The organism is Nocardioides mangrovicus, from assembly GCF_003674065.1.
Classification (GTDB): Bacteria; Actinomycetota; Actinomycetes; order Propionibacteriales; family Nocardioidaceae; genus Marmoricola; species Marmoricola mangrovicus.
In genome coordinates this window covers 283,588-339,471 of sequence record NZ_RDBE01000007.1, presented here as the reverse complement: position 1 = coordinate 339,471, position 55,884 = coordinate 283,588, and the positions used below count along the sequence as shown (strand labels likewise).

The window sequence follows — 55,884 nt, the reverse complement described above, 5'->3', positions numbered from 1 at the left end:
CCGGCAGCCCCACCTTCGGCAACCCGCACTCCGCGCGTTGGCGCGAGGAGCTGCAGCGCAGCCGCGTGGCCACGACGCGCACCCTGGCCGAGGCCATCGCCGCAGCCGAGAGCCGGCCGGCGTTCCTGGCCGGCAACGCCACCGGGTGGTACGGCGACCACGGCGAGGAGCTGCTCGAGGAGTCCTCCGACAGCCGCGGCGACGCCCTGCTGACCCGGGTGAGCCGCGCCTGGCAGCGAGCCGCGCAGCCCGCGGTGGACGCCGGCGCCCGGGTGGTGTTCCTGCGCACCTCCCCCGTGCTGGACCGGCGCAGCGAGCCGCTGCACCTGCAGACGCTGCTGTTCAAGGCCGGGCTGGGCGGCCCACTGGGCGACGGCCGGCAGTACTACCCGTGCATCGCCACGGCCGACTGGGTGGGCGGCGTGCTGCACTGCGCCGAGCACGACTCACTGGCGGGCCCGGTGAACCTGACCCTGGCCGAGCCCACCACCAACGCCGGCTTCACCCGGGCGCTGGGCCGGGCCGTGCACCGCCCGACCGTGCTGCGGGTGCCGGCGTTCGCGATCCGGCCGCTCGCGGGCGGCCTCGCCCCCGAGCTGCTGGGCTCGGTCCGCCTCGTGCCGCGAGCGCTGCTCGACTCCGGCTACGCCTTCCGCCACCCCGACATCGACGCCGCGGTCAGGGCGGGGCTGTCGGCCTGACCGCTCGGATGGTGGCCATCCGCCACTCCTCCCCCACGCGCCGCAGCTCCAGGCGCCGGGTGAGCGGCGCCGAGGCGGGCAGCGGCTGGTGTGCGCTCACCGAGACCGCGACGGCCCCGACCAGCCGATCGGTCACGCGCAGCACCAGCCGGTCCGTGCCGGCCCGGGTCACCCGCACCGCCAGCACCTGCTGCGACATCCCGGTGACGACGAGGCCGCGGGCCAGGTAGCGCCGCAGCAGCGCGACATCGGCCCGGCCCGCGGCCGCGCCCGGGACGTAGAGCCGCCGCAGTGCGGCCGGCTCACCCGAGGCCCAGGCCCGGGCGCGGGCGGCGTCCCACCGGTGCAGCGCCACCAGCGCCGGCGACGATGGTGCCGGCGCACCGAGAGCCGCCGCGACCGGTGCAGGGCGAGGCTCGTGGACGGCCGCCGGGGTCACGACGGCCACCAGGGCGGCGACGACCGCCGCCAGCAGGGGCACGAGCACTCTGATCCGCACGAGGACCACCCTGCGGCGCCCGCCGAGGCCGTCACAAGGGTCGGTTTCGGCGCTGTGGAAAACTCGTAAGCATGCGGTTCAGCACGCTCGGCCTGGTCGACTACCGCACCGCCTGGGAGCTGCAGCGCGAGGAGCACCAGGCCGTCGTGGCGGGCGGCGAGGACCGCACGCTGCTGCTCGAGCACCCGCCCGTCTTCACCTGCGGCAAGAGCACCGACGCCCACGAGCGCCCGCTGGACCCCGGCGGCGCCGAGATCATCGACGTCGACCGCGGCGGCAAGATCACCTTCCACGGCCCCGGCCAGCTGGTCGGCTACCCGATCGCGCGGCTGCCGCAGCACGTCAAGGTCGTCGACTACGTCCGCCGGGTGGAGGAGGCGCTGATCGCGGTCTGCCGGGACTTCGGCGTCGTCACCGCGCGCGTGCCGGGCCGCAGCGGCGTCTGGCTGCGCGCCGACGACCGCGGACCCGAGCGCAAGGTCGGCGCCCTGGGGATCCGGATGAGCCGCGGCGTCACGATGCACGGCTTCGCGCTGAACTGCGACGTCGACCTGGACTGGTACGCCCGCTTCGTGCCCTGCGGCATCGACGACGCCGGGGTCACCTCCCTCTCGGCCGAGCTGGGTCGCGACGTGAGCATCGACGAGGTGGTGCCCAGCGTCGAGCGGCACCTGAGCGACCTGCTCGCCTGGGGTCCCTACGAGCCCACCCCGAGCTACGAAGCGCGCCCGGAGCCGGTGCGCCTGCTGCGTCCGTCCTGACCCGTCGGCCATGCTGGAGGTATGGCCGTTGCGATCAGGACCGTCGGCCTGCGCAAGGTGCTTCGTGCCCAGCGGGGGCGTCGGGTGGCGGTCGACGGACTCGACATGGAGGTGCCCGCGGGCGGCGTGCACGCGCTGCTGGGCGCACCGGGCGCGGGACGCTCGGAGGTGCTGCGGCTGCTGGTGGGACTGAGCCGGCCGACGGCAGGCACGATCGAGCTGCTCGGCGTCCCGGTGCCGTCCCGGCTGCCCGAGGTGATGCCGCGGGTGGGCGCGATGGTCGAGGAGCCGGTGTTCACCGGGTCGTTCAGCGGGCGCCGCAACCTGCTGCTGCTGGCCCGCGCTGCGGGCGTGGGCCGCGACCGGGTCGACGCCGTCATCGAGCGCCTCGGCCTGAGCGAGGCGGCCCGCCACCACTTCGCCGGCTACTCCGTGGGTGAGCGGCAGCGGCTCGCGCTGGCCGCCGCCCTGCTCAAGGACCCCGAGCTGCTGCTGCTCGACGAGCCCACCGCCGACCTGGACCCCGCCGGCGCGCGGGAGGTGGTCACGATGCTGCGCGAGCGCGGCGACGCGGGCCGGACCGTCCTGCTCACCACCGACGACCCGGCCCTGGTCCGCCAGGTCTGCGACTCCGTGCACCTGGTCGACGAGGGCCGCACCGTCGCCGCGGGCAGCGTCACCGACGTGCTGGGCGAGGTCCGGATGGAGATGACCGCGGTGCCCTCGGAACTGGAGTCGTTGCTGGGCTCGCGACACGAGGGCACCTCGTGAGGCGGCTGGTGGGCGTCGAGCTGGCCCGCTTCCGCTCCTCGCGCGTCGTGCTCGCCGTGCTGGTGGTGGCCGTGGTGGCCGCCGGGCTCTTCGCGTTCCGCACGGCCTACGACAGCCGGCCGTTCTCCCGGGCCGAGGTGGCCACCGCCCGCGCCCAGGCGTCGATGGCCGCCGAGGCCAAGCGCGGCGACGTCAAGGAGTGCCTGGCCGACCCGGCGACGATGCTCGGCCCCGGCGCCACCGCCTCGGACTGCCGAGCCGACCTGGTGCCGCAGACCACCGACTTCCTCACCCGTGCGCCGCTGCGGCTGCGAGTCGTGATGCAGAACAACGGGCTGCACCTGGCGGTGCTCGTGCTCGTGCTGCTCGTGGTGGCCGGTGCGGCCTTCGCGGGCTCGGACTGGGCCTCGCGATCGCTGCGCAACCAGCTGCTGGCCGAGTCGCGGCGTACGCGGGTGTGGCTGGCCAAGGCGGCCGCGGTCTCGTTGGGCTCGCTGGTGATCGCCGCGCTGGCGCTGGCGGTGTTCTGGGTGCCGCTGCGCATCATCGCCGCCGAGCGCGGCCTGAGCGTCACCGCCGGCTCGCTGGTGGTGTGGCACATCGTGCGGACGCTGGTGCTCGCCGCCGTCGCACCGGTGGGGGCGTACGCGCTGGCCATGCTGTTCCGCAGCACCGTCGGGGCGGTCGGCCTGGTGTTCGGCGTGAGCCTGGCCGCCGAGGTGCTGCTGGGCCCGCTGCCGGTGCGCGGGACCGGCTGGCTCACCCCCAGCCACAACGTGTTCGCGTGGCTGCTGGGCAGCACCCACTACTTCGACGCCTCGCTGCGCTGCGGCGGACCCGACTGCAAGATCCGGGTGCTCGACATGTGGCCGGCGGGAGCCGTGCTGGCGGTCGTGACCGCGGTCGTCATGGCGCTCTCGTGGGCCGACTTCCGGCGGCGCGACGTACCCTGACCAGGACCGGACCGGTCCGTGAACGCTTCGAGACCGGTCGAGGACCATCTGGTGACAGCCACGGTCGACGGGCCTACCGGCGGGTATGTTGCCGCCGACCAGGCGATCTCGGACGTACAGCGGGAGCAGGCAGTGACACTGAGCAAGACGGGGCGGGGACTGCTGCGTGCTGGCATCCCCCTGGCACTGGCCGCGACGAGCCTGACCGCCTGCGGAGTCGCTTCCTCCCACCACCGCCCGGCCGCAGCGCCCAGCAGCGCGGCCAGCAGCTCTGCGCCGGCGAGCGAGCCGGCCGAGCCCAGCGTCCCGACGCTGACGGCCGTGCCGCGCCAGGGCGCCGCCGGGCAGCCGCTGGAGCACCAGCGCACGCTGTTCGAGAACGCCGCCTACGAGAACGTCTCCGAGCAGGCGTTGAGCGCCTACCAGCGCGCGGCCCAGGTGATCGACACCGCCGACCCGAGCTGCCGGCTCTCCTGGACGCTGCTGGCCGCGCTGGGCGACGTCGAGGCCCGCTACGGCGCCTTCGGGCCCGTCCTGAACGGCCGGAACGGGCGGATCACCGTGCCCGACACCGACGGCGGGCAGATCGACGGCAACCCGCGCTTCGACCGAGCGGTGGGCCCGATGCAGCTGCTGCCGTCGACGTGGTCGCAGGTGGCCGTCGACGCCGACGGCGACGGCAAGCGCGACCCGCAGGACCTTGACGACGCCGCCCTGGGCGCTGCGGTCTACCTCTGCGGCAACGACGACGACCTGGGCACCCGGCAGGGCAAGAAGTCGGCGGTGTTCCGCTACAACCACTCCCGGCCCTACGTGCTGTTCGTGCTGGCGCTCTCCCACCGGTACGCGCTCAGCGAGCAGGCCCTCGCCCCGTCGATGGCCGCTCGCGCCCTGACGGCGGTGAGCGCCGAGGACCCGCTCGCGACCGCCAGCGACCCGACCGTCACGGCCGCCGACGTGCCGCAGGGCGTCGTGGTCAAGCCGAAGAAGCCGGGCAAGCCGGCCGTCTCCGCGCCCAGCGCGACCACCTCGGCCTCGGCCGGCTCGTCCGCCTCCGACTCGCCGTCGGCGTCCCCGTCCGGATCCCCGTCGGGCTCACCGTCGCCGGACTGCCCGACGGACACCCCCACCACGAGCGCCAGCCCCACCGCGACGCCGACGCCGGTCGACGGCTGCCCCTCCCCCACGGCCAGCCCGACGTCGAGCGCCGACCCCTCGCCCAGCGCGACGCCCTCGGCGTCGTCCTCATCGTCGTCGTCGGCCTCGGCGGCCACCCCCTCGGACACCCCGACGCCGTGACCCGCCTCGTACAGTGGAGGGCGTGACACAGGCTCCTGCCAACCCTGACGGCCGCAAGCTCCTCCGACTCGAGGTCCGCAACGCCGAGACCCCCATCGAGCGCAAGCCGGAGTGGATCAAGACCCGCGCCCGGATGGGCCCGGAGTACACCGAGCTGCAGGGGCTGGTGAAGCGCGAGGGCCTGCACACGGTGTGCCAGGAGGCGGGCTGTCCCAACATCTACGAGTGCTGGGAGGACCGCGAGGCCACGTTCCTCATCGGCGGCGACCAGTGCACCCGGCGTTGCGACTTCTGCCAGATCGACACCGGCAAGCCGCAGGCGCTCGACGTCGACGAGCCGCGGCGCGTGGCGGAGTCGGTGCGGACGATGGAGCTGCGCTACGCCACCATCACCGGCGTCGCCCGCGACGACCTGGCCGACGGCGGAGCGTGGCTCTACGCCGAGACCGTGCGCCAGATCCACGAGCTGAACCCGGGCACCGGCGTGGAGAACCTCATCCCCGACTTCAACGGCAAGCCGGAGCTGCTCGCCGAGGTCTTCGAGTCGCGGCCCGAGGTGCTGGCCCACAACGTCGAGACGGTGCCGCGCATCTTCAAGCGGATCCGGCCCGCGTTCCGCTACGAGCGCTCGCTCGACGTCCTCACCCAGGCGCGGGCTTTCGGGCTGGTCACCAAGTCGAACCTGATCCTAGGCATGGGCGAGACCCGCGAGGAGGTCTCGCAGGCGCTGCGCGACCTCCACGAGGCCGGCTGCGAGCTCGTCACGGTCACCCAGTACCTGCGCCCCAGCCCCCGCCACCACCCGGTGGAGCGTTGGGTCAAGCCGCAGGAGTTCGTCGAGCTGGCCGCCGAGGCCGAGGAGATCGGCTTCGCCGGGGTGCTCTCCGGACCGCTGGTGCGCTCCTCCTACCGCGCGGGCCGGCTCTACCAGCAGGCTATGGAGCGGCGCAGCGAGAGCGCAGCGGTCTGAGAGACTGTCCGGCGTGGCACGCAAGGCGAAGGACCCGAACAAGAAGCCCGGCCGCATCGCGCAGATGCGGCAGACCTACGAGCTGACCAAGCGCACCGACCCCAACATCGGGTGGCTGCTGCTGGCCTGGTTCGTCGCGACGGGCGTCGTCGGCTTCCTCGCGGTCTACTTCTCCCTCGGCCGGCACCTGGTCACCTCGATCATCACCGGCGTCCTGGTGGGCCTGCTGGTGGCGCTCATCGTGTTCGGCCGTCGTGGCCAGCGCTCGGCGATCGCCCAGATCGAGGGCAAGCCGGGGGCGGCGGCCGCCGTCCTGGGCATGCTCAAGCGCGGTTGGAAGACCGACCCGGGCATCGCGTTCACCAAGCAGCAGGACGTCGTCACCCGCGTCGTCGGCCCGCCCGGCATCGTGCTGGTGGGCGAGGGCAACCCGTCCCGGCTGCGCACCCTGCTGGCCACCGAGCGCCGCAAGCACGAGCGGGTCACCGACGGCACCGCGGTGCAGGAGCTCATCGTCGGCGACGGTGAGGGTCAGGTGCCGCTGCAGCGGCTGGTCAAGCACGTCTCCAAGCAGAAGCGCACGCTCAAGCCGGCCGAGATGACCGACGTCCTCAACCGGCTGAAGGCGCTCGACGCGAACCGGTCGAACATCCCGCTGCCGAAGGGGCCGGTGCCGACCTCGATGAAGGGGATGCGGGGGAACCTGCGAGGTCGCTGACCGGCGCCAAGGACCAGCGGCGCCGCAGCGGCGTCTCGACCCAGTGGTACGACGCCGCCGCCAGCAGCACCACGATCGGCAGCGTGACCCAGCCCCACGAGGAGTGGATCGGGTTGCGGTGCACCAGCGTCGTGAACGCCGTGAAGACGCCGGTGTTGACCAGGTAGAGGCTGTAGGAGATCCGCCCGAGGTAGGGCAGCGGCCGCACGGAGAGAAGCCGCCCGAGCAAGCCGGCGGGCAGCGCGGCCACGCACAGCACCACGCAGGCCGCGGCCACCGCCGTCTGCCCGAAGCCGGTGACGTCGTAGCGGGCCGGCAGCGGCAGCCCATCGCTCTCGATGTGGTCGAGCACCACCAGCATCGTCAGCCCGAGCGCCCCGACCAGCGGCGTGAGTGGCGAGCCGGCCACGCGGTCGCGGCCGGCGTGCAGCACGAAGGCCACCACGGCTCCGCACAGCAGCGCGTCGACGTGGGTCTGCGGGCCGAAGAGCCACGCCTCGTAGCGCGCTCCCCCGACGTACGCCGCGTGGCGGACCACCCACGCCACGGCCACGCACGCGAGCAGCAGCGGCACCACCAGCCGCGCCGGCACACGGCGCAGCAACGGCAGCAGCAGCCACGGCCAGAGCAGGTAGAACTGCTCCTCGATCGCCAGCGACCAGCTCCACGCGAACCAGCCGCTCACGTGCTCGCCGCCGGCCAGGCCCAGCACCGCCTCGGTGCCGTAGCCCAGGGTCGAGACCGCTCCCAGCCCCCAGGTGCTCACCGGCACACCGACCAGCAGCAGCACCGCGGCGGTGACGACGACCGCCAGCACCATCGCCGGCGTCAACCTCGCCAGCCGGCGGCGGTAGAAGGCGCGCAGGTCGAGCCGCCCGGTCAGGTCGTGCTCGCGCATCAGCAGCGTGGTGATGAGGTAGCCGCTGAGGACGAAGAAGACGGTGACCCCGTGGAACTCGTCGATGTGCGGGGTGCCGTAGTGACCCGCGACGACGGTGACGATGGCGAGTGCGCGCACTCCGTCCAGCGCCGCGTTGTGGTCCCTCATGGCGCCTACGACGGTACGGTCGCGCGGCGCCTCAGTCCGGCAATTCGGATAATCGGTACGTGCCGGTCCGGGCAGCCAGGTCGTGGAGACCGCGTCCGTCGGGCTTGAACACCAGCGGCGGGATCACCAGGCAGACCAGCAGCTGCCGCGCCAGCGCCGGCAGCAGCGGCACGCGCCGGCCGTTGGTGTGCAGCACCCGCAGCCGGGTGGCCAGCTGCCCGAACGAGCCGCCGGCCAGCGCGGTACCCACCGCGCTCTCGACCCAGAAGACCCCGAGCACGATCCAGTTCGTGCTGGTGTCGAACCAGTGGTCGGGGCCGACGAAGAGCAGCGTCACCAGCGAGCAGCCGGCCCAGTCCACCAGGAGCGCGAGGATCCGACGTCCCCACGAGGCGGTGGTCTGCACAGCGGCGAGCGTAGCGATGAGGACCTGATCCACTCCCACAGCCAGCCGTTACATGCCCGCAACAAAGCCGATACGGTCGAGTAACGGCTCCTCCATAGGTTCGCGACCACGGGCTGCCCGGGGGCCTTGCTCGTCGCATCGGCGTGTTTTCACCCAGTCTTTCCACTCAACGGAGGTCGGATGTTCCAGAACAGCGAGGAGCTGCTCAAGTACGTCAAGGACGAGGGCATCGAGATGGTCGATGTCCGGTTCTGCGACCTGCCCGGGGTCATGCAGCACTTCACCGTCCCGGTCTCGTCGTTCGACCAGGCGGTCTTCGACGACGGTCTGGGCTTCGACGGGTCCTCCATCCGTGGCTTCCAGGCCATCAACGAGTCCGACATGCAGCTCTACCCGGACCCGACCACGGCCTACGTCGACCCGTTCCGTGAGGCCAAGACCCTCAACGTGAACTTCTTCATCCACGACCCGATCACCGGCGAGGCGTACTCGCGCGACCCGCGCAACATCGCCAAGAAGGCGCTCGCCTACCTGGCCAGCACCGGCATCGGCGACACCGCGTTCTTCGCCCCCGAGGCCGAGTTCTACATCTTCGACAATGTCCGGTACTCCACCGAGGTCAACGCCGGCTACTACCACATCGACTCGATCGAGGGCTGGTGGAACTCCGGCGCCGAGGGCGACAACCTCGGCTACAAGACCCGGCTGAAGGGCGGCTACTTCCCCGTCGAGCCGTACGACCACTACTCCGACCTGCGCGCGGAGATGGTCAAGAACCTCGAGGGCGTTGGCCTGCAGGTCGAGCGCGCCCACCACGAGGTCGGCACCGCCGGCCAGGCGGAGATCAACTACCGCTTCGACACGCTGCTCAAGGCCGCCGACGATGTCATGAAGTTCAAGTACATCATCAAGAACACGGCCTGGCGCAACGGTAAGACCGTGACCTTCATGCCCAAGCCGATCTTCGGCGACAACGGCTCCGGCATGCACGTGCACCAGTCGATCTGGAACGACGGCGAGCCGCTGTTCTACGACGAGACCGGCTACGGCGGCCTGTCCGACATGGCCCGCTGGTACATCGGCGGCATCCTCAAGCACGCCCCGTCGCTGCTGGCCTTCACCAACCCGACGGTGAACTCCTACCACCGCCTGGTCCCCGGCTTCGAGGCCCCGATCTCGCTGGTCTACTCCTCGCGCAACCGCTCGGCGTCGGTCCGGATCCCCATCACCGGCTCGAACCCCAAGGCCAAGCGCATCGAGACCCGCTTCCCCGACCCCTCGGCCAACCCGTACCTGGCCTTCTCGGCCCTGCTGCTGGCCGGCCTGGACGGCATCCAGAACAAGATCGAGCCCGCCGACCCGATCGATAAGGACATCTACGAGCTCCCGCCGGACGAGATGGCCGAGATCGACCAGGTCCCCACCTCGCTCGGCGCCGTCCTCGACTCCCTCGAGGCCGACCACGGCTTCCTCACGGCCGGCAACGTCTTCACGCCGGACCTGATCGAGACCTGGGTCGACTTCAAGCGGACCGCCGAGATCGCCCCGGTCCAGCTGCGGCCGCACCCGCACGAGTTCGAGCTGTACTACGACATCTGATCCCTGGGCCTTCGCGCCCAGCTCGTTCTCACGTGAACGGCCCCTGGCCTGCCGAATGTCGATCGACGTTTGGCGAGGTCAGGGGCCCTTTCGCGTCTGCATCGCGACGTCGTTCCACCAGGAGACGACCCCTGTCTGCGGCGGGCGGCCGTGGACAGGAGGCTGAGGAAAGGGTTGGTCGACGCTACCGAGGGCTCGCTACTCGAAGCGGTCGGCGCGAGAGCGGTCGATGTGCCCTTCACCGCCCGCAGCAGGATCCGACGGCTCCGCGGGCCGGTCAGGGTCGAAGGAGACCTCGATGCTCTGGAAGCCCTTGGCTCGTTGCGCCTCGGCCTGCTCGGTGTAGGCGCGCTCGTCACCCCGGGTGAGCTCGACGTTGTCGGTGAACGGGGTGAGCAGTGCGCGCGGGTAGAGATGGCGGACGCGTACGACGTTGATCTCCGCGCTGATCACGATCGCGACCGCGGTCAGGTACAGGAACGCCAGGAGTCCCAGCACCACGGCGAACACGCTGTTGGTGGCGCTGGCGTTCTTGACCACGTGGCCGACGTAGCGCACGCCGAAGGTCTGCAGCAGCTGCCACGCCACGGCTGCACTCAGAGCACCAGGCACGAGCTGGCGCACGGTCAGCGACCGGGCGGTCGAGAACCGGAACGCGAAGACGAACACGACGCCGTTGAGGAGGACGGAGACCACCAGGACACCGATCCGGGCGACCACTCCCAGTGCACTCGAACCACTGACGCTCAGCGCTGAGAGACCGGTGGTGACCAGCACGGCCACGCCGACGGTCAGCAGCAGGAGCAGGCTGCGCCCGCGGCTCTTGAACGGGTCCGGCCGCGAGTTGCGCGGCACCGACCAGGCTGTGTTCATCGTGTACTGAGCCGCCTGGGCGACGCCGAGTCCGCCGTACAGCGCTCCGAGGACGCCGACCACCAGGCCGAGCACGCCGCCGCCGATGGCTCGAGGGCGCCCGAGCTCGGGACCCACCACCGGGAACTGGCTCAGCGCCGAGGTCTCGATCCGGTGCTGCAGGCCGACGTCGCCGGACAGCACGAACCCGAGAACGGTCGCGAAGACGAGCAGCAGCGGGAACAGCGAGACGAACGCGTAGTAGGTGATCAGCGCGGCCAGGTACCCGCCCGAGTCGTCGATGTACTTGTACACGACCGCGATGGGGAACCCTACCCACGGCCTGCGTCGCTGCAGACCGTCCAGCACCGATGCGACGTTCACCGTTCTCGCCACTTCGGCGCTGAGGAGGTCACAGACGGATTCTGCGCCACGAACGCCACCGTCGCGTCGTGCTCCTCACGACCGACGTGGTTGCACCCGGTGGTGAGGTGGGGATCCGACACCCGGGTGGCACACTCTGCGCCCATGCGCGAACGCCCCGACAGCCCGCTCCACCTCCCCTTGATGCTCGCGCTCACCTTCTCCACCGGGATCATCGACGCCATCGGCTACCTCGGTCTCGACCGCGTGTTCACGGGCAACATGACCGGCAACGTCGTCGTGCTCGGCATGGGGTTGGCCGGCGGCAACGGACTGCCCGTGCTGGGGCCGCTGGTGGCGCTGGTCGGCTTCCTGGTCGGCGCGGCGCTGGCCGGACGGACGCTGCGTCGCCGCGGCGCGGGCTGGTCGAGCCTGACCACGGTGCTGCTGCTCGCGGTGGCCACGGTGATGCTGGTCGTCGGGGTGCTGCTGCTCGCCGACCCCGACCCCGCCCGCGTGGTGGCCCTGCCGGTCACGGGTCTGCTCGGGCTCGCGATGGGCACCCAGGCCGGGACGGCCCGGCAGGTCGGGGTGCGCGACGTGAGCACCGTCGTGGTCACCTCCACCCTCGCCGGGCTCGCGGCCGAGTCGTGGTTCGGCAACGGGCGCGGCGCGCAGCCGTGGCGGCGCGGGTCGGCGGTGGCGCTCATCCTCGCCGGTGCGTGCGTCGGCGCCCTGCTGCTGCGGGTGCACCTCGGCCTCGGCGTGCTCGTCGCGGCCCTCATCACGGTCGTGGTCGCCGTGCTCGGCCACCGTGATACCCACCGCGTCGTCCCTGCAGCAGCAGACGCCTGAGCCGCGGTCGCAGGGCGCCGAAGGCAAGCCTGGGCTTGCTTGCGCGCCGCGGCTCGAATGGCAAGAGTTGAACCACTCAAGTCTCCTCCGACGTGAAGGAGTGGCCCTCGTGCCCACCACGCAGACCCCGTCCGACCTGTCCACCACCCCGGAGATCGCGGCGGGTGCCGCGCAGTTCCTCACCCCGGTCGTCCTCGACCTCGAAGCGCTCGTCGTGAACGGAAAGCAGGCGCACTGGCACGTGCGCGGCGGCAGCTTCATCGGTGTCCACGAGCTGCTCGACGACCTCGTCACGCACGCGCAGGAGTACGCCGACACCGCGGCCGAGCGCGTCGTCGCGCTCGGCCTGCCGCTGGACTCGCGCCTGGCCACCGTGGCGGCCAAGACCACGCTGCCGGCGCTGTCCGACGGCTTCCAGCAGTGGCCCGACACCGTCGCCGAGGTGGTCGCGCTGATCGACGCCGCGCTGGTCACGGTGCGCACCGCCGTCACCGGGCTCGACACCGTCGACCTCTCCAGCCAAGACGTCGCCATCGAGATCGAGCGGGGCCTCACCAAGGACCGCTGGCTGCTGCAGGCCCACGTCGCCCAGTAGTCCCCTGCAGACGTTCGTGGCCGACACCTTGCGTAACTGAGGTAAGCCTTACCTATACTCGAGGTATGAGGCCGCACCGCTGCTCCGAGCCGTTGGACCACTTGCTGGTCGTGGTCGAGCACGAGGAGCTCGACGCCGTACGCGCACTGCTCGCCCTCGTGCCCGAGACCACCTACGGCCAGGTGTTCGTCGAGACCGGGCCGGACCAGACGTTGCCGACGCTGGCCCGGCCCGGCCGCGTCACCGTGCACCAGATCGTCCGTAGCGCGGAGGATCGTCGCGGGACGCCGGCTCTCCTGGCCTCGCAGGCCTGGATCTCGGAGTGGATGCCCGACGACGCGGACCCCGCCCGCGAGCTGGCCATCTACGTCGGGGCGTGCATGCAGGCCGGATCGCCGGCGCTCGGCGTGCCGCTGGTGCGCCTCTAGCTGCTACGCGGGCCGGCCGGCCAGCGCGTCGGCCAGGCCCGTGAGGAGCCGGTCCACGTCCTCCTCGGAGGTGTACGGCGCCAGGCCGATGCGCAGCCCTCCGGTCGCCTCGAGGCCGAGGCGGCGGGCGGGTTCGTAGGCGTAGAAGGTGCCGGCCGGGGCGTTGACGCCGTGCTCGGCCAGGCGCGCCCGGATCTGCTGGGGGTCGCGGCCCTTCCAGGTGGCCAGCAGCGTGGGCGTGCGCCGGGCGGCGCGCGACCACACGGTGGCGCCGAGGTCGAGCAGACCCTGCTCGACGCGCTCGCGCAGCCGGTCCTCGTGCTGCTCGAGCGCGGCGAAGGAGGCGACCAGGCGCTCGCGCCGGGTGCCCTCGCCGGGCACCAGGTCGGCCAAGAAGTCGACGGCGGCGGTGGTGCCCGCCAGCAGCTCGTAGGGCAGCGTGCCGAGCTCGAAGCGCTCGGGGACGGCGTCGCTCGAGGGCAGCAGCTTGTCGGGATGGATCTGCTCCAGCAGCTCGGGTCGGCCGTGGACGACGCCGCAGTGCGGGCCGAAGAACTTGTAGGGCGAGCAGGCGAACAGGTCCGCGCCCAGCCCAGCCACGTCGACGCCGGCGTGGGCGGTGAGGTGCACACCGTCGACGTAGAAGAGCGCACCCGCCTCGTGGGCGAGAGCGGCGACGGCGGGCAGGTCGGGGCGGGTGCCGATGAGGTTGGAGGCGCCGGTGAGGGCGACCAACCGGGTGCGCCCGGTGACCTCCACCGGGCCCAGCTCGCCGGTGGCGGGGTCGACGTCGATCCAGCGCACCTCGGCTCCGACGCGGCCCGCGGCGATGACCCACGGCCGCACGTTGGCGTCGTGGTCCAGCCGCGAGAGCAGCACCTCGTCACCGGGCTCCCACTGCGCGGAGAGCGCACGGGCGAGGTCCATGGTCAGCTGGGTCATGCTGCGCCCGAACACCACGCCGGCCGGGTCGCCGGCCAGCAGGTCGGCCATGGCCTGGCGCCCGGCGACCACGGCAGCCTCGGCGTTGCGCTCGGCCGGGGTGGCCGAGCCGCGGTTGGCCAACGGCGAGGTGAGGGTGTCGTAGACGGCCTGCGCGACGACGTCGGGAGTCTGCGAGCCTCCCGGCCCGTCGAAGTGGGCGGCCCCGGTGCCGGGAGCTGCAGCCAGCGCCGGGAAGTGCGAGCGGATCCGGGCGACGTCGTAGGTCATGTGGTCAGCATGCCGGGCGGCGGCTGCGGCACCGACGAGGGACGCTCAGCCGGCCGGATAGTTCTGCCCGCTCAGCAGGGAAGCCAGGTGGACGGCGTTCGCAGCCACGCCCGCGGTGGTGGAGGCGACAGCCTCGGGGGTCTCGTCGAGGTCGTTGTAGTCGGTGCTGCCCATGGCCTCGCCGTTCCAGTAGGTGCCGCCCTGCGCGGGGATGGTGAAGCCGACGTCGTTGAGGCACTGGAAGGCGACGCCGCAGATGTGGTGCGCGCCGTCCTCGTTGCCGACGACCGCCACCACGGCGACCTTGCCGTAGAGCACGGGGCGACCCTGCTCGTCGGTCTCGGCCACCTCGGCGTCGAGACGCTCGAGCACCCGCTGGCACACGCTGGACTGCTGGCCCATCCAGGTCGGCGTGGCCAGCACCACGATGTCGGCGGCGTGCACCTGCGCGCGGATCGCCGGCCACTGGTCGCCGTCGCCCATGTCGGCCTCGACGCCCGGTCGGACGTCGTGGTCGACCACCCGCACCGTGTGGGCGGTGATGGTGGCGTGCTCGCGCATCGCCTCGACCACCTGGCCGGCGAGCAGGTCGCTGCTGGAGGGCGCGGGGCTCGGCTTGAGCGAGCAGTTGAGCACCAGGACGTCGAGGTCGGTCACGCATCCTCGGTGCCCCGCGCACCGCGGGGCGATCCGCACCCCATGGGGTGGTCAGCGGTCGGTGACCAGTCGAGCGTGCAGGTGCTCGTCGTAGGGCCGGCCGTCGCCGTAGACGTAGGCCTGCCGCACGGTGCCCTCCAGCGCGAAGCCGGACCGCTCGGCCACGCGGCACGAGCCCGGGTTGGCGAGCGCGTGGTAGAGCTGCACCCGACGCAGCCCGAGGACGTCGAACGCGTGGGCCGTGACCAGTCCGAGCGCGGCGGTGCCGACACCGCGGCCCCGCTCCGTGGCCAGCACCCGGTAGCCGACGTCGGCGGTGCGGTGCCGAAGGTCGATGTCGGTGAGGCTGATCGTGCCGACGAAGCGGCCGGCGTCGGCGATCGCCCAGGTGCGGCTGGCGGCGTCGTCCTGGGAGCGCAGCTCGAGCCACTCGCGGGCGGTGGCGCCGCGCATCGGGTTCCACTGCCGGACGTCCGGGTCGTCCATGAGCCGCTGGATCGCCTCGCCGTCACCCGCGACCACCTCGCGCAGACCGATGTCCACGAGCGCCACCCTAGGCTGAGCCGATGGGCCGGTCCCTCGAGGTGCGCAGAGCCGCCGACTGCTTCGTGACCACCACCGAGGACGGCGTGCACACCCGCCACGCGTTCTCCTTCGGCACGCACTTCGACCCCGCGCACACCGGCCTCGGACCGCTGGTCGCGCACAACCAGGAGCTGCTGCCGCCGGGCACGGGATACGACGCCCACGCCCACGCCGGGCTGGACATTGTCAGCTGGGTGGTCGAGGGCGAGCTCACCCACACCGACTCCACCGGACACCGGGCGGTGACCCCCGCGGGCCGGCTGCAGCTCCTGCGCGCCGGCTCCGGCGTCGAGCACGCCGAGCGCAACGAGGGCGACCGGCCGCTGCGGTTCGTGCAGATGTGGCTCGTGGCCGACGACCCGGCCGCCGCGCCGGCGTACGCCCAGCCCGACGGGCCCACCCTCCAGGTCTCCTCGCGCGCGCGGCTGCACGTGGCGCGAGGCGAGAAGGGTCACACCTTCCGGCTCCCGGAAGCCGACTACGTGCACGTGTCGGTGGTGCGTGGTTCGCTGGACCACAGCGCCGGGCCACTGGGCCCGGGCGACACCGCACGGGTGCGCGGCGAGCAGGACGGCGCCGTGCTGCTCACGGCTCTGGAGCCGTCGGAGATCCTGGTGTGGGAGATGGAGGAGTGATGGGTCAGGTCAGCGTCGTGGACGTCCCCGAGCGCAGTCGCTACGAGGTCGAGCAGGACGGCGAGGTGATCGGCTTCGCCGCCTACTCCCGCCAGGGCGACTCCGTCGTGCTGCCGCACGTGGAGGTCGAACCCGCCCACCAGCACCAGGGCCTCGCCGGCCGGCTGGTGCAGCAGGCCATGGACGACGCGCGGGCGCAGGGCCTGCGCGTGCTCCCGATCTGCCCGTTCGCGGTGCGGTGGATCGGCGAGCACCCCGAGTACCAGGACCTCGACGCCAGGAGGGCATCGTGAACGAGGCTTTCGTCTACGCAGCAGTCCGCACCCCGTTCGGCCGGTTCGGCGGCGCGCTCGCCGGCGTCCGTCCCGACGACCTGGCCGCCGTCGCGATCACCGGCGTGCTCGACCGCGCGCCCGGCCTCGAGCGCGCCGCCGTCGACGAGGTCGTGTGGGGTGCGGCCAACCAGGCCGGTGAGGACAACCGCAACGTCGCCCGGATGGCCACGCTGCTGGCCGGGCTGCCGACGTCGGTGCCCGGGACCACGGTCAACCGGCTCTGCGGCTCCAGCCTCGACGCCGCCATCATCGGCTCGCGCGAGATCGAGGTCGGCGACGCCGACGTCGTGGTCACCGGCGGCTCGGAGTCGATGACGCGCGCCCCGTGGGTGCTGCCGAAGCCCGCCCGGCCGTTCCCGGCCGGCAACCTCGAGGCACCCTCCACCACGCTGGGCTGGCGGCTGGTGAACGACAACATGCCCGCGGAGTGGACGATCTCGCTCGGCGAGTGCAACGAGCAGCTGCAGGAGCGGTTCGGCATCTCCCGCGAGCGGCAGGACGAGTTCGCCGCCCGCTCCCACAACCTCGCCGACGCCGCCTGGGAGGCGGGCTTCTACGACGACCTCGTCGTGGCGGTGCCGGAGGTCGACCTCGCCCGCGACGAGGGCATCCGGCCCGGCAGCACGGCCGAGAAGCTGTCCGGCCTCAAGCCGTCGTTCCGCGAGGACGGCACCATCACCGCCGGCAACGCCTCGCCCCTCAACGACGGCGCCTCCGCGGTGCTCCTGGGCTCCGAGGCCGCCGCGGAGGCGATCGGGACGGCTCCCCTGGCCCGGATCGCCGGCCGGGGTGTGCACGCGCTGGACCCGCAGGACTTCGGTTTCGCCCCGGTCGAGGCGGCCAACCAGGCGCTGGCCCGGACGGGCATCGAGTGGTCCGACGTCTCCGCGGTCGAGCTCAACGAGGCGTTCGCGGTGCAGTCCATCGCCTGCGTCGACGCCTGGAAGGTCGACCCCGAGATCGTCAACGCCAAGGGCGGCGCCATCGCGATCGGGCACCCGCTCGGAGCGTCCGGCGGCCGCATCCTCGGCACGCTGCTGGGCCGGCTGCGCGAGTCCGGCGACCGGTGGGGCGTCGCCGCCATCTGCATCGGCGTCGGTCAGGCGCTGGCCGTCGTCGTCGAGAACGTCGGCTGAGGCACCCCCACCGCACCCAGCACGGCCGGCAGCAGCGCCTTGGCGATGCGCTTGTAGCCCGCGCCCGAGGGGTGGAACCGGTCGACGGCGAACATCGCGTCGGGCTCGCTGAGGAAGAACGGTCCCACCGCGTCGAGCGCGACCACGTGCGCGCCGAGGGGCAGCACGGCTACGCGCTGGGCCGCGGCCAGCGACCGGGAGGCGCGTCCGCCCAGGGCGCGCAGCGGCTGGGGCACCGCGGTGAGGGCGCCGAGGTCGGGGCAGGTGCCCACGACCACCTCGCAGCCGCGCTCGCGCAACGCGGTCACCGCCTCCACCAGGTGCGCCACCGAGTCGGCCTGGCGCACCCGGTGGGTGACGTCGTTGCCGCCGACGACCACGACGGCGACGTCGGGCCGGTAGCCGGCGGGGAGGCCGGCCAGCTGTGCGCGCAGGGCCGAGCTCTCCGCGCCGACCACGGCGCCGGTGTGCAGCCGCACCGCGCGGCCGCTGCGCCGGGCGGTGCGCCGGGCCAGCTGGGCGCCCAGGGTGTGCTTGCGCCGCTCGGCGCCCAAGCCGGCGGCGATCGAGTCGCCGAGCATGAGCAGCTCGAGCCGGTCGCCCTGCTTCTTCTTCCAGGTGCGGTCGGCGGCCAGCGCCTCCTCCCCCAGCGGCTTGCCGATGGTGCGCCGGGCCTGGCGGGCCTGCAGCCGGAGCAGCTCGCGGCCGGCGACGACGCCGCTGGCACCCGCGACGGCGACCAGCGTGAGCACCCGCCTCATGCGGCGCGAGCGACGTCCTGGCCGCAGACCTCGCGGTAGTGCCCGACCAGCTCGTCGACCACCGCCGCCCAGGTGCGTCCGGCCACCGCCTGCCGGGCATTGGCCGCCAGGTGCATCCGCAGCGCGGGCTCGCGGGAGGCCCAGGAGACCAGGTCGCGCAGCGAGTCCGGCTCGGCCGGGTCGTGGAGCAGGCCGGTGCGCCCGTGCTCGACCAGGTCGGCCGGGCCGCCCACGCCGGGTGCGACCACGGCGACACCGCTGGCCTGGGCCTCCTGCACGGTCTGGCAGAACGTCTCGTTCTCGCCGGTGTGCACGAACACGTCGAGGCTGGCGAACGCGGCGGCCAGCTCCTCACCGCGCAGCATGCCGGTGAAGACCGCACCGGGCAGCATCCGTTGCAGCTGCCCGCGCACCGGCCCGTCACCCACGACCACCAGCCGAACGCCGGGCAGGTCGGCCAGCTCGGCGAGCCGGTGCACCTGCTTCTCCGCCGCCAGCCGGCCGACGTAGCCGACCAGCACCTGGCCCTCGTCGGCCCAGCGGCGGCGCAGCTGCGGGCTGCGGCGACGCGGGTCGAACAGGTCCAGGCTCACGCCTCGCCGCCACAGGTGCAGGTCAGTGACGCCCAGGGCCGCCAGCTGGTCGTGGGAGGCACGAGACGGCACCAGGTTGCGGTCGGCGCGCCGGTGGATGCGCGCCAGCCAGCGCGTCATCACCCGCTCGGCGTGCCCGGTCATGAACGCGTGCGGGTAGTGGCGCGCGAAGCCGGCGACATCGGTCTGGTAGACCGCCACCGTCGGTACGCCCAGCCGGCGGGCAGCACGCTGACCGGTCACCCCGAGCGCGACCGGCGAGGCCAGGTGCACGACGTCGGGGGCGAAGCGCGCCATCGCGCGCTCCACCGCCGAGCCGGGCAGGCCCAGCGGGAACTCCTGGTAGCCGGGCAGTGCCAGGGAGCGCACCCGCACCACCTCGGCGCCGGCGTACTCCCGCGGGCCGGGCCCGGGGGCCACCACGAGCGCCTGGTGGCCGGTGGCGCCGAGCCGGTCCACGACGTGCCGGACCGAGTTCGCCACTCCGTTGACCTGCGGTAGGAACGACTCCGTGACCACGCAGATGCGCATGGTGACACCGTCCGGGGCGAGCGTGAACGTCGCGGGTGCGACCCGGCCCCTCGCGCGTGCACACCACGTGAACAACACCGCCCCGTGTTGCGAGCATGTGTCCGGCTCCTGAGAGAGCCCACCCCTGCGAACCCCCTTCGAACCTCGTAAATCGGACATGATCCTGAGAATCGTTCGGATCGAGAACTTTTTCGCTCACCACCCCCATCCGGCTCGGTGCAGCCGGGCGAACCCCCACCCGTGACCGAGAATCCTGCCCAGACCCTCGTCGTCATCCCCACCTACAACGAGATCGACAATCTCCGCCCGATCGTCCAACGCACCCTGTCCGCCACCTCGGCCGACGTGCTGGTCGTCGACGACGCCAGCCCCGACGGCACCGGCGAGCTCGCCGACCGCTTGGCCGCCGAGCTCGCACCGCGCGTCCACGTGCTCCACCGCACCGGCAAGCAGGGCTTGGGAGCGGCCTACCTCCACGCCTTCTCGTGGGCGCTGAACCGCGGCTACGACGCCGTGGTCGAGATGGACGCCGACGGCTCCCACTCCCCCGAGCAGCTGCCGCGCCTGCTGCGGCGGCTCGACACCGCCGACGTGGTGCTGGGCTCGCGGTGGATCGCCGAGGGCGGCGTCGTGGACTGGCCGCTCTCGCGGCGGCTGCTCTCCCGCGGCGGCAACTGGTACGTGCGCCGGGCCCTCGGACTGGATGTGCACGACGCGACCGGCGGCTTCCGCGCCTACCGTGCGCAGGCGCTACGAGCGGTCGACCTGACCGGCGTCGCCTCCCACGGCTACTGCTTCCAGGTCGACCTGGTGCGCCGGGCGCTGGTCGCCGGCATGCGGGTCGCCGAGGTGCCGATCACCTTCCGCGAACGCCAGTACGGCACCAGCAAGATGAGCGGCTCGATCGTGCGGGAGGCGCTGTGGCGCGTCACCGTGTGGGGCGCAGCGTCGCGCCTGGGCCGAAGGACGCCGAGCGACCTCGTCGGCCTCCCCGCGGCGCGTCCGGTGCGCGAGGCACCGCGCGCCGCCTGACCGCTTGTACGACCGCCTGTAGACCGCCCACTCGACCACCAGGAGTCTCTCGTGGCGATGCTTGCCGCGCGTCCGTCGTGGCGCGCCCTCCTCCCCGTCCTGCTGCTGACCGGCTTCCTGCTCGCGAGCACCCTGCTCGCCGCACCAGCCCGGGCCGACGATTCGCCGTCTCCCAGCCCATCCTCCAGCCCGTCGTCCAGCCAGACCCCGGCCGACTCGACGCAGGACAGCCTGCTGCCCCCCGACCCCGACCAGCAGGAGTCGAGACAGCAGACCCAGGTGATGCCGCCGCGCGTCGGCCAGGACGGCTCGTCGGCCGGCACCGCCTCGAGCCAGGGCCGCTCACCGCTCGCCCTCGGCGGGCTCGGGCTGCTCGTGGCCGTCTCGCTCGCGCTGACCGTGGTCGCGGCCACGACGCTGTGGTGGATGCTGCACGCCTGGCGCAGCACGACCTCGCTCCAGGCCACCGGCTTCTCGCCCACGCCGCAGGCACCCCGCCGCCGGTTCTCCCTGCTCGTCCCGGCCCGGCACGAGGAGCTGGTGCTGGGGCACACCCTCGACGAGCTGGCCCGCCAGGACCACCCCGACTTCGAGGTGATCGTCATCATCGGGCACGACGACCCCGGCACCGAGGAGGTCGCCCGCGCCGCGGAGCGACGGCACCCCGGCCTGGTCCGCGTGGTGATCGACCACAGCGTGCCCAAGAACAAGCCGCGCGGGATGAACACCGCCCTGGCGGAGTGCACCGGCGACATCGTCGGGGTGTTCGACGCCGAGGACGAGGTGCACCCCGGCCTGCTGCGCCTGATCGACGCGCGCTTCAGCGACACCGGCGCCGACATCGTGCAGGGCGGCGTCCAGCTGATGAACGTCTCGACCAGCTGGTGGTCGCTGCGCAACTGCCTGGAGTACTACTTCTGGTTCCGCAGCCGGCTGCACTTCCACGCCGAGGCCCGCTTCATCCCGCTCGGCGGCAACACCGTCTTCGTGCGCACCGACCTGCTGCGAGCGGCCGGCGGCTGGGACGGCGACTGCCTGGCCGAGGACTGCGAGCTCGGCGTCCGGCTGTCCACCCAGGGAGCGAAGGTGGCCGTCGCCTACGACCCGGCGGTCGTCACCCGCGAGGAGACGCCCGGCACCTTCCGATCCCTGGTCAAGCAGCGGACTCGGTGGAGCCAGGGCTTCTTGCAGGTGCTGCGCAAGGGGGCCTGGAAGGAGCTGCCGTCGTGGCGGCAGCGGGCGCTGGCCCGCTACACGCTCACCATGCCGTTCCTGCAGGCGTTCACCGGCCTGATGATCCCGGTCTCGCTGTTCTTGATCTTCGCCGTGAAGGTCCCGACCGCCGTCGCCCTGGTCACCTTCCTGCCGGTGGTGCCCACCCTGGTCACCCTGGCCGTCGAGGCCGCCGGTCTCGGCGAGTTCGGCCGTGCCTACGGCGTGCGGATCCGGGTGCGCGACTACGTGCGGCTGGTGCTCGGCACCTTTCCCTACCAGGTGATGCTCGCCTTCGCCGCCCTGCGCGCGGTCTGGCGGGAGGTGCGCGGCGACGGGAGCTGGGAGAAGACCGACCACGTCGGCGCCCACGTCGTCGGCGCCGACCCGCACCAGCAGCTGACCACCCGCACCCCGGAGGAGGCCCTGCGATGACCGCCCAGCTCGAACGACCCGTCATGGTCGAGCAGCAGCCCGACCACCCGCACGACGCCCAGCCCGGTTGGTGGCGCAGCTGGTGGCACCGTCACCGGCGGACGCTGTGCTGGGTCGGTCCGCTCACGCTGCTGGCCGCCGTCCTGAGCCTGGTCAACATGACCGGGGCTCCGCAGCGGATCGACGACGAAGGCACCTACACCGCTCAGGCCTGGGCGATCCTGCACCTGCACGAGCTGACCCACTACACCTACTGGTACGACCACCCGCCGCTGGGCTGGATCCAGATCGCGGCGTGGACCGGCCTGACCGGGGGCTTCGACCGCTACTCCACGGCGGTCGCGGCCGGCCGCGAGGCGATGGTCGTGGCCCACCTGGTCTCGGTGGTCCTGGTCTGGGTCCTCGCCCGCCGGCTGGGGATGCGTCGCCCGGCAGCCGGGCTCGCGACGCTGATCATGGCCGTCTCGCCGCTCTCGGTGCAGTTCTCGCGCACGGTCTACCTCGACAACGTGGCCGTGCCGTGGGCACTGGGCTCCTTCGTGCTCGCCATGAGCCGGCGCAACCAGCTCGCGGCCTTCGCCGGCTCCGCGCTCTGCTTCGGCGTCGCGGTGCTGAGCAAGGAGACGTTCGCGCTGCTGCTCCCGTTCCTGGTCTGGCAGCTGTGGCGCTCGGCCCACCCGAGCAGCCGCCGGTACACGCTGTCGGTCGCAGCCTCGCTCTTCGCCCTGATCGTCGCCGGCTACGTCGCCTTCGCGCTGGTCAAGGGCGAGGTGCTGCCCGGCAGCAACCGGGTCAGCCTGCTCAGCGGGGTCGCCTTCCAGCTGCTGCAGCGCCAGGGCAGCGGCAGCGTCTTCGAGGCCAGCACGCAGGCGGGGCGCTCGGTGCGCGTCTGGCTCACGTTGGACTCGGTGCTCCCCTGGCTCACCATCGCCTCGGTCGCGATCGGCCTATTCGTGCGCCGGCTGCGCCCGCTGGCCGCCCTGGTCGGCTTCTCGATCCTGGTGGTCCTCAAGCCGGGCTACCTGCCCGTCCCCTACGTGATCGCGCTCATCCCGTTCGCGGCGCTGCTGGTGGCCGGTGTCGCGGACACCGCGTTCCGCGACCGGCGGCGCGCCACCCGACTGACCGCCGCGGTCGTGGCCCTGGCCGCGGCGGTCGCCGCGGTGCCGCTGTGGGGGACGCAGCTGCGCGGGCTGCTACGCGCCGACCTGGACCGTCCGCTGGCGCAGGCCGAGCACTACATCGACACCCAGGTACCGCACGATCAGCGGCTGCTGGTCGACGACGCCGCGTGGACGGACCTCGTGCGCGACGGCTTCGCCCGCACCAACGTGGTCTGGTACTACAAGGCCGATACCGACCCCGCCGTCGAGCGTCGTTCGCCCAACGGCTGGAAGGACTACGACTACATCCTGGTCACCCAGGCGCTGCGGCGTTCGGCCGGCACCATGCCCGTCGTCGACACCGCACTGCGCAACGCCACGCGCGTGGCGCAGTACGGCTCCGGCGAGCAGCAGGTGGCGGTGTACCAGGTGCACGCCGAGGGTGCCTCGGTCGCCAGCCAGATCGCCGACCGCGACGCCGCGGCCCGGCCCTCGGCCGGCCGGGCGCTCGCCGCCAACCCGCGCCTCGAGCTCTCCGGTGCGGCCCGCAAGGCGCTGGCCTCCGGTGCCGTGGACTCGCGGCTGATCACGCTGCTGGCCACGCTGTCGGCCGACCACCGACTGCGGATCACCTCCTTCCCCACCGTCGACGGCGAGTACGGACCGGCGCGCTCGGTCCGGCTCACCGCGGACCGCAGCGTCCTGCGTGCTGCCGAGGCGCAGGTCGAGCCCTTCCGACCGGATCGAGTGGTGCAGCACGACGGCGTGCTGACCCTCGGCTTCGCGCTGACGTCGGCCGCCGACCTGCTGCCCTCCCCCACCTCCTGACCATCCCTCACCCGCAGAGGAGAAACGCGATGCACACCCACCCCCACCTCCACTGGCGCCGACACCGCTCCGCGCTCGTAGCGGGCCTGAGCACGCTGCTCGCCGCCGCCCTGCTGGCGTTCGGGCAGGTCCCGGCCACGGCGGCCACCGACGCCGCCGGCCGTGCGGGCTGGATCCGTGCGGGCCACCTGGCCTCGGGTGTCGGCGAGGCCGACATCGAGATCTCGCCGTTCCGCGGCGGACGCACCCGCACCCTCCAGCACGTCTCCTACGGCACGCTCTCGGCCTACGAGCGCGTGCCGGCGGGCCTGTACACGGTCGCGGTCGTGCCCGCCGGGAAGAGCATGTCCCAGGCCATGGTGCGCCAGAGCGTGCGGGTCAAGGACGGGACGGCCTCGACCGTCTTCGCCACCGGGACCGCCTCGGACGTCAACGCGCGGGTCGTCACCGACGACCTCACCCCGCCCGCGTCCGGCCAGGCCCGGATCCGGCTGGTCTCCGGGGCCGGCGACGTGCGCTCCGTCGATGCCTCCGTGGTCGGCGGCCCGCAGCTGGCGCAGAACGCCACGGCCGGCTCGGTCAGCGGCTACGCCGAGGTGCCCGCGCAGAGCTGGACGATCCGGGTGAGCGCCGCGAGCGGCTCCGGCGTGCCGGCCAGCACCCGCCGGGTCACCGTCGCCGCCGGCGGCGTCTACACGCTGCTGGTGCTCGACGGCACCGACGGCAGCGGGTTGCGCGTCGTGCCGGCCGTGGACAGCGCCGGTACGGCGACCATGCCCACGGGCGGTGTCGACACCGGCGGCGGGTACCTCTCGCGTTCGGCCGAGGTGGCGCTGCGCGGCGCCAGCACGGTCGGTACGGCGGTCGGCAGGACCGTCGGCACGGCGTGACCCGCCGCGTCGCGGACCGTCGCTCGCGCCGCCTCCTGCTGGCGGTCGGAGCCTGCTCGCTCGCGGTCGCCCTGCTGCTGGCCCTGGTGGTGACCAAGGCGGGCCCGTTCGCCGACGACCCGCCCAGGACTGCGGTGTCGGTGGCGTTGCCGGCGGACCGCTCCGCCCTGACACCCCGGCACTTCCTGGACCGTTACGTGCTCGCCGACGGCCGGGTCGTGCGCCGCGACCAGGGGGGTGACACGGTCAGCGAGGGGCAGGCGTACGCCATGCTCATCGCCGTCGCCGCCGGCGACCGCAGCGCCTTCGAGCGGGTCTGGGACTGGAGCCGACAGCACCTGCACCGCGACGACGGTCTGCTCAGCTGGCACTGGCAGAACGGGTCGGTCGTCGACGCCACCTCGGCCGCGGACGCCGACCTGGACACGGCGCGCGCGCTCGTCGTCGCCGGACGGGTCTTCGACGAGGCCGCCTGGACGCGCGCCGGCGTGCGGCTGGGCACCGCGATCTTGGACCACGAGACCGTGGTGACACCACTGGGGCGCATCCTGGTGGCCGGCAGCTGGGCGACGTCTGCGCCGTACGCCTTCAACCCCAGCTACGTCTCGCCGGCCGCCACCCGGCTGCTGTCCCGTGCCAGCGGTGACGACCGCTGGGCCGAGCTGGAGAAGGGCTCGCGCGCCGCGCTCACGGCGGCGACGCCCGAGGACCACCTGCCGCCGGACTGGGCGCAGGTCGACCAGGACGGCTCGGTGCACGCCACGTCGAGCCCCTCGGGCGGATCGGTGGTCTTCGGCTACGACGCCGCCCGCACGCTGGTGCGCAACGCCGAGTCGTGCACCGCAGGCGACCGGGCGCTGGCCCGTCGCACCTCCGACCTGCTGGCCGGCGCGGACACCAAGGCGGTCTACGACCTCGGTGGATCGCCGCAGACGCAGGACGTGAGCCCGTTGACCCTGGTGGCCGCCGCCGCCGGCGACGCCGTGGCCGGCTCGCGCGCCGCCACCGCCCGACTGCTCGCCGACGCCGACCGCGCCCGGCAGCGCACTCCCACCTACTACGGCGACGCCTGGAGCGTCCTGGGCCGGCTGATGCTGACCGACCGGACGCTGGGCGGCTGCCCGCCTCTGGCACCGAAGGAGTCGTGATGCACCGCTCGAGAACGTTCGCCGTCGTCGGCCTGATCGTCGCCCTGGTGGCCGTGGGCCTGGCGCTCGCCGGCGCGCGCACCTCGGCCTCTGCGACGTCCGAGCGCCACGACCGCTCGTCCGTCTCCCGTCCCGAGGACGGCACGACGTCGGCGTCCGGGACGGCGTCGGGGACCGACGGCGCACGCCCGCTGGACGCCGAGGCGGTCCAGCGAGCCGCCGAGTCCACCCCGCAGCCCACCACCACGACCGAGGAGGAGCCCCAGCAGAGCGCGGTAGCGGCCCCGGTCGAGCTCACCATCCCCGGCATCGACGTCCACACCGCGCTGGACCGCCTCGCCCTGGAACCCGACGGCACGCTGGAGAAGCCGCCGCACTGGCAGGTCGCGGGCTGGTACGCCGGCGGCCCCCGGCCCGGAGCGGCCGGCCCGGCGGTCATCGCCGGTCACGTCGACTCCCCCGGCGGCCCGGCCGTCTTCGCCCGGCTCTCCGAGCTGGAGCGTGGCGACGTGATCCGCGTCCGCAGCGCCGACGGCACCACGCAGGTCTTCCGGGTCGACCGGACACTGACGGCGAGCAAGCGCGACTTCCCCACCGCGCAGGTGTACGGCCCGACCCCCGATGCGCAGCTGCGGCTGATCACCTGCGACGGCGTGTTCGGGCGCGACGGCTACGAGAGCAACCTGGTGGTCTTCGCGACCCTGGTGTCGCGGTGACCCGCCTCGTCGCCCGGTTCGGGGCGGTCGGCATCCTGGCCTTCCTCGTCGACACTGGTGTGTTCAACCTGATGCGGCTGGTGGTCGGTGCGGGGCCACTGACCAGCAAGACCATCTCGGTGATCGTCGCCACCACCGTCGCCTACCTCGGGAACCGGGCGTGGACGTTCGAGGGCCGCACGCGCCATCGCGTGGCCCGCGAGTACGTGCTGTTCTTCGCGTTCAACGGGATCGGGCTCCTGATCAGCCTCGCCTGCCTGGGGCTGAGCAGCTACGTGCTCGGGCTGCGCGACCCAGTCGCGGAGAACATCTCCTCGAACGTGGTCGGGCTGGGGCTCGGCACGCTCTTCCGGCTGTGGGCCTACCAGCGATGGGTCTTCCCGCACGTCGAACCCTCGACCGACCCGGAGTACGCCGATGCTTCCCACGACGAAGTGCCACTTCCCACGGGTCCTACGTCGTGGGAGGTGGCCGTTCACCATGCCACCATGGTGAACGGGCACGGCCGCGACCACCACGACCGTCCCTACCGCTAGAAGACCCGGTCACCACGGCAGCTCGGCGGGACGACGCACCCGGACCAGCCGAGCGTGAGGGGCCGCGGCGGCCAGGTCGGCGATCGCGAGCCGGCGCCGGCCGAAGGTGGTGAGCGCGTGCCAGAACGGGTGACCGGGCAAGAGCCAGTCGCGCCACCGCTCGACGTTGCCGCCGAAGAGCGGTTCGCGCGTCCACGAGCGGTGCAGGCTCCGCCGCAGCAGGCGGGGCAGCACCACCCACTGCGGGTAGTCCAACCAGACGATCGTGTCAGCGCGCGACCACAGCAGTCCGCGCACCTCGGCCGGCGCCCAGGAGTCCACCACCCACCGGTCACCAGCGGCCAGCGCGGCGACGTCCTCGGCGAAGCGGGTCGGCGTCGACCAACCCGGCCCGATCGCGAGCGCGTCCATCTCGTGGAAGGGAATCCCCTCGGCGAGCGCGAGGCGACGGGCGGCGGTCGACTTCCCCGCTCCGGACATCCCGACCACCAAGACTCGCTTCACCGGGGCATCAGCGCCAGAAGACCCGGTCCACGACGGCGGCGGCCCGGCGGCAGACACGCTGGTAGTCGTTGACCATCGCGTCGGTCTCGCCGGCCGGGTAGCGCAGCAGCTGGGCCACCGCGGCGCGCTCGCGGGCGTCGCGGGGCAGCTGGTCGGAGGCGCGGCCACGGACCTGGACGGTGGCGTTGCGGGCCCGGCTCGACATCAGCCACGCGGCGCGCAGCGCCTCGGCGTCGCCGGTGGCCAGCAGCCCGGCCGCGACGGCGGCGTCCAGCGCGGGCAACGTCTTGGGGGTCCGCAGCCCGTCGACCTCGTGGGCGTGTCGCAGCTGGAGCAGCTGCACCGTCCACTCGACGTCGGCGATGCCGCCCCGGCCGAGCTTGAAGTGGGTGGCCGGGTCGACCCCGCGCGGCAGCCGCTCCCCGTCCACCCGGGCCTTGATGCGTCGGATCTCGACGATGTCGTCGCTGCTCAGCCCGCTCGCGGGGTAGCGCAACGGGTCGATCATCTCGGTGAAGCGGCGGCACAGGTCGCGGTCGCCGACCACGGCGTCGGCACGCAGGAGCGCCTGGCTCTCCCACACGTGCGACCACTTGGCGTAGTAGGCCGCGTAGGCGGCCAGCGTGCGGGTCAGCGGCCCGCCCTTGCCCTCCGGGCGCAGGTTGGCGTCGACGTCGAGCGGCGGGTCGGTGGAGGGTAGCGAGAGCAGCCGCCGCAGCTCGTTGGCCACCGCGTTGGCCATCGAGGAGGCCTGGTGCGCGTCGGCGTCGGGCAGCGGGTCGTGCACGAACATGACGTCGGCGTCGCTGCCGTAGCCGAGCTCACCGCCGCCGTAGCGGCCCATGGCCACGACGGCCATCGTCGTCGGCAGCGGCGCCTTGCGATCCGCCTCGACGGCTCGGATGGCCTCGCCCAGCGCCACCTCGAGGGTGGCGTCGGTGAGGTCGGTCAGCGCGTAGCCGACCTCGGCCACCCCGAACGGCTCGCACAGGTCGGCGGTGCTGATCCGCAGCAGCTCTCGACGCCGGATCGCGCGCACCGCGAGCACCGCCTCCTGCGGGTCGTCGCGGCGCGAGGCGGCCGCCTCCATCTCGGTCCGGATGGCCTCGACCGTCAGCGGCGTCAGCACGGCGCCGAGGATGCGAACGCCCTGGGGCTCGCGCTGCAGCAGGTCGGTGGCGTAGCGGCTGGTGGCCAGCACCTGCGCCATCCGTTGGGCCACCTTGCCCTCGTCGCGCAGCAGGCCCAGGTACCAGGGCGTGCGGCCCAGCGCCTCGGAGATGCGCCGGAAGCCGAACAGCCCGGCATCGGGGTCGGGGGCGTCGGCGAACCACTCGAGCATTGCGGGCAGCAGCGTGCGCTGGATGGCCGCCTTGCGCGAGACGCCGGTGGTCAGCGCCTCCAGGTGGCGCAGGGCGGCGGTCGGGTCGGCGTAGCCGAGGGCGGCGAGCCGGTCCCTGGCCGCTTCGGGCGTGAGGCGGGCGCCATCCTCGGGCAATCGGGCGACGGCGGCCAGCAGCGGGCGGTAGAAGAGCTTCTCGTGCAGCCGGCGCACGTTCAGCCGGTGGTGGCGCCACTCCTTCTCCAGCTCCTCGCCGGAGTCCTTGAGGTAGCCCAGCGAGCGGCCCAGCCGCCGCAGCGAGGCGGGATCGTCGGGCACCACCTGGGTCCGCCGCAGCTGCTGGAGCTGGATGCGGTGCTCCAGGCGGCGCAGGAAGGCGTAGCCGTCGTGCATCTGCTGGCCGTCGTCGCGCCCCACGTAGCCGCCGTCGATGAGCCGGGCCAGCGCGCTGAGCGTGGTGGGCACGCGCAGCGACTCATCGGTTCGGCCGTGCACCAGCTGCAGCAGCTGCACCGCGAACTCGACGTCGCGCAGCCCGCCCACGCCGAGCTTGAGCTGACGGTCGGCATCGGCCGCCGGGATGTGGTCGACGACGCGCCGGCGCATCGCCTGCACCTCCTCGACGAACCCCTCGCGCTGCGAGGCCGACCAGACGAAGGGCTGGATGCGTTCGGCGTAGAGCCGTCCCAGCTCGGCGTCGCCGGCCACCGGCCGGGCCTTGAGGAGCGCCTGGAACTCCCAGGTGTGGGCCCACCGCTCGTAGTAGCCGGTGTGGCTCTCCAGGGTGCGCACCAGCGGACCCTGACGGCCCTCGGGCCGCAGGTTGGCGTCGACCGGCCAGATCGTGCCCTCGCCGGTGTGGGCCGAGCAGACTCCCATCAGCGTCGAGGCCAGCCGGGTCGCGCCGGAGTCGGCCGGCTCGGCGGCGAAGATGACGTCGACGTCGCTGACGTAGTTCAGCTCGTGTGCCCCGCACTTGCCCATGGCCACGACAGCGAGCCGGGCCTCGGCACCGGTCTCGGTCCGCGCGACCGCCAGCGCCGCCTCCAGCGTGCCGGCGGCGAGGTCGGAGAGCTCCGCGGCGACGTCGTCGACCCCGACGTCGTGGGCCAGGTCGCGGGCGGCCAGCCGCAGCAGCACCCGGTTGTACTCCACTCTCAGCGCGTCGACCGCCTCGGCGTAGGGACGCTCGGCCACCGCCGCCAGCAGCCCGGCCCGCACGGCGTACGCCGCGGGCCGGGTGGTGCCCAGGGTCGGGTCGGTCAGCTCGTGCCAGTGCTCGGGGTGGCGGCGCAGGTGGGCGCCCAGCGCCTGGCTGAGGCCGAGGACGCTGAGAAGCCGCATCGCGGTGCCCTCGTCGTCGGCGACCGCGCGCAGCATCGCCGCGCACTCCTCGCCCAGGGCGTCGCCCAGACCCACCAGCTGGTCCAGCGCCTGGTCGGGGTCGGCCGTTCGCGCGAGCAGCGGCCCCAGCGGCTCGGCCACGCCGGGGGCGCACTCCCCCAGCCGGTCGAGCTGCGCGGCCGCGCGGTCGCCGTCCTGGAAGCCGGCGCGGACCAGGTTGGCGGGGGTGATGACCGAGCCGTGGCGGGGCACTAGATGACCGGCAGCATCCGGTCGCGCTCGAAGGCGCTGACCTGGCCGCGGTACTCCTCCCACTCGGCGCGCTTGTTGCGCAGGAAGAACTCGTACACGTGCTCGCCCAGGGTCTCGGCCAGCAGCTCGGAGTCCTCGGCGACGGAGATCGCGTCGTTGAGGTTCTTGGGCAGCATCGTCAGCCCGAGCGCCCGCCGCTCGGCGGGCGTCAGCGACCAGACGTTGTCCTCGGTCTCGCGCGGCAGCGGGTACTCCTCCTCGAGCCCCTTCATCCCGGCGGCCAGGATGGCGGCGAAGGCGAGGTAGGGGTTGCAGGCGGCGTCGAGGGTGCGGATCTCGATGCGGGCGGACTGGTCCTTGGTCGGCTTGTACATCGGCACCCGCACCATGGCCGAGCGGTTGTTGTGGCCCCAGCACACGTACGAGGGCGCCTCGTCGCCGCCGATCAGCCGCTTGTAGGAGTTCACCCACTGGTTGGTCACGGCGCTGATCTCCGCGGCGTGCACCAGGATCCCGGCGATGAAGTGCCGCGCGGTCTGCGAGAGCTGGTACTCCGCGCCCGCCTCGAAGAAGGCGTTGTTCTCGCCCTCGAAGAGCGAGACGTGGGTGTGCATCCCCGAGCCCGGGTGCGTGGTGAACGGCTTGGGCATGAACGAGGCCCAGATGCCCTGGTTGAGCGCCACCTCGCGGACCACGGTGCGAAAGGTCATGACGTTGTCGGCGGTGCTGAGCGCGTCGGCGTAGCGCAGGTCGATCTCCTGCTGGCCCGGACCGCCCTCGTGGTGGCTGAACTCCACCGAGATGCCCATGTTCTCCAGCATCGTGATCGCCTCGCGGCGGAAGTCCGAGCCGGCGCTCTGGGCGGTGTGGTCGAAGAAGCCGCTGCGGTCGACCGGCACCGGTTCGTCGCCGGCCGCCGGCTTGCCCTGGAACAGGTAGAACTCGATCTCGGGGTGGGTGTAGAAGGTGAAGCCGCGCTCGGCCGCCTTGGAGAGCGTCCGCTTGAGCACGAACCGCGGGTCGGCGTACGACGCGGAGCCGTCGGGCATCGCGACGTCGCAGAACATGCGCGCCGTGGCGGGCGCCTCACCGCGCCAGGGCAGTATCTGGAACGTGCCCGGGTCGGGCTGCAGCAGCATGTCGGACTCGGTGACGCGTGCCAGCCCCTCGATGGCCGACCCGTCGAATCCGATGCCCTCGCTGAAGGCCCCCTCCAGCTCGGCCGGAGCGACCGCGACCGACTTGAGGTAGCCCAGCACGTCGGTGAACCACAACCGCACGAACCGCACCTCGCGCTCCTCGAGCGCGCGCAGTACGAAGTCCTCCTGCTTGCCCATGGCCCAAGCCTAGGAGACCCGCGCCTAGTGCCCGCGGTCGAGCCGCCCGAGCATCTGGTTGTAGGCCGCCAGCGCGTCGTCGCTGTCGTCGATGTCGGCGTCGGCGGTGGCGCCGGCCCGCTGCTCGAACGTGCCTGCCCGGGCCGAGTCGAGCCAGGTGCCCAGCAACCGGTCGCGCTGCGGGTCGGAGATCAGCCGGACGATGAGCCCCACGGAGACGAACATCATGAGGCTGTCGCCGGCGGCCCACATCAGCGCGCCGCCGGTGTGCAGGTCCTGCAGCGCGGCGTCCAGGCCGGTCCCGGCCCACGCCGGGCGCATCGCGTCCATCGCCGGGAACAGGTTGGTGCCGGTCTGCAGCAGCACGATGCCGACCACGGTGTCGGGGGTCATCATCACCACCGAGAAGAACAGCCTCATGCCGGTCGAGAGCCGCGCCGGCAGCGGCTCGACGCCCACCAGGTGCACCAGCAGCAGCCAGCCGCCGACCAGGTAGAGCAGCCGCTCGACCAGCACCAGTCCGGGGCTGGTCATCATCGCGTCCATGAACCCGGTCAGGTGCGTGGCGACGATGACCACGGCGTAGGCCGCGAACCCGAAGCCCGGGTGGCCGAGCACGCGGAGCACCGGCGTCCGCACCGCGCGGTCGAACCGGGCCGGCTCGCGCAGGGACGCGCGCAGCACCCTCAGCGGACTGCCCAGCGCCAGCAGCGTGGGGATGACCATGACCAGCGCCAGGTGCTCGATCATGTGCACCCAGAAGAGCACCTCGCCGTAGATCCCGATGCCGGAGGCGACGGTGACGTAGGTCAGCGTGAGGCCGAGCAGCCACCAGCCCGCCCGCAGCGGGCCGACGCTCTCGTGCCCGCGACGCCGCGCGAGACCGACGCCGAGAAGGTAGACGGCGGCGAGCAGGACGCAGGCCAGCAGCCAGCCGCCCTCGAGCCGCCAGTGGCCCAGCAGCTGGTACCAGTGCACGGGCGGGAGGGCCGACCCGTCCATGTGCATGTGGTCGTGGTCCATCGCGATCTCAGCCTAGGCCGTGAGCCGCAGCAGCGACGTGGCGAGTCCCCGCCAGCCCTGCTCGAGCTCCGCGCGGGCGGCACGCACCTCGGCGACGACGGTGTCGACGCGCCCGGGCGGGTGTGCGGCCCGGTCCTCCTCGGCCCACGAGGTGATCACCCGGTCGTCCACCTCGGGGTGCCACTGGACGCCCCAGACCGTCTCGGCGAGCCGGGCGGCCTGCACCCGGCCGCCGGACGCCGTGGCTAGCAGGGTGCCCGAGGGTGGCAGCTCCACGACGACGTCGCCGTTCCAGTGCACCGCGTGGCGGACGTCGGTCAGCGTGCCGAGCAGGGGGTCCTCGGCGGCCGCGTCGAGCCAGCCGACGGGCGTCAGCCCGACCTGCTGGCCGTCCGGGTTGCGGGCCACCGTGCCGCCCAGCGCCACGGCGGCGACCTGGTGGCCCAGGCAGATGCCCAACGTGGGCAGTCGACGCTGCGCGGCCTCCCGCACCAGGTCCTGCGCGGCACGCACGTCGGGCCGGTCGTCGTCCGCGCTCGGCGAGCCGCCCAGCACGACCATCGCGTCGTAGCGGTCGAGGGCGGCCTCGGTGGGGCCGACGACGTCGACGCCGGCGCCCGCGGCAAGCAGCCAGTCGCCGAGCCAGGCCGGGGGCGCGTCGTCCTGGAACTGCACGACGAGCACCCTCACCATCGCTCGGGGACCTGCTCCAGGTCGGCCCGCCACGCGCGGGCGTTGCCGTCGGAGGGGGCGCGCCAGTCGCCGCGGGGCGAGAGCGCGCCGCCGGAGGAGACCTTCGGGCCGTTGGGCAGCGCCGAGCGCTTGAACTGGCTGAAGCCGAAGAACCGGTCGACGAAGACCTCCATCCAGTGCCGGATGGTGGCCAGGTCGTAGTCGTCGGCCCAGGCGTGGTGGGCCAGGAAGGCGATCTTCGAGGGCCGGAAGCCGTAGCGCAGCACGTGGAAGAGCGTGAAGTCCTGCAGCGCGTAGGGACCGATCTGCTGCTCGGTGGTCAGCGCCTTCGTGTCGTCGGTGTCGGGCACCAGCTCGGGGGTGATCTCGGCGTCGAGGATCTCCTGCAGCACCGCCTCCGCGTCGGCCCCGAGCCCCTCCTCGGCGATGACCCAGCGGATCAGGTGCTGGATCAGCGTCTTCGGCACGCCGGCGTTGACCGCGTAGTGCGACATCTGGTCGCCGACGCCGTAGGTGCACCACCCCAGCGCGAGCTCGGAGAGGTCGCCGGTGCCGAGCACGATGCCGCCGCGCTGGTTGGCCAGCCGGAACAGGTAGTCGGTGCGCAGCCCGGCCTGGACGTTCTCGTAGGTGACGTCGTAGTGGTCCTCGGCGTGGCCCAGGTCGGCGAGCAGCTGGCGCGCCGCGGGGCGGATGTCGAGCTCCTCGAAGGACACGCCCAGCGCCTTGGCCAGCCGGGTCGCGCGGTCCTTGCTCTCCTCGCCGGTGGCGAAGCCGGGCATCGTGTAGGCCAGGATCTCGCTGCGCGGGCGCTCCAGGGCGTCCATCGTGCGCGCGGCCACGATCAGCGCGTGGGTGGAGTCCAGCCCGCCGGAGACGCCGATGACCACCCGGGGCTGACCGATGGCGCTCAGTCGCTGCTCCAGCCCGGAGACCTGGATGTGGTAGGCCTCGTAGCAGTCCTTGGCCAGCCGCTGCGGGTCGTGCGGCACGAACGGGTAGCGCTGCAGGACGCGCCGCAGCCCGGTGTCGTGGTCGGGCGGGTCGACCTCGAAGGTCACGGTGCGAAAGCCGCCCACCCGGCCGGCGTGCGTACGCCGGTTGTCGTCGAAGCTGCCCTGCCGGAGCCGGTCCTGGCGCAGCCGGTCGAGGTCGACGTCGGCCACCGAGCGCCGCGGTCCGTCGGGGAACCGCTCGGACTCGGCCAGCAGGTCACCGGCCTCGTAGACCATCGTCTGGCCGTCCCAGCTCAGGTCGGTGCTCGACTCCCCCTGTCCGGCGGCGGCGAACACGTACGCGGCCAGGCAGCGCATCGAGGCCGAGCGCACCAGCAGCCGCCGGTCCTCCTCGCGGCCCACCGTGATCGGACTGCCGGAGAGGTTCGCCAGCACCGTCGCGCCGGCCAGCGCGGCCTCCGAGCTCGGCGGCACCGGCACCCACATGTCCTCGCAGACCTCGACGTGCAGCACCAGACCCGCCACGTCGGTGGCCTCGAAGAGCAGGTCGGTCCCGCACGGCACCTGGGAGCCGGCGACGTCGATGGTCGTGCCGCGCAGGTCGTCGCCGGGGGCGAAGTAGCGCTTGTCGTAGAACTCGCGGTAGTTCGGCAGGTACGCCTTGGGCGCGACGCCGAGCACCCGGCCGCGGTGCACCACCACGGCCGCGTTGACCAGGCGGTTGCCGTGCCGCAACGGTGCGCCGACCACCAGCACGGGACGCAGGTCGGCGGAGGCGGCGACCAGGTCGGCCAGCGCCCGGTCGACGGCGTCGAGGAGCGGGTCCTGCAGCACCAGGTCGTCGATGGCGTAGCCCGACAGGCCCATCTCGGGGAACACCGCCACGGCGACGTCGTCGTCGTGGCAGGCGCGCGCGGAGTCCAGGACGGCGGCGAGGTTGCGCTCGGGATCGGCGACGCTCACCGGGACGGTGCACGCCGCCACCCGCGCGAAGCCGTGGGCGTAGGCGGAGCGGAACTGCACTCCCCCAGTGTTCCACCTCGGCGTACCATGGGCTGAGTCGGACAAGTATCGCAATTCCGCTGAAACCACTGCGGCTGATGAGAGTCCTGCGCCACACTGGGACGCGACACACGGGGGAGATCGACATGAGGCTCATGAAGCAGCGGTCGCAGACGCGCGACGTGCACCCGGCCGACGCCATCCAGCTGGAGGCGATGGCCAACCGCGGCGAGCAGGACACGCGCGTGCGCTGGGTCCACCACCTCTACTTCGCCGACGAGGCGACCGCGCGCCAGGCCACCGAGCAGATCGAGGCCGCCGGCTGGGCCGAGGAATGGCTCTCCGCGCAGCCCGAGCCCTACCCCGGCTGGATGATGCGCGCCAGTCGCGACGTCGTCGTCACCGCGGCCGAGGTCGTCGAGGCCCGCGCCTTCTTCGAGGGCGTCGCGCAGCGCCACGGCGGCACCTACGGCGGCTGGGACGTCCGTCGGGTGCCCAAGCACGCCCTGGTCTGACCTCGTAGGTTGCTGCCTGTGAGCAGCAGCCCGGAAGAGACCGCGCCCTACGGCACCGGAACCGCCGCGACGACCCCCCGTCCCGGCGACGCCCCGCCCCGCCGACGGCGCGTGCGCACGCGCCACCTCCGGGAGATGAAGGAGCGCGGCGAGCGTTTCTCCATGCTCACCTCCTACGACCAGTACACCGCCGCGATCTTCGACGAGGCCGGCGTCGAGGTGCTCTTGGTCGGCGACAGCGCGTCCAACAACGTGCTCGGCAACGCCACCACCCTGCCCGTCACCGTCGACGAGCTCATCCCGCTCGCCCGGGCCGTGGCCAGGGCAGCGCCGCACTCGCTGGTGGTCGCCGACCTGCCGTTCGGGTCCTACCAGCGCTCGGCCGAGCAGGCCTACGACACCGCCGTGCGGTTCATGAAGGAGGCCGAGCCGGACTGCGTGAAGCTCGAGGGCGGCGCCGAGATGGCCCCCCAGATCGAGCTGCTCACCCGCGGCGGGATCCCGGTGATGGCCCACATCGGGTTCACCCCGCAAAGCGAGCACGCCCTGGGCGGCTACCGCGTGCAGGGCCGCGGCGAGGCCGCCGAGCAGGTGATGGCCGCCGCCCGCGCGGTCGAGGCCGCCGGCGCCTTCGCGGTCGTCATGGAGATGGTGCCGGCCGACATCGCCGCGCAGATCACCACCGAGCTGAGCATCCCCACCATCGGCATCGGCGCCGGCGCGCACTGCGACGGCCAGGTGCTGGTGTGGACCGACGCCTTCGGCCTGCGCACCGGCACCATGGCGCGCTTCGTCAAGCAGTACGCCGACCTGCACGGCGTCCTCCTCCAGGCCGCCACCGCCTACCGCGACGACGTCCGCGCCGGCACCTTCCCGGCCGACGAGCACTCGTTCTAGAGCACCAGCACCAGCCCGACGGCCGCCAGCCAGGCCAGCACCCCGACCACCGGCAGCGCCACCGCGCGGCGGGGCCGCGGGGTGAACCACGCGGTGCCCAGCAGCATCAGCACCACCCACAGCACCAGCAGCAGCGTCACGACCCACCACGGCAAGAAGCGCACCGAGGCGACGTCGAGGAAGAGCACGCACGCCAGCCCGGCCATCGCGACGAACCCGCCGGAGCGGTCGAGGTCGGGGCCGCGGCGCCGGTATCGCACGGGGCGGAAGGTGCTCACGGCGTCGATGCTGCCACGACGGCGCTCACCGCGCTCTCGGCTCGTCGAGGACGCGAAACCTGTTCGTCACGAGCCCTCCGTGACGAACGCCGACCGATCTATAGGGTCGGCTCCATGAGCGGCCTCGAGAGCGACACCGAGACTGGTTCCGAGCCGGGCGCCGATCCGATGTTCGGCGGCTACCCGGCCGAGATGGACCGGCTCAACCACGGTGCCTTCGACGAGATGTACGACGGGCAGGACCTGCGCTCGTCCTACTCCGACCTGCGCACGTCGCTGGCCGACCTGGCCCACGGCGAGCTGGAGACCCGCGTCGAGGCGCTGGCCAGCAGCTACCTCGACCAGGGCGTCACCTTCGACATCGGCGGGGAGGAGCGTGCCTTCCCGCTCGACATCTTGCCGCGGGTCATCGAGATGGAGCAGTGGGCGCGGGTGGAGGCCGGCGTCCAGCAGCGGGTGCGGGTGCTCGAGGCGTTCCTGGCCGACATCTACGACGCCGGCCAGGTCTTCGACGACGGCGTCATCCCCCGCTCGGTGGTCACCACCTCCTCGCACTTCCACCGGCAGAGCGCGGGCATCAAGCCGCCCAACGGCGTGCGGGTGCACGTCAGCGGGATCGACCTGATCCGCGACAACGACGGCGAGTTCCGGGTGCTGGAGGACAACGTCCGCGTGCCCTCGGGCGTCTCCTACGTGATGACGAACCGCCGCGCCATCGCCGCCGCGATCCCCGAGACGTTCGCAGGTCACCGGATCCGCCCGGTGGCCGGCTACCCGCAGAAGCTGCTCACCGCGCTGCGGGCGGCCGCGCCGGCCGGCGTGGTCGACCCGACGGTCGTCGTGCTGACCCCGGGCGTGTTCAACGGCGCCTACTTCGAGCACGCGCTGCTCGCTCGCACCATGGGCGTCGAGCTGGTCGAGGGCCGCGACCTGGAGTGCCGCCGCGGCCGGGTGATGATGCGGACGACCCAGGGCCTCGAGCCGGTGCACGTGATCTACCGCCGCGTCGACGACGAGTTCCTCGACCCGCTGCACTTCCGCAGCGACTCGGTCCTGGGGTGCTCGGGCCTGATGAACGCCGCCCGCGCCGGCAACGTCACCATCGCCAACGCGGTGGGCAACGGCGTGGCCGACGACAAGCTGACGTACACCTACATGCCCGACCTGGTGCGCTACTACCTCGGCGAGGAGCCGATCCTGCGCAACGTCGACACCTGGCGGATGGGTGACGCCGACGCCCGCGAGGAGGTCATGGACCGCCTCGACGAGCTGGTCCTCAAGCCGGTCGACGGTTCGGGCGGCAAGGGCATCGTCATCGGTCCCAAGGCCACGTCCGCGGAGCTCGACGAGCTGCGCGGCAAGGTCCTGGCCGACCCACGCTCGTGGATCGCCCAGCCCGTGGTGCAGCTCTCCACGGTGCCGACGTACGTCGGCGGCGCGCTCTCGCCGCGCCACGTCGACCTGCGCCCCTTCGCGGTCAACGACGGCAACCGGGTCTGGGTGCTGCCCGGCGGGCTGACCCGGGTGGCGCTCGGCGAGGGCGAGCTGATCGTCAACTCCTCGCGCGGCGGCGGCTCCAAGGACACCTGGGTGCTGGCCGGTCACGGCCACCCGCCGAAGGTCGTGGCCAAGCCGGCGGCCAGCCGGGCGCCGGCCCAGCAGCAGGACCAGCAGCAGGACCAGCAGGGTCAGGGATCGAGCCACCAGCAGCAGGAGCAGTGATGCTGAGCCGGATCGCAGAGTCGATGTTCTGGATCGGACGCTACGTCGAGCGCGCCGAGGACATCGCGCGCATCCTCGACGTCCAGACCCAGCTGATTCTCGAGGACCCCGCCATCGACGAGGCGGCCACCGTCGCCGGCGTCTTGTCGGTGATGGGCATCGAGGACGAGGCCGCCGGCGACGGGCCGGCCGACCGTGCCCAGCTGCTGGAGCTGCTGGCCTACGACCGGTCCTCCCCGGAGTCGATCGCGGCCACGCTTGGCGCCGCCCGCGAGAGCGCGCGCCGGGCCCGCGAGACGCTCTCGACCGCGATGTGGGAGGCGGTGAACACCACGTGGCGGGCGATCCCCTCGGGCCAGTTCCGCTCGATGCGACCGCCGACCGCGTTCCGCTGGGTACGCGACCGGGCGGCGCAGATCAACGGCATCGCCGACGCGACCATGACCCGCGACGAGGGCTGGCAGTTCCTGGTGCTCGGTCGCTCCATCGAGCGGGCCGACATGACCGCCCGGCTGGTGGCGGCGGCCTCGCTGGCCTCCGGTGCCGCCTGGGGCACCTCGCTGCAGGCGTGCGGGGCCTACGAGGCGTTCCTGCGCACCTACAAGGGGTTGGAGACCGAGCGCGGCGCGGCGGAGTTCCTGCTGCTCGACCGGCTCTTCCCCCGATCGGTGGTCTTCAGCCTCAACCGGGCCGAGCAGTGCCTGACCAACCTGGAGGCCGGCTCGCGCGCCGACGCCCGGGCCGGGTTCACCAACGAGGCGCTGCGGCTGGTCGGGCGGATGCGCGCGGAGCTGGAGTACCGCTCGCTCTCCGACGTCGTGGCCGATCTGCCGGTGGAGATGGAACGGCTGCAGCGCACCTGCGCGCTCGCCACCGACGCCGTCTCGCGCCGGTTCTTCGCCGAGGGCCAGGCCACCGCCTGGCGAGGGGACGTGGCCTAGATGGTTCAGCTCCGGATCCAGCACACCACCGGCTTCGCCTACGACAGCAAGGTCGCAGCCTCCTTCAACGAGGCGCGGATGACCCCGCAGACCACCACCGACCAGATCGTCGTGCACAGCCGCGTCGGGGTCTCCCCGAGCCCGTGGACCTACACCTACCGCGACTACTGGGGCACCGAGGTCACCGCGTTCGAGGTCTTCGACCCGCACGACTCGCTGACCGTCACCGCCACCGCCACCGTCCACACCGACCGGGCCACCTCGCTACCCCCCGCCCTGGACTGGGAGCAGCTGCGCTCCGACGACGTCACCGATCGCTTCGTCGAGCTGCTCGAGGTCTCGCCCCGCGTCGCCCCGCCCGACGAGCTGGCCGCGCAGTGCCGCGATCTCGCCGCCTCGGGTCGCCAGCCCGGCGAGGTGGCCCGCGAGATCTGCGCCCTGGTGCACGACGAGGTGCGCTACGTGACCGGCTCCACCGACGTCGCCACCACCGCTGCCGACGCCTGGAACCGGCGCAGCGGGGTGTGCCAGGACCTCGTCCACCTCGCGGTCGGCGGGCTGCGCAGCGTCGGCATCCCGGCCCGCTACGTCTCGGGCTACCTCCACCCGGACCCCGAGGCCCCGGTCGGTGAGACCGTGGCCGGGGAGTCGCACGCCTGGGTGTCGTGGTGGGACGAGGGCTGGCACGGCTTCGACCCCACCAACGACGCCGACGTGGGCGACTACCACGTCGTCGTCGCCGCCGGCCGCGACTACGGCGACGTCAAGCCGCTGGGCGGCATCTACTCCGGCAGCGCCTCGAGCCACATGTTCGTCGACGTCTCGGTGACGCGGCTGGGCTAGCGCTCGTCGTGGGGCTCGCGCACCACGTCGACACCGTCGGCGGCGGCCGGCTCCCGCAGCCGCCGGGCCACCCCGACACCGGTGGCGGCGACCACGAGCACCGCGAACACGAGCCAGCCCACGGTGTAGTTCCGGTCGAGCAGCGTGGGGTTGTCGGCCCGGGCACCGAAGCGCGTCAGCACCGGGACGGCGGTGACGGTGACCGTGCCCAGCACGACCAGCCCCGCGACGACCGGGCCCCGCACGCGCGACGGCACCACCGCCATCACCACGACCGCCGCCACCAGCAGTGCCGGGCCCACGAAGCCGTCGTGGACGATCACCCCGCCGGCCAGCCACCAGACCGCGGCGAGCAGGTTGGCGAGGCCGACCCGCAGCAGCTCCCAGGCGCCGTACAGACCCGCCAGGACCCCGACCGCGCCGACGACGTACCTCATGCGCGCACCTCGAGCCGGTGGACCCACTTGGTCTGCAGGACGCCGGGGCGGTTGGGCGCGATGACCCGGCACGGGAAGCCGTGGTCGAGGCTCAACCGCTCGCCGTCGAGGTGGGTGGCCAGCAGCGTGAGGTCGTCCTCGACGAAGGAGTGTGGGAGCAGGGTCGCGCGGTAGGGGCCGCTGGGCTGCAGCGACCGCACGACGACGTCGGCGCCCGCGGGTCTTCCCACCATGTCCATCAGGTCGCGCATGCGCACGCCGTCCCAGGTGCCGTGCGCGCTCCAGCCCTCCACGCAGGCGATCGGCAGCCCCGAGGTGTGCCGCGGAAGCGCCACCAGCTCGGCCACCGTCAGCCGGACGGTGCGGTCGCCGTTCACCAGCTCCAGCGCGTAGTCGGCGGAGGTGGCCAGGGCGGTGACCCGCGCCGCCCGGGCGGACTTGTTGATCGGCACCCCCTGCGGCCCGCCGCCGGACCGCACGCCGAAGACCGAGACCCGGCGCAGCAGCGGCACGGTGGAGCCCGCGCTGGCCACGACCGCCACCGCGGCGCTGAGGTAGGCCGTCACCACCAGGCCGCGGCGGGTGATGCCGCTGGACGCGACGGCCGTGGTGGGTCGGTCCTGGGCGGTCGACTCCACGTCGCTGCGCCACGCGTCGCGGATGATCGGCAGCTTCACCGCCACGTGCACCAGCAACGACCCCACGGCCAGCCAGCCGACGGCGTAGTGGGTGGCACGGAAGTGGAACTGCCACGGGTACCACTGCGTGGTGTTGAGCAGCCCGGTCGCGAGCTCGAAGACCCCGGCGGCCACCAGCACGCCGATCGAGGCACGCTCCAGCCCGGTCAGCACCAGTCGCCGCAGGTCGCGCCAGGGGGTCTCGGCAAAGAGCTTCGGGTAGACGGTCCAGAGCTTGATCAGCAGCAGCGGGATCGCGGCCGTGCCGGAGGCGACGTGCAGCCCCTGGGTGAGGCGGTAGCCCCAGGTGGGTCGGGTGGGCACGAAGAACCACGGGTTCGGGTCCTGGCTCCAGTGGCTGACCAGTCCGGTCAGGAAGCACAGGCCGAAGCAGATCCCCAGCACGGTGCCGACCCGCGCCGCGACAGCCGGGCTGCGCAGGTGCGAGGTGAAGTCGGACTCACGCGGTGGACGCAGCGCCATCATCGGACTTCCTCAGCACGGCGAAGCAGCGGTCGCCGGACCGCTCGATCCGCTCCAGCGACAACCCGACCCGGTGGGCCAGGAGCGCGATCTCCCCGGGGCCGACGACCGCCCAGGTGAACGGCGTCGAGACCATGCCGCGACCCGAGAGCCAGTGGGTGCGGACGCCGCTGGCCAGGCCTGCGGCGGCGAGGTCGGCGACCACCTTGCCCCCGGGCTCGAGCAGGTCGGCCGCGCGTCCGAGGAGGCGGACCGGGTCGCCGCCGATGCCGATGTTGCCGTCGGCCAGCAGCACGGTGCGCCAGCTGCCCGGCACGGGGTCGAAGACGTCGCGCTCGAGCGCGGTGGCGCCGCGGGCGCGCGTCTGCGCCACGGCCTCGGGCACGACGTCGATGCCCAGCGCGGGCACGCCTCGGCCGGTGAGCTCCGCGGCCATCCGGCCCGGCCCGCAGCCCACGTCGAGCGTGGTGCCCTCGCAGGCCTCGAGCACCACCTGGTCCGAGGCCGTGGCGTGCATCCAGCGCCAGGCGGCCAGCGGGCGGCTCGGGGCCGCCTCCTCCAGCAGCTCGACGTCGTGACCACGCAGCGCGGCGGCGAACAGCGCGCCCGGAGAGCACCGGTTCATCGCGACCGCCAGGTGTGAGCGAAACGGGTGTGCGGCGCGTCGTCGGCGCTGCGCCGGGCGTCGTCGATCGTGTCGACGTCGTAGCTGTGCGGCCCGAGCGCGACGACGATCTCGCGCGAGAGCGCCTCGAGGGTGAGCCGGCCGGTGTCGACCCGCGAGGTCGGCACGTCGCGCACCAGCGCGGCGTGACCGGGGTCGTTGAGCGCCAGCACCCACCAGCCGCCGTCCTCGGCGGGGCCGAGGACGGCGTCGGCCTCCCGCAGCCGGTCGGCGGTCTCCCGCAGCTGCTCGGGGCTCAGGTGCGGGGTGTCCATGCCCACCTGCACCACGACGTCGTCGACGTCGGCGTGCGCGTGGGCGATCCGCTCCCCCAGCTCGTCGCCGCGCTGCGGGACGACCCGCCACCCGGCCAGGGCTACCGTCAGCTCCTCGCCCCGGCTGGCCTCGGCGAGCTCTCCGTCCAGCGCGACCACCCCACGACCCAGGGCGTCCTCGACCAGGTCGAGGGTGTCGAGCAGGGCGGCGGCGGCAAGGTCGGCGGCGACGTCGGCGCCGACGTCGGCCCCCAGGCGTGTCTTGACCCGGCCGGGCACCGGCGCCTTGGCCAGCACCAGCGGGGTCATGGCAGCACCCGCGCGAAGTCGCGGGCGGCCCGCAGACTGCCTCGCACCGAGCCGGAGACCTTCGAGCGCGTGCCGGCGGCCCGAGGCCGGTAGCTGACGTCGACCTCGACCATGCGCCAACCGGCGCGCTGGGCACGGGTCAACAGCTCGACCGGGTAGCCGAAGCGCCGGTCCTCGACGCCGAGCTCGAGCAACGCGGCGCGACGGGCCACGCGCATCGGGGCGATGTCGTGCACCGCGAGACCGGTGCGACGCCGCAGCCACCACAGCACCGCGACGTTGCCGGCCCGGGCGTGCCAGGGCCACACGCCCCGGCCGACCGGACGCCGCCGGCCGCACACCAGGTCGGCCTCCCCGCTCTCGACGCGGCGCACCATCGCGGGCAGCTCACGCGGGTCCATCGAGCCGTCGCCGTCGAGCACGGCCACCAGGTCGGCGCTGGCTGCCTCCAGACCGGCGTGGACGGCGGCGCCGTAGCCGGGCCGCTCCTCGCGCACGACGCGCGCACCGTGGGCCGAGGCGACCTCGCCGGTGCCGTCGGTGGAGCCGTTGTCGACGACGACCACCCCGAACTCCTCGGGTACCTGGGAGAGCAGCGCCGGCAGGGCACCGGCCTCGTCTCGGCAAGGGATCACCACGTCACAGCTGCTCACGAGAGGTAAGGGTAGAGACACGACGAGCCTTCAACCTCACCTCAACGGTTACAGAATCCTTGCGGGCCACCCCTACGCTCGCCCGGTGACCCGCTCCCACCGGCTGCCAGTCGTCGGTCTGGTGGTGGCGTTCCTGCTCGCCGCGGCGGCCATGCTGGTGCCCGCGGTCAGCGGCTGGAACGTGCACGTGAACAGCTTTCCGCCGCTGCACGCCGAGTGGCTGCCCCGCCTCGGACCGGGCACGGCGCCGGCCCTGCTCCTGGCCGCACTGGCCTCGTGGCGTGCGGTCGACCTGGCCCAGCGGGCCTCGTGGCGGGCGCTGCTGGCGTGGTCCTTCGTGGCGGCGCTCGCCTGGATGGTGGCGCTCGCCTACGTCGACGGTCCCCACGGGATGGGCGCGATCCTCGACAGCCACTACGAGTACATGAACACCGCCCGCCGCTACCCCGACTTCGCCGCGGTACTGCCCGACTGGGTCAGCCGGATCACCTACGCGCGTACCCCGCACAACTGGACCGTCCACGTGGCAGGCCATCCTCCCGGGGCGACGTTGTTCTTCTGGCTGTTGGTACGACTGGGGTTCGACACCGGGATCGGCGCCGGATGGGTGCTGGTGGTGCTGGTGGCCACCACGCCGGCGGCGGTGCTGTGCACCCTGCGCGTGCTCGACGCCGAGGACGCCGCACGCCGGGCCGCGCCGTTCCTGGTGTTCGGGCCGGCCGCGGTGTGGTCGGCGGTCTCGGCCGATGCGCTGTTCGGCACCTGCGCCGCGTGGGGAGTCGCCGCGCTCGCGGTGGCGGCGACGCGGACCTCGTGGGCTGCGCGGGCCGGCTGGTCCGTGGTGGCCGGACTGCTGCTCGGCGCGCTGGTCATGCTCTCCTACGGCCTGCCCGTCATGGGCGTGCTGTGCCTGGCGGTGCTGTGGCTCGCGAGGTCGTGGTGGCCGCTGCCGATCACCGCCGTCGTGGCTCTCGGCGTCGTCGGGGTCTTCGCCCTGCTCGGCTTCGACTACCTGCAAGCCCTGAAGGCGATCCACATCCGCTACTACGAGGGGGTCGCCTCGCGGCGCCCGCCCTCGTACTGGATGTGGGCCAACCTCGGCGCGCTGGTGTTCTCGGCCGGCCCGCTCCTAGGCGCCGGGCTGGGACTGCTGCTGGCCCGCGCTCGCACTCTGGTGCGCGACCCCGCGACCCGGGTGGTGGCGACCCTGGCCCTGGCCGGCGTCGCCATGGTGGTGCTGGTCGACCTCTCGCAGATGAGCCGGGCCGAGGTCGAGCGGATCTGGCTGCCCTTCGAGCCCTGGCTGCTGCTCTCGGTGGCCCTCCTGCCCGAGTCCTGGCGGCGACGAGGCCTGGTGCTCCAGCTGGTCGTCGCCCTCCTGGTGCAGCACCTCCTCCAGACCGGCTGGTAGAGCCCGGGTAGTCCAGACCGAGTAGCACCGGTCCGGAAGTCGACATCGGTGCTACTCGGTCTGGACTACCCCCGGAGCGGGGCCGTGCGGAAGTCCTCGAGCCCGTCCTCGGGCATCACCTGCGCCCGGAAGCCCAGCTCCCTCGCGGCGAGCTCTGGGGAGGCGACCACGTGGCGGACGTCGCCGAGGCGGTACTCCCCGGTCACCGTCGGCTCCCGCCCGGTGAGCACGCGCGCCACCTCGGCGATGGTCACCGGCCGTCCCGAGCAGACGTTGTAGGCGCGGTAGCCCTCGCCCTGCTGCTCCAGGGCCAGCACGTTGGCCAGGGCGATGTCGTCGACGTGCACGAAGTCGCGCTGCTGGGCGCCGTCCTCGAAGACCCGGGGCGCCTCGCCGCGCTCCATCGCGGAGCGGAAGATCGCCGCGACGCCGGAGTACGGGGTGTCGCGCGGCATGCCCGGGCCGTAGACGTTGTGGTAACGCAGCGCGGTCGCATCCCCGGGCGCCTGCCGCACCCAGGCGCGGGCGTAGTGCTCGGTGGCGAGCTTGCTCGCGGCGTAGCTGCTGCGCGGGTCCAGCGGCGCGTCCTCGGGCACCGTGCGCCACTGCAGCGGCCGGCCGCACAGGTCGCAGGCGTGGTCGAAGCGGCCGGCCTCGAGGTCGGCCACCGGACGGACGCCGGTGCTGCGCAGCCCGTGCTCCTCGCACGCGTAGCGGCCCTCGCCGTAGACCACCATCGAGGAGGCGAAGACGATCCGGGAGACCCCGTGGCGACTCATCGCCGCCAGCAGCTGCGCGGTGCCGTGGTCGTTGTGGTCGGCGTAGGAGGGTAGGTCGGCCACGCTCGCACCGGCGCCCACCATCGCCGCCTGGTGGCAGACCGCATCGACGTCGTCGAGCAGGTGCTCCCAGGCCCGCGGCTCGCGCAGATCGCCGAGGACCGTGCCCTCGGGCACGACGGCGCCGGCTCCGTGCGCCTCGGGGATGAGCGCGTCGAGGCCGACCACCTCGTGGCCCCGCTCGAGCAGCCGACGCGAGACGGCGCCGCCGATGAACCCGGCGCTGCCGGTGAGCAGCACCTTCACGAGCGCTCCGACGACGGCAGCTCGGCGGGCAGCTCGTAGGCGAGCTCGACGCCGTCCATCCAGCTCGAGCAGGTGCAGCCGGCCGGGTCGGGCAGGTCGGCGATCACACGGCCCAGCAGCGCCTTGAGCCGCTCGATGTTCTCGGCGAAGATCCGGAAGACCTCGGCCTGGCCGACGCCCTCGCCCACCTCCAGGCCGGCGTCGAGGTCGGTCACCAGCGCCAGCGCGGAGTAGCAGAGGCCGAGCTCGCGGGCCAGGACGGCCTCGGGGTGCCCGGTCATGTTCACCAGCGACCAGCCCTGGGCGGCGAACCACTGCGACTCGGCGCGGGTGCTGAAGCGAGGACCCTCGACCACCACCATCGTGCCGCCACCGACCACCTCCGGCTCACCGGCCAGCACGTGCTCGGCGATCCGTGGGCAGTACGGGTCGGCGAAGGGTGCGTGCGAGGCCCCGGCCTCGATGTAGGTCTGGACGCGGCCGCTGGTGCGGTCGACCAGCTGGTCGGGTAGCACCAGGGTGCCGGGGCCCAGCTCGGGCCGCAGGCTGCCCACGGCGCACGGGCCGAGCACCTGCCGGACCCCGAGGGAACCCAGCGCCCACAGGTTGCCGCGGTAGTTCACCCCGTGCGGCGGGTACTCGTGGTGCGCGCCGTGGCGCGGCAGGAAGGCCACCTCACGCCCGGCCACGTTCCCCACGGAGACCGCGACCTCGCCGTAGGGCGTCGCCACGCGCAGGTCGTCGGGGTCGTCGAGGAAGGTGTAGAAGCCGGAGCCGCCGATCACCGCGATGTCAGGCACGCACCCACCCTCTCAAGGGCCTATCCTGCTCGTGCGGATGGGCTGGCCGGGCGACCGCGGCGCACACCCCCACGGGGGCGGACGTCGAGGAAGGTCCGGGCTCCACAGGGCAGGGCGGTGGGTAACACCCACCCGGGGAAACCCGCGGGACAGTGCCACAGAGAACAGACCGCCACTGCCTCACGGCAGCGGTCAGGGTGAAACGGTGGTGTAAGAGACCACCAGCGCGGCGGGCGACCGTCGCGGCTCGGCAAACCCCGCCTGGAGCAAGGTCAAGAAGGACCCTCCCCGGAGGGTCCGCGCGGACGAGGCGGCCCGCCTCATCGTCCGCGGGTGGACTGCAGGAGGCGGCCGGCAACGGTCGTCGTAGATGGATGGTCGCCCACCGGGCGCCGGCAACGGCCCCGGGGACAGAACCCGGCCTACAGGCCAGCCCGTCCGCTTTTAGGCCTCTGACCTGGGCAAACGCATTTCGGAGGCCTCTACTGTGCACATACTGTGCACAACTTTTTCACTCGGTGCCCTCGCCAGCCGGCTCGAACAGGCAGTTTCCGGCGGGTCCCAGAGGCGGCACGTCGGCCCCGGCGTCGGCGGCCGCCGACCCATCGCCCGGCCCTCGCGAGCACGTCTGCGGACGCACGCGGACGTCTCCGCCGTAGCGGTTGGCGATGTCCGTCTCAGCGAGGGTTCGGAGGTCGTAACGGGATGGGCTCCGTACCGACGCCTCTGACAGCGGGGCCCTCAAAGGCGGACTGCACCACTGTCCGCGATCGGGTGTCCTCGTCGCCCATGAGGTGGCCGTAGGTGTCCCATGTCTCGACGGCCGATTTGTGGCCCAGTAGCGCCTGCAACGCCTTGATGGAGGTGCCGCCCTGGATCTGCAGGGAGGCGTAGTAGTGACGCAGGTCGTGTGGGGTGGCCGTTGTACCGACGCGTCGCGCTGCCGCCCGCCAGGCGGTCCACAGGGTGCTCGTTCGAAGCGGCGTGCCGATCGCAGAGGAGAACACCAGGCCCGAAGAGTGAGTGCCGAACGTCTCGAGGTGCGCCCGGATGGCGTCGAGGACGACGTCCGCGACGGGGATGGTTCGGACCGAGGCGTCGGTCTTGGGTGAGGCGAACCGGACTTCGTCACCGACTGAGGCTCGAACCAGCTGGCGATCCACCCGGATCGTTGCAAAGTCGAACGAGACCCGGTCCAGCGTCAGACCGAGGAGCTCTCCCCGACGCATTCCGGTCCCGGCGCCGACCGTGATCAGTGCGCTGTAGCGAGCTGCGATCTCCCCACGCAGGGCGAGGACCGTTGCTGTAGAGATGGGCACCAGGCTCGAGGCCGGTGCCACCTTGGGCAGCTTGATCCGTTCGCACGGTGTCACGGCGATGACCCGCTCCCGTACGGCTGCTCTGAGCACTATGGACAGCACCGTGTAGCGCTGCCGAACGGTCGACGGCGCAGCCGTCAAGCTCCACTGCTTGACCAGTCTCTGGACGTCGGCAGAGGTGATGGAGTCCAGCCGCACTGGGCCGAGCACCGGGTAGATGTGGTTTCGAAGACTGGTCTCGAACGCGGCCTCGGTCGTCGGCGCGTGCACCTGTCGCTGGCGCCAGCGCTCCGCGAACGCGGCCAACGACTCCTTGCCGGCCTGCGGATCGGCCCACTGTCCGACGACCAACCCAGCTGTCTGCTCATCCAGCCACTGCTGCGCTTCCTTCTTGAGCGCGAACATGCGCCGGTGCTGCTGGCCGGCGCGGTCACGGAAATGCGCCTCGTAGCGGGAGGCGCCTCGTACGCGCCCGTTGGAGTTAGTCCAGCTGACGCTGCGCTTGCGAATGCTGGCCATGACTCTCCTCAAGGATGCCGATGGACGCGTCGCAGTCGGCCCAGCCGATGCTCACGCGACCGGCGATGCCCCGTCCTTCTGGCTCTGCACCCAGGTTCGCAGGTCGGCCGCGCTCGTGACCAGGTGTCGACCCATTTTGAAGAAGCGCGGTCCGCGACCGATCTGTCGCCAGTAGCGCAAGGTGTTGACCGGAACTCGCAGGAAGTCGGCTACTTCGGCCAGCGTGAGCAGCTCACCATCGCTGTGCTGGTCGAGGTCGCGCGTGCGCGAAGTCGTGACGTCCACGGTTGCCTCCAATGTGCGGCGATAGCACCCGGATGCAGAGTGCCTGTCCTGACGGAAGACGAAAATCACGTTGTCCGTGCTCACCGCCGCCTGACTGCCGGCGCAACGGCCCTGCTTGATCTCGGAGCCGTCTGGCCAGACCCGTCATATCAGCCTGGACGTGTCGTGGCCGTCGAGACGCGCGAGTGGTGACCCCGCCGTCCGCACCTGGCCTTGTCAACAACGGTGAAGCGGCTTCGGGTTAGCACAGCTCTCGCGGGATAGAGATTGTCCAGTTGCGGGCAGCTCGATGAACTCCGTTGACGTGGACCTGCACTTGGGTGGTGAGGTGGAAGTGGGTGGGTGAGCCGGTGATTGTCGTCCCGGCGACCGCGACGGTCGTCGTGCCCTCTCGACGGATGGTGCTGGTGTGCGCGCCGTGTGCGCTCGCACGGGCGGGGTCGTCGGGGTCGACGTGGGTCTCGAAGTCGTAGCTGCGCTCGACGACAGTGTGGGCGTTGACCCGCTCGGCGTAGTCGAAGTGGTAGCGCACCCACGTCTGCCGGCTCAGCGCGTCGCGCTCGACGCGCCACGTCGGTGCGTGGGCGAGCGAGAGATGGGGCTCGGGCTCGTCGGGTGCCGCCCGGAAGACGGGCGCTTCGACCTCGGGCGTGGCTGGCGCGGTGGGGATCTCCAGACGGGAGAGGTGTCCGGTACCGCAATGCAGGAGGCTGGTGGCGGGTTCGGGCGTGGGCCACATATTCGGCCAGTCGGCGTTGGCGACGGCGATCCGAAGACGGTGACCGCGCTGGAAGCGCCACGACGTGGTGTCAATCTCGATCTGTAACTCGTAGATCCGGCCGGGCTCGAGTGGCTGCGGGGTGCTGAGCGACTCGCGCCGGGTCGCGTTTAGGACTCCCTTGGCCACCAGCTGTGACGACCCGTCGGGAGCAACGTCGTTGAGGTTGGCGACGAAACCGATCACTGTGGCGCTCGTCGAGACGTGCAAGGTGAGCGTGGCCCGGCCCAGGAGGTGGAGGTCCTCGGTCAGGGGCTCCGTGGTGTAGACCGCCGAGCGGGCCTCGTCGGGCCGCTGGTCGCCGGGCAGTCCGAACGCCACCCCCGCCGACCAGAGTCCGCCGTGGGTGCCCACGGTCGCGTCGTAGACAAGCGTGTCCTGCCCCGGGTCGGGGGCGTCCGCGGCCAGGGTGCCGTCCTCTCCCAGGTGCAGCGTGGTCGTCGCAGCACCGGCCGGCGGCCAGCTGCGCTCAGCCCGCCAGCAGCCGGGCTGCAGGGTGCGGTCGGCGTCCACCGGTGGCTCGAAGTGCTGCTCGTAGACGACGACGGGCGCCGGGTCGAGCCCGGCGTCCCCGCCCTCGCGACCGCACCAGTGGTCGAGCCAGCGCACCACCTCGTGCAGGTGGTCGATCCGCGGACCCGGGACGGCGGAGTCCGGCACGGCGTGGTTCCAGGGGCCCATCAGCACCCGGGCCGGCACGGTCAGCTTCTCGTAGAGGCGCAGCGGCGCGTTGCGGTACCCGTCGCCCCAGCCGCCGATCATGAAGACCGGGCAGCGGATGTCTTCCGCGATGTCGCCGACGGAGCCGTGGCGCCAGTACGGACCGTCCGTCTGGTTGCTCAGCCACGTGAGCAGGTACGGCTCGTCGCCCTCGAGGTGCTGCTGCCAGACCTCGGCCCAGTCCTCGGCCCAGGACGGGTCGGGCGGGAGTGCGTTGTAGGCGACCATGAAGGTGCCGTAGAAGCCGATGTCGTAGTACATCCGGGGGTGCCCGCCCACGTAGTGGCAGTCGTCGCGGTAGCGGTCGTCGGTGAAGTGCATGGGGATCACCGAGCGCAGGTGCGGCGGCTGGGTGGCGGCGACCTGCAGCGCGGTGAAGCCCCCGTAGGAGATGCCCATCATGTTGACATTGCCGTCGCAGAACGGCTGCTCGGCGAGCCACTCGACGGCGTCGTACCCGTCCTGCTGCTCCTGCTCGACGTACTCATCGCTGACCGTCCCGGGTGAGGCACCGGTGCCGCGGACGTCGAGGCGCGCGACGACATACCCGTGCTCCGGCAGGCCTGTGTAGAAGCGCTTCTCGGAGTCGACCTCGTCCTTGCGGTAGGGCTGGTACTCCAGCACCAGCGGCCACGGGCCCTCCCCGTCGGGCAGGTAGAGGTCGGCGGAGAGCAGGGTGCCGTCGCGCATGGGGATGCGGACACCGTGCTCGATGCGGTGGGTCCAGACCGAGGACATGGGGCTCCTATGCCAAGAGGGGACGGGACGTGCGGGACGCGGGTGGGAGGGATCGCTCAGGGCGTGGCGGCGGTGCCTGCGGCGACCGGTGCCGGCCGCGTCGGCTCCAGCTGTCCGGCTGCGACCAGGTCGGCGAAGTGGCAGGCCGCGGTGTGGCCTGCGTCGGACAGCTGGACCTGCGGGGGCGTGGTGGTTCGGCACACGTCGCGGGCGAAGGCGCAGCGCGGGTGGAAGCGGCAGCCGGTTGGTGGGTCCCCCCACGAGGGCACCTCGCCCGCCACGAGGAGGCGGCGCCGCGCCAACCGCCGACCAGGCTCGCGATCCGGGGCCAGGGCGAGCAGCGCCTGGGTGTAGGGATGACCCGGATCGCGGGTGACCACGTCCACCGGACCCTGCTCCACCACCTGGCCGAAGTACATGACACAGATTGCGTCGGCCACCGCCTTGACCTGCGGGAGGCTGTGGCTGATGAGGACCACCGAGACCCCGGTGCGATCCCGGAGGTCGGTGAGAAGGTTGAGCACCGCCGAGGCTGCCGACTGGTCCAGCCCCGAGGTGGGCTCGTCGGCCACGATCAGGTCCGGACCACCGGCGAGGGCTCGGGCGACGCCGACCCTCCTGGCCTGCCCCCCGGACAGCGCGGACGGAACCAGCCGCGCGACCGAGGCAGGAAGGTTGACTGATGCCAGTAGCTCCTCGGCCGAGCGACGCTCCGAGCCCGGCACGCGGTGGATGAGGTAGGGCTCGGTCACCTGCTCGCTCACGCGCATGCGCGGTGAGAGGCTGGCGTAGGCGTCCTGGAAGATCATCTGCACCCGACGCCGGAATCCTCGCCGGGCCGCACCCGAGAGCGAGCTGGTGGCGGTGCCGTCGAACACGACCGACCCGCGGGTGGGTCGCAGCAGGTCCACCATCGCCTGCCCCAGCGTGGTCTTGCCCGACCCGGACTCCCCCACCACTCCCAGGATCTGCCCACGGTGCACCCGCAACGAGACGCCGTCGACGGCCCTGATCGTGGTCCGGTGCCGGCGCCACCGGCCCCTGGTCCCACCGAAGTGCACGGCCAGGTCGTCAACCAGGACCAGCGGGGGCTCCTCGCTCGACACGGCGGGACCCCGGGGTTCAGCCGCGGCCTCGGTGGGCTGCCAATCCGCGACGACGGGCTCACGCTTCCAGGTCGACTGGTGCTCGGGGTCGTAGACGAGGCAGCGCGCCCGACCGGTGGAGGTGGTCAGCAGCTCGGGAGACAGGGTCTCGCAGACCTCGGCGGCGTGCAGGCAGCGCGGGGCGAAGCTGCAGGAGGTGGCCGGCGCGGTCAGATCGGGCATGCGCCCCGGTACCGAGGCCAGGCGTCGGCGCTGCGAGCTCGCCGTGGGTGTGGCCGCGTCGAGCGCCTGCGTGTAGGGATGCGCCGGGCTGGCCAGGACCGCTGTCCCGGAGGTCTCCTCGATGACACGTCCGGCGTACATGACGGCTACCCGGTCGCACAGCTGTGAGACCACGCCGAGGTCGTGGGAGATGAACATCAGCGAGGTGCCGCGCTCGTCCCGCAGTCGGAGCAGGAGCTCAAGGATCTGGGCCTCGAGCGTCAGGTCGAGCGCCGAGGTGGCCTCGTCGGCGATGACGAGCGCGGGCTCCAGCAGCAGCGCCATGGCGATCATGACGCGCTGCCGCATGCCGCCGGAGAACTCGTGCGGGTAGCGGGTCAGGGCGCGCTCGGGGTCGGCGAGGCCGACCTCGGCGAGCCTCGAGGCCAGGAGCGACGTCCGGTCGGCGCCGCGCGCCGCGCCGTGGGCGTCGAGCACCTGCTCGAGCTGGGCGCCGACGGGCAGCCGCGGGTTGAGGCTCGTCGTCGGGTCCTGGAACACGACGGCCACCTGCGAGCCGCGCACGGACCTGAGCTCGTCGGGGTCGAGCGCGCCCAGGTCGCGGCCCTGCAGCCTGATGCAGCCACCGACCACCTGGCCGTTGGCGGGCAGCAACCCCGTGATGGCGCTGGTCAGCGTGGACTTGCCGCTGCCGGACTCCCCCACGATCCCGAGGATCTCCCCGGCCCCGATCTCCAGGCTCACCCGATCCAGGGCCAGGCGAGAGGATGTGCCGCTGTCGTAGCGGACGGAGAGGTCGCTCACGCTGAGCGTGAGATCCACTGTGGCTGTGGTACTGGTCATCGGCTCGCCTTCCGGAAGGTCCACTGGCGTGAGCGGCGTGGGGCCGGCCCCCGCGGGTCGAGCACCGCGCGGACCGACTCGCCCAGCACCAGGAAGGCGCTGGTCATCACCACCAGCGCGAGGATCGGTCCGACCACGCCCCACGGCGAGCCGGCGATGTTGGTGAAGCCGTCGTTGAGCATGACCCCCCAGTCGGGGGTGGGTGCCTGCACGCCCAGCCCGAGGAAGGCGAGGCCGGCGGCGTCGACCACGGCGCCGGGCACGTCCATGGCCACCACCGTGAGCAGCGTCGGCACGACGTTGGGCACGAGGTGGCGCAGGAGCACCCGGGTGCGGGAGGCACCCAGCGCACGCTCGGTCCTGGCGTAGCCCACCTCACGCTCGGCGAGCGTCTGGGCTCGGACGAGCCGCCCGTAGTAGGGCACAAGCGCGGTGGCGATCACAAGGATGACGCTGGCCACCGAGGGTCCGAGGAGGGTCAGCAGCGCGAGGCCCAGGATGACCGAAGGGAAGGAGACCAAGGCGTCGAAGACCACCACCAGCACCCGGTCGAGCCAGCCACCGAGGTAGCCCCCGAGCAGGCCGAGCACCCCGCCGACGACGAAGGCCCCGACCACCGAGGGCACGGCGATGACGAGGGCGACCCGGGTGCCGTACAGGGTCCGGGTGAGGTTGTCGCGACCCAGCGAGTCGGTGCCGAGCCAGTGGCGAATAGAGGGTCCCTGCAGTCGGGCGAAGACGTCGATGTGCGTGGGGTCGTAGGGGGTCAGCACGGGCGCCAACAGCGCCGCCGCAACAAGGAGGAGGACGACCACGACGGCGGCCGCCGCACTGGGACGGCCCATCACCTGCCGCAGCAGGTCTCGCCAGCGGCGCTCCGGCGCGGCGATGGCGGCTGCCGGCACGCCGCCGACGGCGCTGGGTTGGACGACGGCCATCAGACGAACACCCCCGACCCGTCCTCCAGCCGCAGCCGGGGATCGAGCACCCGGTACGCGAGGTCGGCGAGCAGGCCGCCGATCACGAAGGCGGCCGCGTAGACGAGGATGATCGCCCTGACCACCGGCCAGTCGCGGGTCGCCACCGCGGAGATTGCCAGGCTGCCGATCCCCGGCCGGTTGAAGATGACCTCGACGTACACCGTCCCGGCCAGCACGTAGCCCAGCAGCAGCCCGGTGAGCGCGGTCACCGGCATCAGCGCGTTCTTCAGGGCGACTCGCAGGGTGACTACGCGGGGCGGCAGACCGTAGGCGCGCGCCGTGCGCACGTAGGGCTGCGACAGCACCTCGAGCATGCTGGCGCGGACCAAACGTGCCAGGTAGGCCCACCAGAACACGGCCAACGCGATCGCCGGCAGCACGAGGTGCTGCAGGTAGTCGCCGGGTTGCGACAGGTCCCCGGCACCCAGTGCGGGCAGGACGTGGTTGTCGACGGCGAACCAGAGCAGGAGCAGCAGCGCCACCACGTAGGGGGGCATGCTCAGCAGCACCACGGAGACGGCGCGAATCACTGCGTCGACCATCCCGCCGGGTCGGTTGGCCGCCACGATCCCCGCCGGAATTCCGACCACCAGCGCGAGCACGACACTGGCGAGGGTGAGCACTGCCGTGTCGACCAGCGAGGCACCCAGCTCCGAGGTCACGGGCTGCCCCGTCAGGTAGTCGTCGCCCAGGTCACCGCGCACGGCGTGGCTCAGGAAGTCCCAGGCCTGGTGCGGCACGGACCGGTCCAACCCCAGGTTCGCGCGC

The 55,884-nt window shown here is 72.7% G+C and carries 56 protein-coding genes and 1 other RNA gene (2 of these 57 cut by a window edge); 28 read left to right on the top strand and 29 right to left on the bottom strand.

From position 1 onward, the window contains the following. On the top strand, positions 1-701 hold the 3' portion of the coding sequence (locus D9V37_RS11150) for a TIGR01777 family oxidoreductase (RefSeq protein ID WP_121806220.1). 193 nt of this gene lie to the left of the window's left edge; 701 of the gene's 894 nt are visible here — the last part of the coding sequence; its start codon lies beyond the left edge, outside the window; it ends in the stop codon at positions 699-701. Here D9V37_RS11150 and D9V37_RS11145 read toward each other — a convergent pair. Then, positions 679-1,200, bottom strand: a complete 522-nt coding sequence (locus D9V37_RS11145) for a hypothetical protein (RefSeq protein WP_147455927.1) — start codon at positions 1,198-1,200, stop codon at positions 679-681. The genes D9V37_RS11150 and D9V37_RS11145 overlap by 23 nt on opposite strands. A 71-nt stretch (positions 1,201-1,271) precedes the next feature. Here D9V37_RS11145 and lipB point away from each other — a divergent pair, with 71 nt between their 5' ends. Genes lipB through D9V37_RS11115 form a run of 6 tightly spaced genes read left to right on the top strand, consistent with a single transcriptional unit; the run spans position 1,272 to position 6,672 of the window. Further along, complete coding sequence (lipB, locus tag D9V37_RS11140; RefSeq protein WP_121806218.1) at positions 1,272-1,961, top strand: lipoyl(octanoyl) transferase LipB; 690 nt, start codon at positions 1,272-1,274, stop codon at positions 1,959-1,961. Positions 1,962-1,982: 21 nt separating this feature from the next. Continuing rightward, positions 1,983-2,732 carry an ATP-binding cassette domain-containing protein gene (locus tag D9V37_RS11135; protein ID WP_121806217.1) on the top strand — a complete coding sequence of 250 codons (750 nt, stop codon included), beginning with the start codon at positions 1,983-1,985 and terminating at the stop codon, positions 2,730-2,732. Then, complete coding sequence (locus D9V37_RS11130; RefSeq protein ID WP_121806216.1) at positions 2,729-3,685, top strand: hypothetical protein; 957 nt, start codon at positions 2,729-2,731, stop codon at positions 3,683-3,685. The genes D9V37_RS11135 and D9V37_RS11130 overlap by 4 nt, the downstream gene beginning before the upstream one ends. Before the next feature lie 51 nt (positions 3,686-3,736). After that, complete coding sequence (locus tag D9V37_RS11125; protein ID WP_147455926.1) at positions 3,737-4,984, top strand: lytic transglycosylase domain-containing protein; 1,248 nt, start codon at positions 3,737-3,739, stop codon at positions 4,982-4,984. 22 nt (positions 4,985-5,006) lie between these two features. Further along, a complete protein-coding gene (gene lipA / locus D9V37_RS11120; protein ID WP_121806538.1) occupies positions 5,007-5,954 on the top strand; it encodes a lipoyl synthase in 948 nt (315 codons plus the stop codon). 13 nt (positions 5,955-5,967) lie between these two features. Next, positions 5,968-6,672 carry a DUF4191 domain-containing protein gene (locus D9V37_RS11115; protein WP_121806214.1) on the top strand — a complete coding sequence of 235 codons (705 nt, stop codon included), beginning with the start codon at positions 5,968-5,970 and terminating at the stop codon, positions 6,670-6,672. Here the strand turns inward: D9V37_RS11115 and D9V37_RS11110 are convergent. Further along, the gene (locus D9V37_RS11110; RefSeq protein ID WP_121806213.1) at positions 6,566-7,720 is read right to left on the bottom strand and encodes an acyltransferase family protein; all 1,155 of its coding nucleotides are present in this window, start codon (positions 7,718-7,720) and stop codon (positions 6,566-6,568) included. The two genes, D9V37_RS11115 and D9V37_RS11110, sit on opposite strands and share 107 nt — an antisense overlap. A gap of 31 nt (positions 7,721-7,751) precedes the next feature. Continuing rightward, positions 7,752-8,126 carry an RDD family protein gene (locus D9V37_RS11105; protein WP_121806212.1) on the bottom strand — a complete coding sequence of 125 codons (375 nt, stop codon included), beginning with the start codon at positions 8,124-8,126 and terminating at the stop codon, positions 7,752-7,754. A 180-nt stretch (positions 8,127-8,306) separates the two neighbouring features. On the opposite strand from D9V37_RS11105, the gene glnA reads away from it, so the two are divergent. Next, positions 8,307-9,725, top strand: coding sequence for a type I glutamate--ammonia ligase (gene glnA / locus D9V37_RS11100; RefSeq protein ID WP_121806211.1), 1,419 nt, complete (start codon positions 8,307-8,309; stop codon positions 9,723-9,725). A gap of 198 nt (positions 9,726-9,923) precedes the next feature. Here glnA and D9V37_RS11095 read toward each other — a convergent pair whose 3' ends face one another. Then, the gene (locus tag D9V37_RS11095; protein WP_198412499.1) at positions 9,924-10,961 is read right to left on the bottom strand and encodes a YihY/virulence factor BrkB family protein; all 1,038 of its coding nucleotides are present in this window, start codon (positions 10,959-10,961) and stop codon (positions 9,924-9,926) included. A gap of 144 nt (positions 10,962-11,105) precedes the next feature. On the opposite strand from D9V37_RS11095, the gene D9V37_RS11090 reads away from it, so the two are divergent. From D9V37_RS11090 to D9V37_RS11080, 3 genes are all read left to right on the top strand, one after another. After that, the gene (locus D9V37_RS11090) at positions 11,106-11,795 is read left to right on the top strand and encodes a YoaK family protein (RefSeq protein ID WP_121806210.1); all 690 of its coding nucleotides are present in this window, start codon (positions 11,106-11,108) and stop codon (positions 11,793-11,795) included. A 109-nt stretch (positions 11,796-11,904) separates the two neighbouring features. Then, positions 11,905-12,390, top strand: coding sequence for a Dps family protein (locus D9V37_RS11085; protein ID WP_121806536.1), 486 nt, complete (start codon positions 11,905-11,907; stop codon positions 12,388-12,390). Positions 12,391-12,455: 65 nt separating this feature from the next. Then, positions 12,456-12,818, top strand: a complete 363-nt coding sequence (locus D9V37_RS11080; RefSeq protein WP_121806209.1) for a hypothetical protein — start codon at positions 12,456-12,458, stop codon at positions 12,816-12,818. A 3-nt stretch (positions 12,819-12,821) separates the two neighbouring features. Here the strand turns inward: D9V37_RS11080 and D9V37_RS11075 are convergent, their stop codons facing one another. Genes D9V37_RS11075 through D9V37_RS11065 form a run of 3 tightly spaced genes read right to left on the bottom strand, consistent with a single transcriptional unit; the run spans position 12,822 to position 15,230 of the window. Beyond that, a complete protein-coding gene (locus tag D9V37_RS11075) occupies positions 12,822-14,030 on the bottom strand; it encodes a cysteine desulfurase-like protein (RefSeq protein WP_121806208.1) in 1,209 nt (402 codons plus the stop codon). Positions 14,031-14,075: 45 nt separating this feature from the next. Then, the gene (locus D9V37_RS11070; RefSeq protein ID WP_121806207.1) at positions 14,076-14,687 is read right to left on the bottom strand and encodes a flavodoxin family protein; all 612 of its coding nucleotides are present in this window, start codon (positions 14,685-14,687) and stop codon (positions 14,076-14,078) included. A gap of 51 nt (positions 14,688-14,738) precedes the next feature. Continuing rightward, entirely contained in the window at positions 14,739-15,230 is a 492-nt protein-coding gene (locus D9V37_RS11065) for a GNAT family N-acetyltransferase (RefSeq protein WP_198412498.1), read from the bottom strand. A 23-nt stretch (positions 15,231-15,253) separates the two neighbouring features. On the opposite strand from D9V37_RS11065, the gene D9V37_RS11060 reads away from it, so the two are divergent. Genes D9V37_RS11060 through D9V37_RS11050 form a run of 3 tightly spaced genes read left to right on the top strand, consistent with a single transcriptional unit; the run spans position 15,254 to position 17,378 of the window. Further along, positions 15,254-15,907, top strand: a complete 654-nt coding sequence (locus tag D9V37_RS11060) for a pirin family protein (RefSeq protein WP_121806205.1) — start codon at positions 15,254-15,256, stop codon at positions 15,905-15,907. After that, on the top strand, positions 15,907-16,200 hold the full coding sequence (locus D9V37_RS11055) for a GNAT family N-acetyltransferase (protein WP_121806204.1): 294 nt from the start codon (positions 15,907-15,909) through the stop codon (positions 16,198-16,200). Before D9V37_RS11060 ends, D9V37_RS11055 begins: the two co-directional genes overlap by 1 nt. Continuing rightward, entirely contained in the window at positions 16,197-17,378 is a 1,182-nt protein-coding gene (locus tag D9V37_RS11050) for a thiolase family protein (protein ID WP_121806203.1), read from the top strand. The genes D9V37_RS11055 and D9V37_RS11050 overlap by 4 nt, the downstream gene beginning before the upstream one ends. On the opposite strand, the gene D9V37_RS11045 is transcribed toward D9V37_RS11050, so the two are convergent. Further along, a complete protein-coding gene (locus tag D9V37_RS11045; protein ID WP_198412497.1) occupies positions 17,342-18,139 on the bottom strand; it encodes an SGNH/GDSL hydrolase family protein in 798 nt (265 codons plus the stop codon). The genes D9V37_RS11050 and D9V37_RS11045 overlap by 37 nt on opposite strands. After that, the gene (locus tag D9V37_RS11040; protein ID WP_121806201.1) at positions 18,136-19,263 is read right to left on the bottom strand and encodes a glycosyltransferase family 4 protein; all 1,128 of its coding nucleotides are present in this window, start codon (positions 19,261-19,263) and stop codon (positions 18,136-18,138) included. Before D9V37_RS11040 ends, D9V37_RS11045 begins: the two co-directional genes overlap by 4 nt. 240 nt (positions 19,264-19,503) lie before the next feature. Here D9V37_RS11040 and D9V37_RS11035 point away from each other — a divergent pair, with 240 nt between their 5' ends. Genes D9V37_RS11035 through D9V37_RS11005 form a run of 7 tightly spaced genes read left to right on the top strand, consistent with a single transcriptional unit; the run spans position 19,504 to position 27,163 of the window. Beyond that, positions 19,504-20,295, top strand: a complete 792-nt coding sequence (locus D9V37_RS11035) for a polyprenol monophosphomannose synthase (RefSeq protein WP_121806200.1) — start codon at positions 19,504-19,506, stop codon at positions 20,293-20,295. A gap of 57 nt (positions 20,296-20,352) precedes the next feature. Then, a complete protein-coding gene (locus D9V37_RS11030; protein WP_121806535.1) occupies positions 20,353-21,942 on the top strand; it encodes a glycosyltransferase in 1,590 nt (529 codons plus the stop codon). After that, positions 21,939-23,873: a glycosyltransferase family 39 protein gene (locus D9V37_RS11025; protein ID WP_121806199.1), complete on the top strand. Its 1,935-nt coding sequence runs from the start codon at positions 21,939-21,941 to the stop codon at positions 23,871-23,873. Before D9V37_RS11030 ends, D9V37_RS11025 begins: the two co-directional genes overlap by 4 nt. Before the next feature lie 29 nt (positions 23,874-23,902). After that, a complete protein-coding gene (locus D9V37_RS11020) occupies positions 23,903-24,763 on the top strand; it encodes a DUF4397 domain-containing protein (protein ID WP_121806198.1) in 861 nt (286 codons plus the stop codon). Beyond that, the gene (locus tag D9V37_RS11015) at positions 24,760-25,911 is read left to right on the top strand and encodes a glycosyl hydrolase family 8 (RefSeq protein WP_121806197.1); all 1,152 of its coding nucleotides are present in this window, start codon (positions 24,760-24,762) and stop codon (positions 25,909-25,911) included. The genes D9V37_RS11020 and D9V37_RS11015 overlap by 4 nt, the downstream gene beginning before the upstream one ends. After that, entirely contained in the window at positions 25,911-26,627 is a 717-nt protein-coding gene (locus D9V37_RS11010) for a class F sortase (RefSeq protein WP_121806196.1), read from the top strand. The genes D9V37_RS11015 and D9V37_RS11010 overlap by 1 nt, the downstream gene beginning before the upstream one ends. Further along, complete coding sequence (locus tag D9V37_RS11005; protein ID WP_121806195.1) at positions 26,624-27,163, top strand: GtrA family protein; 540 nt, start codon at positions 26,624-26,626, stop codon at positions 27,161-27,163. The genes D9V37_RS11010 and D9V37_RS11005 overlap by 4 nt, the downstream gene beginning before the upstream one ends. A 9-nt stretch (positions 27,164-27,172) precedes the next feature. Here the strand turns inward: D9V37_RS11005 and D9V37_RS11000 are convergent, their stop codons facing one another. The 6 genes from D9V37_RS11000 to D9V37_RS10975 are packed head-to-tail and all read right to left on the bottom strand — an operon-like array spanning position 27,173 to position 35,637. Next, positions 27,173-27,667, bottom strand: a complete 495-nt coding sequence (locus D9V37_RS11000; RefSeq protein WP_121806194.1) for a P-loop NTPase family protein — start codon at positions 27,665-27,667, stop codon at positions 27,173-27,175. Between the two features lie 7 nt (positions 27,668-27,674). After that, the gene (locus tag D9V37_RS10995; protein WP_121806193.1) at positions 27,675-30,605 is read right to left on the bottom strand and encodes a bifunctional [glutamine synthetase] adenylyltransferase/[glutamine synthetase]-adenylyl-L-tyrosine phosphorylase; all 2,931 of its coding nucleotides are present in this window, start codon (positions 30,603-30,605) and stop codon (positions 27,675-27,677) included. Beyond that, on the bottom strand, positions 30,605-31,942 hold the full coding sequence (locus tag D9V37_RS10990; protein ID WP_121806192.1) for a glutamine synthetase family protein: 1,338 nt from the start codon (positions 31,940-31,942) through the stop codon (positions 30,605-30,607). Before D9V37_RS10990 ends, D9V37_RS10995 begins: the two co-directional genes overlap by 1 nt. Before the next feature lie 24 nt (positions 31,943-31,966). Continuing rightward, positions 31,967-32,965, bottom strand: a complete 999-nt coding sequence (locus D9V37_RS10985) for a cytochrome c oxidase assembly protein (protein ID WP_121806191.1) — start codon at positions 32,963-32,965, stop codon at positions 31,967-31,969. A 12-nt stretch (positions 32,966-32,977) separates the two neighbouring features. Further along, the gene (locus D9V37_RS10980) at positions 32,978-33,640 is read right to left on the bottom strand and encodes a type 1 glutamine amidotransferase (protein ID WP_158604444.1); all 663 of its coding nucleotides are present in this window, start codon (positions 33,638-33,640) and stop codon (positions 32,978-32,980) included. Between the two features lie 11 nt (positions 33,641-33,651). Continuing rightward, a complete protein-coding gene (locus tag D9V37_RS10975; protein WP_121806189.1) occupies positions 33,652-35,637 on the bottom strand; it encodes an NAD(+) synthase in 1,986 nt (661 codons plus the stop codon). A 125-nt stretch (positions 35,638-35,762) separates the two neighbouring features. On the opposite strand from D9V37_RS10975, the gene D9V37_RS10970 reads away from it, so the two are divergent. Both D9V37_RS10970 and panB read left to right on the top strand, forming a co-directional pair. Next, positions 35,763-36,131: a ribonuclease E inhibitor RraB gene (locus D9V37_RS10970; RefSeq protein WP_158604443.1), complete on the top strand. Its 369-nt coding sequence runs from the start codon at positions 35,763-35,765 to the stop codon at positions 36,129-36,131. Between the two features lie 18 nt (positions 36,132-36,149). Further along, positions 36,150-37,028 carry a 3-methyl-2-oxobutanoate hydroxymethyltransferase gene (gene panB / locus D9V37_RS10965; RefSeq protein WP_121806187.1) on the top strand — a complete coding sequence of 293 codons (879 nt, stop codon included), beginning with the start codon at positions 36,150-36,152 and terminating at the stop codon, positions 37,026-37,028. On the opposite strand, the gene D9V37_RS10960 is transcribed toward panB, so the two are convergent. Next, entirely contained in the window at positions 37,025-37,306 is a 282-nt protein-coding gene (locus D9V37_RS10960; RefSeq protein ID WP_121806186.1) for a hypothetical protein, read from the bottom strand. The two genes, panB and D9V37_RS10960, sit on opposite strands and share 4 nt — an antisense overlap. A 114-nt stretch (positions 37,307-37,420) precedes the next feature. On the opposite strand from D9V37_RS10960, the gene D9V37_RS10955 reads away from it, so the two are divergent. From D9V37_RS10955 to D9V37_RS10945, 3 genes are read left to right on the top strand one after another with little or no spacing between them, the layout of a single operon-like run. Beyond that, positions 37,421-39,028: a circularly permuted type 2 ATP-grasp protein gene (locus D9V37_RS10955; RefSeq protein ID WP_232524862.1), complete on the top strand. Its 1,608-nt coding sequence runs from the start codon at positions 37,421-37,423 to the stop codon at positions 39,026-39,028. After that, positions 39,028-39,969, top strand: a complete 942-nt coding sequence (locus tag D9V37_RS10950; protein WP_121806534.1) for an alpha-E domain-containing protein — start codon at positions 39,028-39,030, stop codon at positions 39,967-39,969. The genes D9V37_RS10955 and D9V37_RS10950 overlap by 1 nt, the downstream gene beginning before the upstream one ends. Next, positions 39,970-40,812: a transglutaminase family protein gene (locus D9V37_RS10945; protein ID WP_121806185.1), complete on the top strand. Its 843-nt coding sequence runs from the start codon at positions 39,970-39,972 to the stop codon at positions 40,810-40,812. Here the strand turns inward: D9V37_RS10945 and D9V37_RS10940 are convergent. From D9V37_RS10940 to D9V37_RS10920, 5 genes are read right to left on the bottom strand one after another with little or no spacing between them, the layout of a single operon-like run. Continuing rightward, positions 40,809-41,249, bottom strand: coding sequence for a hypothetical protein (locus D9V37_RS10940; protein ID WP_121806184.1), 441 nt, complete (start codon positions 41,247-41,249; stop codon positions 40,809-40,811). The two genes, D9V37_RS10945 and D9V37_RS10940, sit on opposite strands and share 4 nt — an antisense overlap. Beyond that, on the bottom strand, positions 41,246-42,409 hold the full coding sequence (locus D9V37_RS10935; RefSeq protein WP_121806532.1) for a molybdopterin-dependent oxidoreductase: 1,164 nt from the start codon (positions 42,407-42,409) through the stop codon (positions 41,246-41,248). Before D9V37_RS10935 ends, D9V37_RS10940 begins: the two co-directional genes overlap by 4 nt. Then, on the bottom strand, positions 42,387-43,034 hold the full coding sequence (locus D9V37_RS10930; protein WP_121806183.1) for a methyltransferase domain-containing protein: 648 nt from the start codon (positions 43,032-43,034) through the stop codon (positions 42,387-42,389). The genes D9V37_RS10935 and D9V37_RS10930 overlap by 23 nt, the downstream gene beginning before the upstream one ends. Further along, on the bottom strand, positions 43,031-43,657 hold the full coding sequence (locus D9V37_RS10925; protein ID WP_121806182.1) for a TIGR04282 family arsenosugar biosynthesis glycosyltransferase: 627 nt from the start codon (positions 43,655-43,657) through the stop codon (positions 43,031-43,033). The genes D9V37_RS10930 and D9V37_RS10925 overlap by 4 nt, the downstream gene beginning before the upstream one ends. Next, on the bottom strand, positions 43,654-44,310 hold the full coding sequence (locus D9V37_RS10920; protein ID WP_121806181.1) for a glycosyltransferase family 2 protein: 657 nt from the start codon (positions 44,308-44,310) through the stop codon (positions 43,654-43,656). Before D9V37_RS10920 ends, D9V37_RS10925 begins: the two co-directional genes overlap by 4 nt. Before the next feature lie 85 nt (positions 44,311-44,395). Between D9V37_RS10920 and D9V37_RS10915 the strand changes: the two genes are divergently transcribed. After that, positions 44,396-45,721 (top strand): hypothetical protein, encoded by a 1,326-nt coding sequence (locus D9V37_RS10915; protein WP_121806180.1) that lies wholly within the window; start codon positions 44,396-44,398, stop codon positions 45,719-45,721. Between the two features lie 65 nt (positions 45,722-45,786). Here the strand turns inward: D9V37_RS10915 and D9V37_RS10910 are convergent, their stop codons facing one another. Together D9V37_RS10910 and D9V37_RS10905 are read right to left on the bottom strand one after the other, a co-directional pair. Continuing rightward, positions 45,787-46,806: an NAD-dependent epimerase/dehydratase family protein gene (locus tag D9V37_RS10910; RefSeq protein ID WP_121806179.1), complete on the bottom strand. Its 1,020-nt coding sequence runs from the start codon at positions 46,804-46,806 to the stop codon at positions 45,787-45,789. Beyond that, the gene (locus tag D9V37_RS10905) at positions 46,803-47,606 is read right to left on the bottom strand and encodes an S-methyl-5'-thioadenosine phosphorylase (RefSeq protein ID WP_232524861.1); all 804 of its coding nucleotides are present in this window, start codon (positions 47,604-47,606) and stop codon (positions 46,803-46,805) included. Before D9V37_RS10905 ends, D9V37_RS10910 begins: the two co-directional genes overlap by 4 nt. Positions 47,607-47,644: 38 nt before the next feature. Between D9V37_RS10905 and rnpB the strand changes: the two genes are divergently transcribed. Next, positions 47,645-48,047: RNase P RNA component class A (rnpB, locus tag D9V37_RS10900), an RNA gene on the top strand. Positions 48,048-48,283: 236 nt separating this feature from the next. Here rnpB and D9V37_RS10895 read toward each other — a convergent pair. The 6 genes from D9V37_RS10895 to D9V37_RS10870 all read right to left on the bottom strand — a co-directional run. Further along, complete coding sequence (locus D9V37_RS10895) at positions 48,284-49,444, bottom strand: tyrosine-type recombinase/integrase (RefSeq protein WP_121806178.1); 1,161 nt, start codon at positions 49,442-49,444, stop codon at positions 48,284-48,286. 51 nt (positions 49,445-49,495) lie between these two features. Next, entirely contained in the window at positions 49,496-49,813 is a 318-nt protein-coding gene (locus D9V37_RS10890; RefSeq protein WP_232524860.1) for a helix-turn-helix domain-containing protein, read from the bottom strand. A gap of 157 nt (positions 49,814-49,970) precedes the next feature. After that, positions 49,971-51,965 (bottom strand): CocE/NonD family hydrolase, encoded by a 1,995-nt coding sequence (locus tag D9V37_RS10885; protein ID WP_121806176.1) that lies wholly within the window; start codon positions 51,963-51,965, stop codon positions 49,971-49,973. 56 nt (positions 51,966-52,021) lie between these two features. Continuing rightward, entirely contained in the window at positions 52,022-54,097 is a 2,076-nt protein-coding gene (locus D9V37_RS10880; RefSeq protein WP_158604442.1) for a dipeptide ABC transporter ATP-binding protein, read from the bottom strand. A 35-nt stretch (positions 54,098-54,132) separates the two neighbouring features. Further along, positions 54,133-55,074: an ABC transporter permease gene (locus D9V37_RS10875; RefSeq protein ID WP_121806174.1), complete on the bottom strand. Its 942-nt coding sequence runs from the start codon at positions 55,072-55,074 to the stop codon at positions 54,133-54,135. Further along, positions 55,074-55,884, bottom strand: partial view of an ABC transporter permease gene (locus tag D9V37_RS10870; protein ID WP_121806173.1) — the 3' portion only. The gene runs 152 nt beyond the window's last position; the window shows 811 of its 963 coding nt (coding positions 153-963); its start codon lies off the right edge, out of view; the stop codon is at positions 55,074-55,076. The genes D9V37_RS10875 and D9V37_RS10870 overlap by 1 nt, the downstream gene beginning before the upstream one ends.

What these genes read in the sequence shown, in the direction of transcription:
- lipB (WP_121806218.1), top strand. Translation starts at nt 1,272, where the DNA reads ATGCGGTTCAGCACGCTCGGCCTGGTCGACTACCGCACCGCCTGGGAG.
- D9V37_RS11135 (WP_121806217.1), top strand. Translation starts at nt 1,983, where the DNA reads ATGGCCGTTGCGATCAGGACCGTCGGCCTGCGCAAGGTGCTTCGTGCC.
- D9V37_RS11110 (WP_121806213.1), bottom strand. Translation starts at nt 7,720, where the DNA reads ATGAGGGACCACAACGCGGCGCTGGACGGAGTGCGCGCACTCGCCATC.
- glnA (WP_121806211.1), top strand. Translation starts at nt 8,307, where the DNA reads ATGTTCCAGAACAGCGAGGAGCTGCTCAAGTACGTCAAGGACGAGGGC.
- D9V37_RS11090 (WP_121806210.1), top strand. Translation starts at nt 11,106, where the DNA reads ATGCGCGAACGCCCCGACAGCCCGCTCCACCTCCCCTTGATGCTCGCG.
- D9V37_RS11080 (WP_121806209.1), top strand. Translation starts at nt 12,456, where the DNA reads ATGAGGCCGCACCGCTGCTCCGAGCCGTTGGACCACTTGCTGGTCGTG.
- D9V37_RS11075 (WP_121806208.1), bottom strand. Translation starts at nt 14,030, where the DNA reads ATGACCTACGACGTCGCCCGGATCCGCTCGCACTTCCCGGCGCTGGCT.
- D9V37_RS11060 (WP_121806205.1), top strand. Translation starts at nt 15,254, where the DNA reads ATGGGCCGGTCCCTCGAGGTGCGCAGAGCCGCCGACTGCTTCGTGACC.
- D9V37_RS11055 (WP_121806204.1), top strand. Translation starts at nt 15,907, where the DNA reads ATGGGTCAGGTCAGCGTCGTGGACGTCCCCGAGCGCAGTCGCTACGAG.
- D9V37_RS11045 (WP_198412497.1), bottom strand. Translation starts at nt 18,139, where the DNA reads ATGAGGCGGGTGCTCACGCTGGTCGCCGTCGCGGGTGCCAGCGGCGTC.
- D9V37_RS11040 (WP_121806201.1), bottom strand. Translation starts at nt 19,263, where the DNA reads ATGCGCATCTGCGTGGTCACGGAGTCGTTCCTACCGCAGGTCAACGGA.
- D9V37_RS11030 (WP_121806535.1), top strand. Translation starts at nt 20,353, where the DNA reads ATGCTTGCCGCGCGTCCGTCGTGGCGCGCCCTCCTCCCCGTCCTGCTG.
- D9V37_RS11025 (WP_121806199.1), top strand. Translation starts at nt 21,939, where the DNA reads ATGACCGCCCAGCTCGAACGACCCGTCATGGTCGAGCAGCAGCCCGAC.
- D9V37_RS11020 (WP_121806198.1), top strand. Translation starts at nt 23,903, where the DNA reads ATGCACACCCACCCCCACCTCCACTGGCGCCGACACCGCTCCGCGCTC.
- D9V37_RS11010 (WP_121806196.1), top strand. Translation starts at nt 25,911, where the DNA reads ATGCACCGCTCGAGAACGTTCGCCGTCGTCGGCCTGATCGTCGCCCTG.
- D9V37_RS10990 (WP_121806192.1), bottom strand. Translation starts at nt 31,942, where the DNA reads ATGGGCAAGCAGGAGGACTTCGTACTGCGCGCGCTCGAGGAGCGCGAG.
- D9V37_RS10985 (WP_121806191.1), bottom strand. Translation starts at nt 32,965, where the DNA reads ATGGACCACGACCACATGCACATGGACGGGTCGGCCCTCCCGCCCGTG.
- D9V37_RS10970 (WP_158604443.1), top strand. Translation starts at nt 35,763, where the DNA reads ATGAGGCTCATGAAGCAGCGGTCGCAGACGCGCGACGTGCACCCGGCC.
- D9V37_RS10955 (WP_232524862.1), top strand. Translation starts at nt 37,421, where the DNA reads ATGAGCGGCCTCGAGAGCGACACCGAGACTGGTTCCGAGCCGGGCGCC.
- D9V37_RS10950 (WP_121806534.1), top strand. Translation starts at nt 39,028, where the DNA reads ATGCTGAGCCGGATCGCAGAGTCGATGTTCTGGATCGGACGCTACGTC.
- D9V37_RS10945 (WP_121806185.1), top strand. Translation starts at nt 39,970, where the DNA reads ATGGTTCAGCTCCGGATCCAGCACACCACCGGCTTCGCCTACGACAGC.
- D9V37_RS10940 (WP_121806184.1), bottom strand. Translation starts at nt 41,249, where the DNA reads ATGAGGTACGTCGTCGGCGCGGTCGGGGTCCTGGCGGGTCTGTACGGC.
- D9V37_RS10935 (WP_121806532.1), bottom strand. Translation starts at nt 42,409, where the DNA reads ATGGCGCTGCGTCCACCGCGTGAGTCCGACTTCACCTCGCACCTGCGC.
- D9V37_RS10930 (WP_121806183.1), bottom strand. Translation starts at nt 43,034, where the DNA reads ATGAACCGGTGCTCTCCGGGCGCGCTGTTCGCCGCCGCGCTGCGTGGT.
- D9V37_RS10925 (WP_121806182.1), bottom strand. Translation starts at nt 43,657, where the DNA reads ATGACCCCGCTGGTGCTGGCCAAGGCGCCGGTGCCCGGCCGGGTCAAG.
- D9V37_RS10895 (WP_121806178.1), bottom strand. Translation starts at nt 49,444, where the DNA reads ATGGCCAGCATTCGCAAGCGCAGCGTCAGCTGGACTAACTCCAACGGG.
- D9V37_RS10885 (WP_121806176.1), bottom strand. Translation starts at nt 51,965, where the DNA reads ATGTCCTCGGTCTGGACCCACCGCATCGAGCACGGTGTCCGCATCCCC.
- D9V37_RS10875 (WP_121806174.1), bottom strand. Translation starts at nt 55,074, where the DNA reads ATGGCCGTCGTCCAACCCAGCGCCGTCGGCGGCGTGCCGGCAGCCGCC.